Origin of the sequence: Priestia iocasae (assembly GCF_016909075.1) — a bacterium.
GTDB classification, from domain to species: Bacteria; Bacillota; Bacilli; order Bacillales; family Bacillaceae_H; genus Priestia; species Priestia iocasae.
In genome coordinates, this window is sequence record NZ_JAFBFC010000002.1 from 519,045 (window position 1) to 576,715 (window position 57,671).

58 protein-coding genes and 1 riboswitch (2 of these 59 cut by a window edge) are annotated in these 57,671 nt (G+C 37.7%); of the genes, 16 read left to right on the forward strand and 42 right to left on the reverse strand.

The window, feature by feature from the left end:
* The 4 genes from JOC83_RS07640 to JOC83_RS07655 form a co-directional block, all read left to right on the forward strand.
* Positions 1–825, forward strand: the 3' portion of a protein-coding gene (locus JOC83_RS07640) for a YheC/YheD family endospore coat-associated protein (RefSeq protein ID WP_205185900.1). 393 nt of this gene lie to the left of the window's left edge; only the last 825 of its 1,218 coding nucleotides appear in the window; its start codon lies off the left edge, out of view; it ends in the stop codon at positions 823–825.
* A gap of 76 nt (positions 826–901) precedes the next feature.
* Positions 902–1,120: a YheE family protein gene (locus JOC83_RS07645; protein WP_205185901.1), complete on the forward strand. Its 219-nt coding sequence runs from the start codon at positions 902–904 to the stop codon at positions 1,118–1,120.
* A 17-nt stretch (positions 1,121–1,137) separates the two neighbouring features.
* Positions 1,138–2,046 carry a PucR family transcriptional regulator gene (locus JOC83_RS07650; protein WP_205185903.1) on the forward strand — a complete coding sequence of 303 codons (909 nt, stop codon included), beginning with the start codon at positions 1,138–1,140 and terminating at the stop codon, positions 2,044–2,046.
* A 158-nt stretch (positions 2,047–2,204) separates the two neighbouring features.
* A complete protein-coding gene (locus tag JOC83_RS07655) occupies positions 2,205–3,314 on the forward strand; it encodes an ABC transporter ATP-binding protein (RefSeq protein ID WP_205185905.1) in 1,110 nt (369 codons plus the stop codon).
* A 73-nt stretch (positions 3,315–3,387) separates the two neighbouring features.
* Here JOC83_RS07655 and JOC83_RS07660 read toward each other — a convergent pair whose 3' ends face one another.
* Entirely contained in the window at positions 3,388–3,630 is a 243-nt protein-coding gene (locus JOC83_RS07660) for a hypothetical protein (RefSeq protein ID WP_205185907.1), read from the reverse strand.
* A 301-nt stretch (positions 3,631–3,931) separates the two neighbouring features.
* On the opposite strand from JOC83_RS07660, the gene JOC83_RS07665 reads away from it, so the two are divergent.
* A complete protein-coding gene (locus tag JOC83_RS07665) occupies positions 3,932–4,153 on the forward strand; it encodes an alpha/beta-type small acid-soluble spore protein (protein ID WP_205185909.1) in 222 nt (73 codons plus the stop codon).
* Positions 4,154–4,223: 70 nt separating this feature from the next.
* On the opposite strand, the gene JOC83_RS07670 is transcribed toward JOC83_RS07665, so the two are convergent.
* On the reverse strand, positions 4,224–5,492 hold the full coding sequence (locus tag JOC83_RS07670; RefSeq protein WP_205185911.1) for a hemolysin family protein: 1,269 nt from the start codon (positions 5,490–5,492) through the stop codon (positions 4,224–4,226).
* Positions 5,493–5,827: 335 nt separating this feature from the next.
* Here JOC83_RS07670 and JOC83_RS07675 point away from each other — a divergent pair, with 335 nt between their 5' ends.
* A complete protein-coding gene (locus JOC83_RS07675) occupies positions 5,828–6,442 on the forward strand; it encodes an NAD(P)-dependent oxidoreductase (protein WP_205185912.1) in 615 nt (204 codons plus the stop codon).
* A gap of 57 nt (positions 6,443–6,499) precedes the next feature.
* Here JOC83_RS07675 and JOC83_RS07680 read toward each other — a convergent pair whose 3' ends face one another.
* The 15 genes from JOC83_RS07680 to JOC83_RS07750 form a co-directional block, all read right to left on the reverse strand.
* On the reverse strand, positions 6,500–8,518 hold the full coding sequence (locus JOC83_RS07680) for an ABC transporter ATP-binding protein (protein ID WP_205185913.1): 2,019 nt from the start codon (positions 8,516–8,518) through the stop codon (positions 6,500–6,502).
* Entirely contained in the window at positions 8,515–10,272 is a 1,758-nt protein-coding gene (locus JOC83_RS07685; RefSeq protein ID WP_205185914.1) for an ABC transporter ATP-binding protein, read from the reverse strand. Before JOC83_RS07685 ends, JOC83_RS07680 begins: the two co-directional genes overlap by 4 nt.
* 424 nt (positions 10,273–10,696) lie before the next feature.
* A complete protein-coding gene (locus JOC83_RS07690; RefSeq protein ID WP_205185915.1) occupies positions 10,697–11,716 on the reverse strand; it encodes a thiazole biosynthesis adenylyltransferase ThiF in 1,020 nt (339 codons plus the stop codon).
* Complete coding sequence (locus JOC83_RS07695) at positions 11,713–12,480, reverse strand: thiazole synthase (protein WP_239583401.1); 768 nt, start codon at positions 12,478–12,480, stop codon at positions 11,713–11,715. Before JOC83_RS07695 ends, JOC83_RS07690 begins: the two co-directional genes overlap by 4 nt.
* Positions 12,481–12,482: 2 nt before the next feature.
* Positions 12,483–12,686, reverse strand: a complete 204-nt coding sequence (gene thiS / locus JOC83_RS07700; RefSeq protein ID WP_205185917.1) for a sulfur carrier protein ThiS — start codon at positions 12,684–12,686, stop codon at positions 12,483–12,485.
* Positions 12,674–13,822, reverse strand: coding sequence for a glycine oxidase ThiO (gene thiO / locus JOC83_RS07705; protein WP_205185919.1), 1,149 nt, complete (start codon positions 13,820–13,822; stop codon positions 12,674–12,676). Before thiO ends, thiS begins: the two co-directional genes overlap by 13 nt.
* Entirely contained in the window at positions 13,806–14,534 is a 729-nt protein-coding gene (locus JOC83_RS07710) for a thiamine phosphate synthase (RefSeq protein ID WP_205185921.1), read from the reverse strand. The genes thiO and JOC83_RS07710 overlap by 17 nt, the downstream gene beginning before the upstream one ends.
* Positions 14,526–14,626, reverse strand: a riboswitch (TPP riboswitch). (Overlaps the previous gene by 9 nt.)
* Positions 14,627–14,808: 182 nt before the next feature.
* The gene (locus JOC83_RS07715; protein ID WP_205185923.1) at positions 14,809–15,123 is read right to left on the reverse strand and encodes a heavy metal-binding domain-containing protein; all 315 of its coding nucleotides are present in this window, start codon (positions 15,121–15,123) and stop codon (positions 14,809–14,811) included.
* The gene (locus JOC83_RS07720) at positions 15,104–15,316 is read right to left on the reverse strand and encodes a hypothetical protein (RefSeq protein ID WP_205185925.1); all 213 of its coding nucleotides are present in this window, start codon (positions 15,314–15,316) and stop codon (positions 15,104–15,106) included. Before JOC83_RS07720 ends, JOC83_RS07715 begins: the two co-directional genes overlap by 20 nt.
* A gap of 261 nt (positions 15,317–15,577) precedes the next feature.
* The gene (locus JOC83_RS07725) at positions 15,578–16,138 is read right to left on the reverse strand and encodes a YqaA family protein (protein WP_239583402.1); all 561 of its coding nucleotides are present in this window, start codon (positions 16,136–16,138) and stop codon (positions 15,578–15,580) included.
* A 256-nt stretch (positions 16,139–16,394) separates the two neighbouring features.
* A complete protein-coding gene (locus JOC83_RS07730) occupies positions 16,395–17,129 on the reverse strand; it encodes an amino acid ABC transporter ATP-binding protein (protein WP_205185927.1) in 735 nt (244 codons plus the stop codon).
* Between the two features lie 15 nt (positions 17,130–17,144).
* A complete protein-coding gene (locus JOC83_RS07735) occupies positions 17,145–17,849 on the reverse strand; it encodes an amino acid ABC transporter permease (RefSeq protein ID WP_205185929.1) in 705 nt (234 codons plus the stop codon).
* Positions 17,833–18,657 carry an amino acid ABC transporter substrate-binding protein gene (locus JOC83_RS07740; protein WP_205185931.1) on the reverse strand — a complete coding sequence of 275 codons (825 nt, stop codon included), beginning with the start codon at positions 18,655–18,657 and terminating at the stop codon, positions 17,833–17,835. Before JOC83_RS07740 ends, JOC83_RS07735 begins: the two co-directional genes overlap by 17 nt.
* A 135-nt stretch (positions 18,658–18,792) precedes the next feature.
* Complete coding sequence (locus JOC83_RS07745; RefSeq protein WP_205185934.1) at positions 18,793–19,185, reverse strand: fluoride efflux transporter FluC; 393 nt, start codon at positions 19,183–19,185, stop codon at positions 18,793–18,795.
* A complete protein-coding gene (locus JOC83_RS07750; RefSeq protein ID WP_205185936.1) occupies positions 19,182–19,580 on the reverse strand; it encodes a fluoride efflux transporter FluC in 399 nt (132 codons plus the stop codon). Before JOC83_RS07750 ends, JOC83_RS07745 begins: the two co-directional genes overlap by 4 nt.
* A 120-nt stretch (positions 19,581–19,700) precedes the next feature.
* Here JOC83_RS07750 and JOC83_RS07755 point away from each other — a divergent pair, with 120 nt between their 5' ends.
* Genes JOC83_RS07755 through JOC83_RS07765 form a run of 3 tightly spaced genes read left to right on the forward strand, consistent with a single transcriptional unit; the run spans position 19,701 to position 21,944 of the window.
* Complete coding sequence (locus JOC83_RS07755; protein WP_205185938.1) at positions 19,701–20,234, forward strand: sigma-70 family RNA polymerase sigma factor; 534 nt, start codon at positions 19,701–19,703, stop codon at positions 20,232–20,234.
* Positions 20,235–20,238: 4 nt separating this feature from the next.
* Complete coding sequence (locus tag JOC83_RS07760) at positions 20,239–20,643, forward strand: PadR family transcriptional regulator (protein ID WP_205185940.1); 405 nt, start codon at positions 20,239–20,241, stop codon at positions 20,641–20,643.
* A 5-nt stretch (positions 20,644–20,648) separates the two neighbouring features.
* Positions 20,649–21,944 carry an FtsW/RodA/SpoVE family cell cycle protein gene (locus tag JOC83_RS07765; RefSeq protein WP_205185942.1) on the forward strand — a complete coding sequence of 432 codons (1,296 nt, stop codon included), beginning with the start codon at positions 20,649–20,651 and terminating at the stop codon, positions 21,942–21,944.
* 26 nt (positions 21,945–21,970) lie between these two features.
* Here JOC83_RS07765 and JOC83_RS07770 read toward each other — a convergent pair whose 3' ends face one another.
* Positions 21,971–22,819, reverse strand: a complete 849-nt coding sequence (locus tag JOC83_RS07770; protein ID WP_205185944.1) for a hypothetical protein — start codon at positions 22,817–22,819, stop codon at positions 21,971–21,973.
* 141 nt (positions 22,820–22,960) lie between these two features.
* On the opposite strand from JOC83_RS07770, the gene JOC83_RS07775 reads away from it, so the two are divergent.
* A complete protein-coding gene (locus JOC83_RS07775) occupies positions 22,961–23,728 on the forward strand; it encodes a DUF459 domain-containing protein (protein ID WP_205185946.1) in 768 nt (255 codons plus the stop codon).
* Between the two features lie 50 nt (positions 23,729–23,778).
* Here the strand turns inward: JOC83_RS07775 and JOC83_RS07780 are convergent, their stop codons facing one another.
* From JOC83_RS07780 to JOC83_RS07835, 12 genes are all read right to left on the reverse strand, one after another.
* Positions 23,779–24,681 carry an AEC family transporter gene (locus JOC83_RS07780; protein WP_205185947.1) on the reverse strand — a complete coding sequence of 301 codons (903 nt, stop codon included), beginning with the start codon at positions 24,679–24,681 and terminating at the stop codon, positions 23,779–23,781.
* A gap of 95 nt (positions 24,682–24,776) precedes the next feature.
* Positions 24,777–26,210: an aldehyde dehydrogenase family protein gene (locus tag JOC83_RS07785; RefSeq protein ID WP_205185948.1), complete on the reverse strand. Its 1,434-nt coding sequence runs from the start codon at positions 26,208–26,210 to the stop codon at positions 24,777–24,779.
* Between the two features lie 19 nt (positions 26,211–26,229).
* On the reverse strand, positions 26,230–26,952 hold the full coding sequence (locus tag JOC83_RS07790; RefSeq protein ID WP_205185949.1) for a GntR family transcriptional regulator: 723 nt from the start codon (positions 26,950–26,952) through the stop codon (positions 26,230–26,232).
* 33 nt (positions 26,953–26,985) lie between these two features.
* The gene (gene sftI / locus JOC83_RS07795) at positions 26,986–28,323 is read right to left on the reverse strand and encodes a sulfoquinovose isomerase (RefSeq protein WP_239583403.1); all 1,338 of its coding nucleotides are present in this window, start codon (positions 28,321–28,323) and stop codon (positions 26,986–26,988) included.
* A gap of 214 nt (positions 28,324–28,537) precedes the next feature.
* Positions 28,538–30,577, reverse strand: a complete 2,040-nt coding sequence (locus JOC83_RS07800; protein ID WP_205185950.1) for an alpha-glucosidase — start codon at positions 30,575–30,577, stop codon at positions 28,538–28,540.
* Between the two features lie 47 nt (positions 30,578–30,624).
* Complete coding sequence (locus tag JOC83_RS07805; RefSeq protein ID WP_205185951.1) at positions 30,625–32,406, reverse strand: solute:sodium symporter family transporter; 1,782 nt, start codon at positions 32,404–32,406, stop codon at positions 30,625–30,627.
* Between the two features lie 23 nt (positions 32,407–32,429).
* Complete coding sequence (locus JOC83_RS07810) at positions 32,430–33,125, reverse strand: DUF4867 family protein (RefSeq protein WP_205185952.1); 696 nt, start codon at positions 33,123–33,125, stop codon at positions 32,430–32,432.
* 82 nt (positions 33,126–33,207) lie between these two features.
* Positions 33,208–33,888 carry a transaldolase family protein gene (locus JOC83_RS07815; RefSeq protein ID WP_205185953.1) on the reverse strand — a complete coding sequence of 227 codons (681 nt, stop codon included), beginning with the start codon at positions 33,886–33,888 and terminating at the stop codon, positions 33,208–33,210.
* Positions 33,889–34,074: 186 nt separating this feature from the next.
* Positions 34,075–35,484: a SpoVR family protein gene (locus tag JOC83_RS07820; protein WP_205185955.1), complete on the reverse strand. Its 1,410-nt coding sequence runs from the start codon at positions 35,482–35,484 to the stop codon at positions 34,075–34,077.
* Between the two features lie 159 nt (positions 35,485–35,643).
* Positions 35,644–36,798, reverse strand: coding sequence for a M20 family metallopeptidase (locus JOC83_RS07825; RefSeq protein ID WP_205185957.1), 1,155 nt, complete (start codon positions 36,796–36,798; stop codon positions 35,644–35,646).
* A gap of 18 nt (positions 36,799–36,816) precedes the next feature.
* Complete coding sequence (locus JOC83_RS07830; RefSeq protein ID WP_205185959.1) at positions 36,817–38,340, reverse strand: sodium:solute symporter family protein; 1,524 nt, start codon at positions 38,338–38,340, stop codon at positions 36,817–36,819.
* Between the two features lie 55 nt (positions 38,341–38,395).
* Positions 38,396–38,629, reverse strand: a complete 234-nt coding sequence (locus JOC83_RS07835; protein ID WP_239583404.1) for a hypothetical protein — start codon at positions 38,627–38,629, stop codon at positions 38,396–38,398.
* Between the two features lie 566 nt (positions 38,630–39,195).
* On the opposite strand from JOC83_RS07835, the gene JOC83_RS07840 reads away from it, so the two are divergent.
* Together JOC83_RS07840 and JOC83_RS07845 are read left to right on the forward strand one after the other, a co-directional pair.
* Complete coding sequence (locus tag JOC83_RS07840; RefSeq protein WP_205185961.1) at positions 39,196–39,450, forward strand: YhdB family protein; 255 nt, start codon at positions 39,196–39,198, stop codon at positions 39,448–39,450.
* Positions 39,451–39,669: 219 nt separating this feature from the next.
* Positions 39,670–40,278 carry a biotin transporter BioY gene (locus tag JOC83_RS07845; protein ID WP_205185963.1) on the forward strand — a complete coding sequence of 203 codons (609 nt, stop codon included), beginning with the start codon at positions 39,670–39,672 and terminating at the stop codon, positions 40,276–40,278.
* 42 nt (positions 40,279–40,320) lie between these two features.
* Here JOC83_RS07845 and JOC83_RS07850 read toward each other — a convergent pair whose 3' ends face one another.
* From JOC83_RS07850 to JOC83_RS07895, 10 genes are all read right to left on the reverse strand, one after another.
* A complete protein-coding gene (locus JOC83_RS07850) occupies positions 40,321–40,854 on the reverse strand; it encodes an NADPH-dependent FMN reductase (RefSeq protein WP_205185964.1) in 534 nt (177 codons plus the stop codon).
* A gap of 129 nt (positions 40,855–40,983) precedes the next feature.
* Positions 40,984–41,622 (reverse strand): response regulator transcription factor, encoded by a 639-nt coding sequence (locus JOC83_RS07855; RefSeq protein WP_338038887.1) that lies wholly within the window; start codon positions 41,620–41,622, stop codon positions 40,984–40,986.
* 2 nt (positions 41,623–41,624) lie between these two features.
* Complete coding sequence (locus tag JOC83_RS07860; RefSeq protein WP_275580417.1) at positions 41,625–42,758, reverse strand: GAF domain-containing sensor histidine kinase; 1,134 nt, start codon at positions 42,756–42,758, stop codon at positions 41,625–41,627.
* Between the two features lie 273 nt (positions 42,759–43,031).
* On the reverse strand, positions 43,032–44,774 hold the full coding sequence (locus JOC83_RS07865; RefSeq protein WP_205185965.1) for a phospho-sugar mutase: 1,743 nt from the start codon (positions 44,772–44,774) through the stop codon (positions 43,032–43,034).
* A 357-nt stretch (positions 44,775–45,131) separates the two neighbouring features.
* Positions 45,132–46,799 (reverse strand): glycerol-3-phosphate dehydrogenase/oxidase, encoded by a 1,668-nt coding sequence (locus tag JOC83_RS07870; protein WP_205185969.1) that lies wholly within the window; start codon positions 46,797–46,799, stop codon positions 45,132–45,134.
* 180 nt (positions 46,800–46,979) lie between these two features.
* Complete coding sequence (gene glpK / locus JOC83_RS07875; RefSeq protein WP_205185971.1) at positions 46,980–48,470, reverse strand: glycerol kinase GlpK; 1,491 nt, start codon at positions 48,468–48,470, stop codon at positions 46,980–46,982.
* 19 nt (positions 48,471–48,489) lie between these two features.
* Positions 48,490–49,311: an MIP/aquaporin family protein gene (locus tag JOC83_RS07880; RefSeq protein ID WP_205185973.1), complete on the reverse strand. Its 822-nt coding sequence runs from the start codon at positions 49,309–49,311 to the stop codon at positions 48,490–48,492.
* Positions 49,312–49,485: 174 nt separating this feature from the next.
* Positions 49,486–50,040, reverse strand: coding sequence for a glycerol-3-phosphate responsive antiterminator (locus JOC83_RS07885; protein ID WP_205185975.1), 555 nt, complete (start codon positions 50,038–50,040; stop codon positions 49,486–49,488).
* 107 nt (positions 50,041–50,147) lie between these two features.
* Positions 50,148–51,683, reverse strand: coding sequence for a GNAT family N-acetyltransferase (locus JOC83_RS07890; protein ID WP_205185977.1), 1,536 nt, complete (start codon positions 51,681–51,683; stop codon positions 50,148–50,150).
* A gap of 146 nt (positions 51,684–51,829) precedes the next feature.
* Positions 51,830–52,654, reverse strand: a complete 825-nt coding sequence (locus JOC83_RS07895) for a L,D-transpeptidase (RefSeq protein WP_205185979.1) — start codon at positions 52,652–52,654, stop codon at positions 51,830–51,832.
* 351 nt (positions 52,655–53,005) lie between these two features.
* Between JOC83_RS07895 and JOC83_RS07900 the strand changes: the two genes are divergently transcribed.
* Positions 53,006–53,431 (forward strand): disulfide oxidoreductase, encoded by a 426-nt coding sequence (locus JOC83_RS07900; protein WP_205185980.1) that lies wholly within the window; start codon positions 53,006–53,008, stop codon positions 53,429–53,431.
* Positions 53,432–53,436: 5 nt separating this feature from the next.
* Complete coding sequence (locus JOC83_RS07905; protein WP_205185981.1) at positions 53,437–53,910, forward strand: DUF6568 family protein; 474 nt, start codon at positions 53,437–53,439, stop codon at positions 53,908–53,910.
* Between the two features lie 85 nt (positions 53,911–53,995).
* On the opposite strand, the gene JOC83_RS07910 is transcribed toward JOC83_RS07905, so the two are convergent.
* Positions 53,996–54,403, reverse strand: a complete 408-nt coding sequence (locus tag JOC83_RS07910) for a DUF5365 family protein (RefSeq protein ID WP_205185982.1) — start codon at positions 54,401–54,403, stop codon at positions 53,996–53,998.
* 245 nt (positions 54,404–54,648) lie between these two features.
* On the opposite strand from JOC83_RS07910, the gene JOC83_RS07915 reads away from it, so the two are divergent.
* On the forward strand, positions 54,649–55,575 hold the full coding sequence (locus tag JOC83_RS07915) for an RluA family pseudouridine synthase (protein WP_205185983.1): 927 nt from the start codon (positions 54,649–54,651) through the stop codon (positions 55,573–55,575).
* Between the two features lie 223 nt (positions 55,576–55,798).
* Complete coding sequence (locus JOC83_RS07920) at positions 55,799–56,992, forward strand: dicarboxylate/amino acid:cation symporter (RefSeq protein ID WP_205185984.1); 1,194 nt, start codon at positions 55,799–55,801, stop codon at positions 56,990–56,992.
* 43 nt (positions 56,993–57,035) lie between these two features.
* Here the strand turns inward: JOC83_RS07920 and JOC83_RS07925 are convergent, their stop codons facing one another.
* A protein-coding gene (locus tag JOC83_RS07925; RefSeq protein WP_205185985.1) for an aldo/keto reductase crosses the window boundary here: on the reverse strand, positions 57,036–57,671 show its 3' portion. Its footprint extends 195 nt past the window's final position; only the last 636 of its 831 coding nucleotides appear in the window; its start codon lies off the right edge, out of view; it ends in the stop codon at positions 57,036–57,038.

Here is a 57,671-nt window from a genome sequence, read left to right on the forward strand (position 1 = left end):
AGCAGGAAGCATGAAAAACACCCTTACATGAAAAAGTGCTTTCAAAAGTTATCAACTCAACGGATTCCTTTTTTTAACCCTAGCTTTTTTTCGAAGTGGGACATCTATTCTTTCCTAAAAGACCATTCATTTTTACATCGCTATATCCCTCACACAACATTATTTCGTCAAACAAAAGACCTTGAAGAGATGCTTAGCCAACACAAAACCATTTATGTAAAGCCCTCTAATGGTAGCAAAGGAAAAGGCATTTTCACGCTTGCCATGACGCCAACTGGCCATATTCAATACGAAAATCAAGCAGAGACAAAACAATATGACAGCCTTTATGTCATCGAGCAACAATACCTTCAGAATGTTAGTAAACAGTGGATTCTACAAGAAGCTATTGCTTCAGATTGCATTGATGAAAAACGATATGATCTTCGTATTCTTGTTCACCGGCAAAAAGAGGACTTCATTATTAGTGGCATCGGAATACGTAAAAGCCATACTCAATTGGTTACAACCCATACATTAAATGGAGGAATCATTGCTCCCTTTTCTGTCGTAGAAGATCGAATTGACGTTCCATTGCTTAAGCACATCGTAAATGAATGCGGACATTGCTTATCGAGCAAACTGGGATTGATTGGTGAATTTTCAATTGATATGGTTAAAAGTATAACGAATCAATACTACATTCTTGAAGTGAACGCTAAACCAATGATTTTTGATGAACCAACCATCCAAATGAAAGGGATGTATCACCTTATTTATTTATTTTATGAGCTATCCGGTTTTTCACCGATCGACTCTAAACCAGTCCATGATCTCCTCAAGTGATGTAATACCTATCACTATCCCCCTTTTACATGGTAAGCTTATCATACAGAACATTCTGTCTAAGGGGGATACATACATGATTTCACATTTTCAAGTAAAACCACTCTATCGTAACTCACAGCTTCCTGGCTGGACAATCTCTTTCTATTTTAATGGCCAATTTTATCAAGCTGACTATGAAAAGGACGGTTCAATTTTATGGAAAGAAGATCAACCGTTAGAGCAACATCTATCTTCTATTACTACACACATTCACGAACTAATGCTTTTTCATGTGTATGAAAATAATAACTAAAAAGAAAGGACGCTACGATGATTGATAAGCTACAACGCTACTTTGGCTCGTCCATGGTGCTAGGTCAAACACCTCATGAATTTAATGAATATAAATGGTTCTTAACAACTGAACATGAGTTTGTAGGTGTGAAATATGATGATTTATCTGAAGAAGCGTTAGAGCTTCTTTCCATCTTCTTAACTCCATATGAAGCAACACATCAGTCGTTATCTGTTGAAGAAGCTTACTGGTATGATTTACTATTTAGGAATCAAAAAGAAACCATTCAATCGTTGGATTCCTATTCATTTATACGCTTTATTCAATTCAACCTTCAACGTCCTCTGCAAGAAAAAGCAGAATTGGAAGACGCATTAAAAAGCCTTTATTCGACGGACGTCGTTATCATTTGGGAGCATGAGACAAGCGGAGTTATTATTGAAAAGCTCATCTCCATAAATGACAAAGATGAAAATTTGCAAGACACGGTTGATGTTTTAACGAGTGACTTTGGCTCTACCATCCAATTTTTTGAAGGACAATTATATGATTTTCCATTGTCCCTTTCTACCTCATTTCAATTAGAGCGTGCATGGTTTCAACAACTTAAAAAAATGGTTACGCACCAAAAAATTATTAAACCAACATCTTTCTTACCTTATTTAATTATGAAGGATGTACCAAACCCTTTAAAAGAGCAATTGAAACAAGTCCTTAAATTTGTGGAACAAGACAAAGAGCTTATTCAAACCGTTAAAGTGTATCTTGAATGCAATTTAAACGTCTCGCTTGCATCTAAAAAATTGTATATGCATCGTAATAGTCTTCAATATCGAATTGACAAATTCATTGACCGAACAAACTTAGATATTAAAGATTTCCAAGGAGCTCTTTCTGCTTATTTAGCGATTTTAGCTAATGAATTAGATGAAAGTGAAGCTTGATATGATAATAATGAAAAGGTTTTCGTTCATCTTGCACGAAAACCTTTTCATTTTTTGTGCACTTCGTCCATTTACGATTTTTCTGAAAAAACGTACACTTATACGTAACAGAGAAAACGTTTTCATGTTTCTCGGAACTTGTAAGGGGGATCTTCATTATGGCTGAATTACGTTTAGAAAACATTTATAAAATTTATGATAACAAAGTAACCGCTGTTGAAAACTTTAATCTTCATATTCAAGATAAAGAATTCATTGTATTCGTAGGTCCATCAGGTTGTGGTAAATCAACAACTCTTCGTATGGTTGCAGGTCTAGAGGAAATTTCAGAGGGCGATTTCTTCATTGATGAAAAGCGCGTAAACGATGTAGCGCCAAAAGATCGTGACATCGCAATGGTATTCCAAAACTACGCATTATACCCTCATATGAGCGTATATGATAACATGGCATTCGGTTTAAAACTTCGTAAACTACCAAAAGACGAAATTGATCGTCGTGTAAAAGATGCTGCTCGTATTCTTGGCCTAGAGCAATACTTAGACCGCAAACCAAAAGCACTTTCTGGTGGTCAACGTCAGCGTGTGGCATTAGGTCGTGCCATCGTTCGTGATGCAAAAGTATTCTTAATGGACGAGCCATTATCAAACTTAGATGCAAAATTACGTGTTCAGATGCGTGCGGAAATCGCAAAGCTTCACCAACGTTTAGGAACAACAACAATCTATGTAACACATGACCAAACAGAAGCAATGACAATGGCAACTCGTCTTGTTGTTATGAAAGATGGAATCATTCAGCAAGTCGGAACACCAAAAGAAGTATATGAAAAGCCTGAAAACGTATTCGTTGGTGGCTTTATCGGATCTCCTGCTATGAACTTCTTAACAGGTACATTAAAAGAAGGCACGATTCAAATTGGCGATACATCCATCACTGTTCCAGAAGGAAAAATGAAAGTATTACGTGAGCAAGGTTACGTAAGCAAAGAAGTGATTCTTGGCATTCGTCCAGAGGACTTCCACGATGAGCCTGTCTTTATTGAATCATCTCCTGGAACAAAAGTGACAGTGAAAGTAGATGTAGCTGAGTTAATGGGTGCAGAAACGATGGTTTATTCACAAATCGCTGGACAAGACTTTGTGGCTCGTGTAGATGCTCGTACAGAAGTAGCACCAGCGCAAAGCCTAGCATTAGCACTAGATATGAACAAAGCTCACTTCTTTGATGCAGAAACAGAACAACGCATTCGTCCAGAACAAGACTAATTTTTGAATTCTTCTTTCGAATAAAAAAAGCCTCAACCTCTTTGATCCTTAGATCAAAGAGGTTGAGGCTTTTTTATTCTTGAATGGTCATTACTTCTTCATGGTGACAAAGGATACAGTAAAACAGGTGGGCACATTGATGATCAGAAGCTGTTGTTGTAATGCCATCGATTAGCTTCATTTGCTCAATCTCCATATAAGCGCTGTAATCATCAAAGTAATCCATTACTCTTCCCATGTCTTCTGTTTTATGTCCACACTTCGCACACGTATACTCTACTTGGTTAAATCCATTGCATAAAGGACACATATTCATAAGGTCACCCCGTTTAAGACTTGGGTTTTACATCCATAATATATGTGGAATTTGTATTCTTTAATCAATCATTCTGTTTTCTTGCTAAATTTACAAGTGAATAAAAATCCTTAAATTACCATTTTTAAGAATGCATACGTTCTCTTCATCGTTGTCATAATACTAGTAACAACCAAGCAACAACCACTTTTAAACACTGGATTACGCCAAGGTTGGCAACAGATAAATCGTATCTGTCTTGCTGGTTCGATTCCAGCTAATCCAACCATACTACTATTATCTAACGAGGAGATGAATCATTATGGCACAATATCAAAAAGCATCAAACAGCAATTCATCAAACAAGTTAGTAGCACCTGGTGCTCAAGCTGCTATCGATCAAATGAAATACGAAATCGCTAGTGAGTTTGGGGTACAATTAGGACCAGACGCAACAGCTCGCTCTAACGGATCTGTTGGTGGAGAAATTACAAAACGCCTAGTACAAATGGCTGAACAACAATTAGGTGGCGGAAGCTACTAATTTGCAAAAACTGCATAATATGGCTTAAAAGCACCTCAAGAATTCTTGAGGTGCTTTCACGTTAGTGTATTTAAATCGTTTCAGACACTGTTTCTTCATTTATACGTACAAGGACTTTACGGATACGACGATTTTCTACTTCATTCACAATAAACGTTAAATGAGCATACTCAAACGTATCACCTTCTGCTGGTATGCGTTCAAATTGTTCGAAGATCCATCCACCTAATGTGTGATACGTACTTTCTGGTTCTGCAATGTTGACGAATTTAACAAACTCATCTAGCGGTAACTCTGCATTAAACTCATAATTATATTCATCAATTTGGTTCACAATTTTTACCTTTTCATCATGTTCATCCCAAATTTCACCAACAATTTCTTCTAATATATCTTCTAATGTCACAAGCCCCGATGTTCCACCGAATTCATCAACAACAATCGCCATATGAACTTTATTTTTTTGTAGCTCTGGTAACAATGTTGAGATTTTCATCGATTCTACAACAAACAATGGATCTCGGACTAACTCACGAATGTTTACTTCTTTTCCTTGAACTAAATGACTTAAAAACTCACGCTCAGATAAAATTCCAATCACATTATCAATGTTATCTTCATAAACAGGAACACGAGAATAGCGCTCTTCTAGGAACATATCTCTTATTTCCTCAATGGATTGATTTACTTCAACCGCAACCATATCAATACGTGGCTGTAAAATTTCACCTACTAAAATATCGTTGAAGTCTAATGATCGATGAACCAACTCTTTTTCTTTATTATCAATAACGCCCTCTTCCTCACTTAAGTCGACCATTACCTTAATCTCTTCCTCCGTTACAGATGGAGCTGGTTCCTTACTTGTAAATAACCTAGAAACTACTGTTTTTAATAATACAAGCAAGTAAGTAATTGGTGTAAGAATTCGGATGAGAAAGAATAGTACTGTTGAAATCATTAAAGTAAACGATTCAGCATGTTCTTTCGCAATAGATTTTGGTAATACCTCTCCAAAAATCAAGATAAGAATGGTCATCAGTACAGTACTAATGACTAACGCAGTATTTCCTCCAAATACATCAATCGCTACTTTTGCAGAAATAGAAGAAGCTGCAATGTTTACGACGTTATTTCCAATTAAAATCGTTGATAAAGCTTTATCAAAGTTTTCAGCAATATATAAAGCTTTTTTACTTCCTCGACGTTTTTCATCTACATAGTTTTTCAAACGAATTTTATTTACACTTGAAAAAGCGGTCTCAGCTGAGGAAAAGAATGCTGATAAAAAGATGAGAATAGTTAATAAGCCAATCTGACTCAGAGGCAAGTCTCCCAAAGAACGTTCACTCTCCTAAAAAAATAAATATTAGTAAAATCATACAATGATTTTACCTAAATGTTTAAACCTATCATAGCAAAAGTTTGCTTAATTGAAAATCACAAGCACTTATTTTCGACAAAATGTTTATTATCTGCAACCTTCCCTATCACTTTTTAAGCAATAACCAGTCTTTCTGCACAACAAACCCTCTCTCTCTGCTTCCATCATTCCAATTTATTCTTCATTATATTCTTAGATTTTTCATTCATGAATGCGTTTAGTTGCTTCATAAGGCACAATCAAGTTATGATACGGTTCATAACTGTCATTTTAAACGATGAGGTGAAAACATGAAAATAGCTCTGTTTGGAGCAACAGGAAGAGTGGGTCAGCATATTTTACGTCTTGCATTAGCAGATGGACATCATGTAAAAGCGCTGGTGCGTCGGCCATTACCCATTGAACATACTCATTTAACGATTATACATGGAGATGTGTTAAACAAAGATGATGTCCAACGAACGATTGAAGAAACAGATGTTGTGATTAGTGCATTGAATACAGATAAAGCAACGGTTCTCTCTGATACTATGCCTTATCTTATCAACAGCATGAAAAAAGAGAGTGTGACACGAATTGTTACGATTGGAACAGCAGGTATTTTACAAGCTCGCACGGCTCCTCATCTGTATCGTTTTCAATCATCAGAATCAAAGCGAAAAACAACACGTGCTGCGGAAGAACATTTGAACGCTTATCAATTACTTGAACAGTCTTCTTTAGACTGGACAGTCGTTTGTCCGACTTACTTACCAGACGGAGATATAACAACCATTTATAGAGTTGAAAAAAACATGCTTCCAGAAGATGGTGTAAAAATATCAACTGGTGACACAGCACATTTTGCCTATCAACAGCTTTTTTCAGATGAGTTTATTCGTTGTCGAGTTGGCATTTCGTATTAAACAAGGCTTTTCAAGAAGACAACCGCTTCTGTCCTCTCTTGAAAAGCCTCCTTTTATTTATACGGCATATGAATCAGATTGACCTTTTTGAATTTGATACATTTGATAATATTTCCCTCTCAGCTTCATCAGCTCATCATGATGACCACGTTCTGCAATCTGCCCTTTATCTAAGACTAGAATTTGGTCTGCATTTTGAATCGTTGATAATCGATGCGCAATAATAAAGGTTGTTCTTCCCTTTTTTAACACTTCAAGCGCGTCTTGAATGATGGCTTCTGTTTCTGTATCAATGTTGGCAGTCGCTTCATCCAAAACGAGAATGGATGGATTAAATGCAAGGGCTCTCGCGAATGAAATAAGCTGTCGTTGACCAGAAGATAACGTACTCCCTTTTTCAATGACGGGTTCGTCAAATCCTTTAGGTAAATGCTTTAATAATTCCTCTGCTCCTACTTCTTTTAACGCTTTCTCTAATTGTTCACGCGTAATTGTTTTATCTTGTAGACTCACATTACTCGCTACCGTACCTGTGAATAAAAATGGATCTTGCAAGACGATTGCCATATGCTTTCTTAATTGTTGCTTTGACATTGTCATTACATCGACTCCATCAATTAAGATACGCCCTCTGTTCACATCGTAAAAGCGGAACAATAAATTAATAATGGAACTTTTTCCTGATCCTGTATGCCCAACAAGCGCCACTGTTTCGCCTTGCTTTGCTTCAAAATCAATATCTTTTAAGACATATTCGTTTTCTTTATACCCAAAGGATACATGCTCAAATGTCACATTTCCATTGTAAAAAGCAACGGCATCCTCTTTCACATCTTCTCCTTGTTCATCTAACAATTCGAATACACGCTCGGCTGCTACTCTCGCCTGTTCAAGCTGGGCTAATTGATTGACCATTCCAGTGATTGGCTGAAAAAGACGGTTCAAATAATCAACGAACGCATATAACACACCTAATGAAATAATGGTATCTGCTCGCAGTGACGCGCCTCCGAAGTACCAAATCAGCATAACAAAAGATAAATTACGAAATACATTGACTAGGTTATGAGATGTTAAAGAGTTCAAATTCAACAATTTGTTTTGATACGTAAAGTGCTCGTCATTTAAAGTTTTAAACTCTTCCATCGTTTCCTTCTGACGATGAAAGGCTTGAATAATGGTCATCCCTTGAATTGACTCATTAATCATTCCGTTAATATCGCTCACTCGTGTACGAATGACATGGTTATATTTCGACGCATACTTTCGATACACAATCATCCAGACAATTAGAATGGGAACAATGACAAGGGTAATAAGAGCAAGCTTCGCATCTAAAATGAAAAGCGCAATGAAAATACCTGTAATGTAGATTATACTCGAAAAGAATGTTGCTAATACGGTTACATAAAGCTCTCTAATGGCTTCCGTGTCATTAGTAATTCTTGCAACGACCTTCCCAGCAGGAAGGTGATCGAAATAAGAAATCGGCAGCCTTTGTATCTGCCCAAACACATCTTCTCTCATCCGTTGAATAATACGGTTTGACGCCACTTGTAAATAAAAGCGCTGACCGTATTGAAACGCTGTTGCAATAACGAGAAAGAAGAAGTAAATAGCCATCAACTTAATAATTGGCTTGATTTCTGGTTCATAAAATGAAAATAATTCATCCGCTGATAACAACTGTCCATTATAACGAGCTGTTTCATCCCCCCGTGTAATGACTAGTTGCTCATTTTTAATGGTACGTTCTCCATCAAACGCAATGTTCTCATCGATAAAATAATACCGTCTTCCTACTAATAAAATGTGAGACGCATCACTTTGTTTTTCGTCTTCCTCTATACGATCAGCTCTTTCGTACCATTGGCCCTTATAAAGAACAGCTCCATTTTCTTCATTTGTTTCATACCAAGGTTGTTCAATACCTAAGATATGGTCATCAATCAGCTTTTTCGCAATAAAAGGCCCTGCTAGATCTGCTACAACGGCAACCGTTAACATACAAAGTGCAAAGATAATAATCTTTTTATAATAAAGTGCATATTGAAAAAGACGTTTTCCTATATTCATATCGTCACCCCACTTTCAATGTTGTTTTTTAATTGTTGACGATTGTACTGTTCATGGTACCATCCGTTCATTTGGACTAATTGTTCATGTGTTCCTTCTTCAATGACGACACCGTCATCTAACACTAAAATGTAATCTGCATGTTCAACAGCAGACAATCGATGTGTCGTAATGAATGTTGTTTTTCCTTGACGTTCTGTTCGAATATTTTCAATGATTTTCGCTTCGGTCTTCGCATCAACAGCCGATAGTGCGTCATCAAGAATGAGAATCTCTGGGTTTTTCAACAATGCTCGTGCAATTGAAATACGTTGCTTTTGCCCACCTGACAGCGCAACTCCTTTTTCTCCTACTAATGTTTCTAATCCATCTGGTAAAAGTGGAATGTCGTTACGAAATGCAGCTAAATCGATTGCTTTTTGCATTTCCTCTTCTGTTGCGTTCTTTTTACCAAATAGAATGTTCTCACGTGCTGTTTTTGAAAATAGCACGTGGTCTTGTGGAACATATCCAATCCAACTTTTAACCTGTTCTAACTCGATTTGTTCGATTGAAACGTCTGCAATGGTTAATTCTCCTACTCCCATTGGATATTGACGTAGCAGTTGACGAATAAGCGTTGTTTTACCGCTTCCTGTTTTCCCGACAATACCAATCGTTTGACCAGCCGTCACATGTAAATCAATTGCCTGTAAGTTTTGAACCTGAGAAGATGGATATTGAAACGTCACTTTCCCAAATGAAATACATGTCGGTGACTCAACAGCTTTTGGAGATAGCGAATTGGAAACGTCAGGCTTGTAAGCTAGCGTTTCATTCACCCGGTCTAGAGACGCGTTTCCTCTTTGCATCACATTAATTAATTCACCAATCGCAAACATAGGCCAAATCATCATCCCTAAGTACACGTTGAAGGAAACAAGCTCACCAAGCGTAATGGCTTGATGGAACACTAAATACGCACCGTAGCCTAATCCAATTAAATAACTTAATCCGACTAGCACCTTAATCGTTGGCTCAAACAACGCATCGATTCTAGCAACCGAAATGTTTTTGTTATAAACATCTGTGACGAGCTGATGAAATCGATGTTGATCGGCTCGTTCTTGTACATAAGCACGAATCACACGAACACCGGCAACCGACTCTAATACTTGGTCATTCATATGACCGAATGAATCTTGTGCAACTGTAAAACGCTCATGAATTCTTTTCCCGAATATGTTCATTAATACCGCCATAATCGGCAATGGCAGTAGTGCTGCTAACGTTAACTTCCAGCTAATCACAAATCCCATCGTAAATAAAATAATGCACATAAAGATACTTGAATCGATTAACGTTAAAATTCCGAACCCTGCCGTTAACGAAATGGCCTTTAAATCATTTGTTGCTCGTGCCATTAAATCTCCTGTGCGATTTTTTTCGTAGAACGTTGGCGTCATTTTTACTAAATGCCTCATAAAGCTTGATCGTAGTGACCGCTCGACTAAAAATGAACCACCAAATAATTGATACATCCATACGTACGTAATCGCATAGCTGAAAATAGTAATAAGTGATAACCACATAATTTGATTGCTAAATAACTCTGTCGTTAACGAGCCTGCTTGAATATAGTCAATGGTTAATCCGATGATTCTTGGTGGAAGTACATCAATGACACTGACTACAATTAATAAAAACACAGCCACACTATAACGCTTCCAATGCTTTTTAAAAAACCAACTTAACTTCCATAAAACTGAAAACATATTTTCATTCTCCTCTCACTGTTGTCCTTTACTAACCGCCTTCTAACTCCACTGTACTGACTAATAAACGTGATGCTAAACGAATCATCCTTCATTCCTCCTAAAAAAATAAATTTATATCAAATAACCATTATTTGGTTATCCAACAACATAAAAAAGGCATATCGAGATGAACGATATGCCTTGAAACATAAAAAAGCACACACCACGACTATACGTGACATGTGCTTAACTGTTCGCTTATAAATGGTTTAACAAGCTAGACAGGTATTATACAGTCACGTCATTATGAAGTTTTACTTGTTTGAATGTGTCTACAATTAGCTTTTTCATGACGTAACCTCCCATCTAATTAGTTATTTTTTCCACTTTTAATCTTACTACGCTGTTTAATATTTTGTCAATTACCATTTTTTTAAAAAATTCAAATTATATATTGGTAATAAAGAGATTTTGCTTTTACCATATCATTTGTGCCATGGATGAGCACACGCCCATCTTGAAACAAAACGATGCGGTAATCCTCGATATGAATGGATACAAGATATGGATTCATTGTCGAGGAATAGCCTTGCTTTAAAAACCGATCGTGAATCTCCTGTAAATTCCTCTGTTGCTGAATACGCGGTCGTATTTGGACGGTATTTCGACCACATAACGTCGCTACCTTTGTCTGATTGGTGTAATGAAGAAATGGGTACGTTGCTTCTTGTCCACAAGATTGACAATTCTCTCGCTTAAGCGTATGAACGGAAATGGTTCGATATTCATTTTTCCACACGTCAAACGAGACGAGCTGATGACGTAGTGCTTCATAATCCTCCACTAGTAGTTTTAATGCTTCTGTTACTTGATGAGTAACAACCATTTGAACAGCTGAGCTAATGATTCCTCCTGTGTCACACGTTACTCCACCGATTGGAACAGATTCTAACAAGCAAGACAAACATGGTGTTTTCTGCGGTAAAATGGTATAACTGATTCCGTAGCTGCCTACACAAGCTCCATAAATCCAAGGAACATGATGCTTTTGAGCTATATCATTCATCATGAGTCTACTGTCAAAGTTGTCAGTCGCATCTATCATCACATCCACATCTTTTATAAGGTGGCCTAACTCTTGTACACCCACATCCATCACATGAGTCACTATTTCAACTTCACCATTAATCTCCCCTAAGCGCTTTTGGGCTGCAATTGCTTTTGGAATACGTTTCATTGCATCTTGTTCGCTATATAATTGCTGACGTTGCAAATTACTCCACTCCACATAATCTCGATCAACAATCGTCACTTTTCCAACTCCAGCTCTCACAAGCGCTTCGGCATTCCCTGTTCCAAGTGCGCCTGCCCCAATAATCAGAACATGCTTTTCACGAAGCTTACGTTGCCCTTCTTTCCCTATCGATTGAAAAAGCTCCTGACGTGAATAACGCTCGCTCAAACAAGACTCATTCCTTCCATTGGACTGCTTGCCGTTGCATAATCTTTTTTCGGAATACGCCCAGCTTCATATGCTAGCCTTCCAGCTTCAATGGCTAACTTCATCGCTTTTGCCATTTGAATAGGATTTGATGCACCTGAAACAGCCGTATTTAATAAAACGCCATCAGCGCCAAGCTCCATTGCTTTTGCAGCGTCAGATGCCGTTCCCACTCCTGCATCAACAATAACGGGTACATGAGACTGTTCAATAATAAAGCGTAAATTCAATGGGTTAATAATTCCTTGACCAGAGCCAATTGGTGATGCGCCTGGCATAATCGCATGTACGCCTATCTCTTCCAACCGACGAGCTAACACTACATCGTCAGACGTATAAGGAAGCACAATGAATCCTTCTTTTACTAATTCTTCACTTGCTTTTAGCGTTTCTATCGGATCTGGAAGTAGGGTCTTGTCGCATCCGATTACTTCCACTTTCACCATGTCACAAAGTCCAGAAGCTTTGGCTAAATGTGCGATACGCACCGCTTCTTTTGCCGTTTTTGCTCCTGCTGTATTTGGAAGCAATGTAAAGAAATGTACGTCTAATTCTTCTAGTAAATTCGGCTGACTCTTCTCAAAGATGTCCATTCTTCTAACGGCGAATGTTAAAATCTCAGTTTCGCATTCTTGTACCGCTTTTCGCTGAACGTCAAAGCTTTCAAATTTTCCTGTCCCCAATAACAAACGTGATTGAAATGTATGTGTGCCGATTTTTAACATGTTCATCCTCCTCCTACAAATGAAACAATTTCGACTTTATCTGAATCATTTAAATGGTATTGTCCATGATCTGATTGCTGTAAAATGTGCTCGTTCACTTCTACAATGACAATGCGATTTTGGAAGTTGTAAAAGTGCAATAAGTCTTTCACTGTTTGAATCTGTGAATCTACTACAATTTGTTTACCATTCACTAGTAACTCCAATGAACTTCCTCCTTTTGTTGAGCATGTCGATCTAGTCGAAAATCTTGAAAAAATGAATGATTCATCGATTTTTTTAAGACAGCATCTGCTAGTAGTTGCCCTGTGATTGCACTTAGTAAAATACCATTTCTGTAGTGACCAAATGCCACAAACAACCCTTGAACTTTTGGATGAGGACCTAGATAAGGCCATCCATCAATGGTTTGCGGACGCAATCCAGCCCACGCTTTTTCAAATGTTGCTTCTTTTATGGCTGGCAGTAGTCTTTGCGCTTTCTCTACTAGCTTAGAAACACCTTGCAACGACACCTCTTTTTCAAAGGTCCGAGGAATTTTAGTTGCTCCAATGATTATTCGTCCTTCCGATTTCGGAACAAGATAAAATCCTTCGTCTAAAAAGATTGTTTTTTCTAGTAGTTGAATGGAAGAGCGTACCGATATACATTCTCCTTTTACAGGAAACACATGTAATGATGGCTTGTATGGTGTTAACAGCTCGTTTGCCCATGAGCCTGTTGTACAAATAACGTGATTAGCAAAAAGCATTCCCACTGACGTTTGTATACCTTTTATGCAGCCATCCTCAATATGTAACGCTTCTACCTGACAAAACCCGTGTACTTGTGCACCTTCTTGAACGGCTGCAAGAGCAAATGCTTTCGTTAATTTATCAGGTGCTAACTGTCCATCATCTGGAATATGAATCGCCCCGTAGGTAGCGGATGATAGTCCATTCTCCAATTCTTGAACGTCTTTGTTCGTTATCCACTTTACATTTTCATTCCATTGATGATGCTCTTTTACACGTTTTTGGAGCTTGCTTGCTTCTTCTTCACTCATGGCAACCTTTAATAGCCCCTTTTGAATGAGTTCAACATCAATACCCGTCTTTTCTTTTAACTCTTCTACTAATGTGGGAAACATTGCTCTACTTTTAATTGCAAGAGACAGCAGCGGCCCTTCTTCATCAATTTCTGCTTGTGCCCCTAAAATGCCCGCAGCCGCACTTGACGCTTCACATCCAATTTGATTCCGCTCAACAATGGCTACCTTTACTCCTTGCTTTGCTAGTTGATACGCTGTTGAACAGCCAATAATTCCTCCTCCAATCACTAACACATCATAATAGTTGTTCATCATCATCACCCCCATAAAGTAAACGTTGATACATCTTCGCTGCTTCTGCAGGTTGTTTCGCCATAAACACGCCTGACATAACCGCAATTCCTGCAACCCCTGTATTCAAGACGTGTCTGACATTTTCATGTGTAATTCCTCCAACTGCGATTACAGGAATATGTAAAGCTTTTACGACTTTAGCTAATGCTTCGATCCCTTGATGTGGCTGATTCATCTTACATTGAGAAGGAAATACATGGCCAAATAACACATAATCTGCTCTTTCTTCTTCAGCCTGCTTTGCTTGCTCTAGCGTGTGAACGGACTTCCCAACTATCAAACTTGTAAACTCATTGCTTACTAATTTTGTAGATGGACTATGATAAGCAAGCTGTACACCTTTCGTTTTCATCATATAGGCCATGTCGATTCGGTCATTAATGATGATTTTCTCCATTGGAATCTGCGCTTGTTTGATTTGATTTAAAATTGTTTCAAGCTCATAGGCATGTAGACGTTTCTCACGCAGGTGAATGGCATCTACGTACGGATAAATACACCTTAGAACGTCGAGAAGATCTGTTGAATTCTGCTGATTTGTTGAAATAACATGAAGCTTGGGAATAGTCTTCGTAAACCCCCACCACCTTTTGAAACAACGTAAAAAAACCCACCCTACAAACGTAGAGTGGGTTTGGATATACAAAGAAAAGATGATACATACATCCATCAACCACTTCCCTACGCTGGTATAATCCAGATCAGGTTCAGAGGGTCCGGAAACATCCGTCTCAGCCACACATGGCTCCCCTAGTGATAACGCATTGCTTATAAACTTGTAAAAAAAGTATATCATACCTCCAACAACTGGAACAATGTTAAACTTCTGGTACGATTGGTTCTTATTGTTTTTTGCTATGCTTTCGGCCTATACAATCTAATAGCTCATACATGACAGGCACAGCAACATTGCTACAATCGTTGTAACAGCTGTCATATTATGATTAATCTACATATACAGCTGTTCCATATGCAATGATTTCAGATGCATTTTGCATAACAGCCGATGTTTCAAGGCGCATCGCAATAATAGCGTTTGCTCCTTTTTGCTGTGCATCTTCTACCATTCTACCAATCGCTTGCTTACGAGCTTGCTCCATCATATCTGTGTATTCTTTGATTTCGCCACCCACAATCGTTTTCAAGCCAGCCATAATATCTCGTCCGATATTTTTGGATTGAACCGTACTACCTCTAACAAAACCTTTTAATTCTTTAATCTCTTTACCAGGTACAAAATCAGTAGTCACGATAATCACGGTTATCTTCCTCCTCTTTTTCCTTCCTACGTTCCCATATAAATAAACAAGCTAACCCAATCAATGTAAGAACATAAACAATGTAGAAGACAATTGCGGCTTTCATGTTAATGAACAGAAATGCGACACCGACTAACTGCCCTACAATCGCTCCAATCAACAATATGTATTTCCATTTGTCTAACCTTTTCATCTTCAATCACCATTTTCAACATATCATGTATCTTTTACCATGTATATACATTCCATTCATTTGTATTCATTAGGTTAAGATGCTCATCATTAGAAAGAAATCATTTGTTGAAATCCTTTAATGATGAGCTTCAATGAACGACTTTTGCTTTTTCATTTGGCTATTTTCATAACAATTATTGTGATTTAACAAGCAGTGAGAAGTGTTGATTGCTTAAGAAACAGACCTAAAAAAGCAGCCTTCTACAAAGCATTTATTTATTTATTTTGTCTTTTTCTTGCGATAAAGTAAGAACACGACAATAAAGATAAATCCTAACACTAAGGTAGTCACTGTTCCATACTTTGTAATAAGCGTCATCGCTTCATCTCCAAAATACATGACTACTAAAGCGACTAGGAAAAAGCGCGCGCCTCGTCCAATTAAGGAACCGATAATAAAAGAGGGTACATTCATCTTCACTGCACCACTTAACACTGTAAAAACTTTATACGGAATTGGCGTAAATCCTGCAAAGATAATGGCACCAGCTCCATACTTTTCATACATCATCTCCGCTTTATGAATAATGTGAGGAGATGCAAATTTTTCTATAAGGGGCCGACCAATTTTTTGTCCTAAGAAATAGCCCAAAATACCTCCAAGCACAGATGCAATTGTTGCATAAAGTGCATAAAGCAAAGCGTTAGAAGGGTTGACAATACTCATTGGAATTAATAATGCATCAGGCGGAATGACAAAAAAGGAAGATTCCGTAAAGGAAACAACAATTAGTCCCCATACGCCCCAATCCTTAAAAAAATCTATTAACTGCTCCATCATTTTCATCTCTCCATATGTAAAATAAAAGTACTATCATTATAAAAGACGCACTTTCTTTTGTAAAAGATTGTCCTATTTAGCATATGAATGATTCTCTTTTTCATGAATGCTTTTTGAGAGAAAGTTCAAAGTTATTCTCTCTTTTGAAGCAAATAAGAAAGCAGGCCGCGACCAAACAAGTAAAAACACCCATTTGACACAGCCTGCTACATGCTTTGTTCTATTTTTAAGCACTGATAGGACAGAACATATCCTCTTACTGAATTTTATTTAAAAAGCGACGTGTACGTTCTTCTTTTGGTGCGTCAAAGATTTGCTCGGGTACTCCTCTTTCAACAATAACGCCTCCATCCATAAAGATGACTTCATCTGCCACTTCTTTAGCGAATCGCATTTCATGCGTAACAACAACCATTGTCATGCCTTCTTGCGCTAAGTCTTTCATTGTTTTTAATACTTCTCCTACTAATTCAGGATCAAGTGCTGACGTTGGTTCGTCAAATAGCATGACTTTAGGCTCCATTGCCATGGCACGAGCAATACCAACACGCTGTTGTTGACCACCAGAAAGCTGGAATGGATAGTCATCTACTTTATCTCCCAATCCTACTTTCTTTAACAAACTCTCTGCTTTGGCACGCGCTTCACTTTTACTCATTCCTTTTACCATGACAGGCCCTTCCATTACATTCTCTAGCGCTGTCATATGCGGAAATAAATTATAGCTTTGAAACACCATACCAGTTAATCGGCGGAAAGACGTCACATTTTTCTTCGTTACACGCTCATTAAAATCTAGCGATTGTCCGTCAATTTCTACACGACCGCTTGTTGGTGTTTCTAACACATTTAAGCAACGTAAAAACGTGGTTTTCCCCGAACCAGATGGGCCAATAACAACAACCACTTTTCCTTTTTCAATTTCTAAATCCATACCCTTTAATACTTGCAATTGATCAAACGATTTATGCAAGTTATTAATTTTAATCATGCTTTCTCACACCTTCTATTTTGCTATGTGTCGATCTAATCGCGCTTCTACTCTGCCTTGAATCACAGAAAGAACAAAGCACATAATCCAATATAGTAACGCTGCTTGACTATATAAAAGAAGAAACTCATAGTTCGTTGCAGCGATCTCTTGAGCCTTTCGAAACATCTCTGTTACTAAAATCAGCGAAGCAAGTGATGTATCCTTCACAAGGCTAATAAATGAGTTCGATAAAGGTGGAATTGATACACGTGCTGCCTGTGGTAAAATGACTCGTTTTAACGCCTTTGGATAAGTCATTCCAATCGAATACGCGGCTTCCCACTGACCTTTTGGAATGGATGAGATTGCTGCACGAATAATTTCTGATGCATAAGCTCCTACACTTAATGAAAATCCAATGACTGCTGATGGAAACGGATCAAGTGTGACACCAATGTTAGGCAATCCATAGAAAATGATAAAGAGTTGTACAAGTAATGGTGTACCACGAATAATTGATACGTACACCCTTGCAATGATATTAAAAATCTTAATAGAAGATAAGCGACCAAGAGCAGTTAAGACGGCAAGAATCATCCCAATCGTAAATGAAATGAGCGTTAAAGGAATCGTATATGTAAGAGCACCCTCTACCATTGGATAGAGGGAACTCTTAGCAATATTAACGAGTCGCTCTAAGCGCTCAGGGTCTTGAAAAATGTTATTTAGGAGATACATCTTCACCGAACCACTTATCTGAAATTTCTTTGTAAGTTCCGTCTTCTTGCATCTCTTTTAACGCTTTATTTACTTCTTCTACTAACTTGCCGCTATCTTTTCTAAACATTAAACCACTTTCAGCTGCATCTTCTGCTTCATCCACTACTTTTACAGGTGCATTTGGACGTTGTTTTGTATAATCAAGAAAAGATAATTTATCATTAATTGTACCATCTACACGTTTAGATGTAATAAGTTCCATCGCTTGGTTAAAGCCTTCTACACCTGTTAGTTCAGCTCCGTAAGACTTCGCTAAGTCACCGTAGTTACTTGTTAACGATTGAGCTGCCTTTTTACCTTTTAAGTCTTCAAATGTTTTAATTTCTTCATTATCCTTTGCAACAACTAAGACTGCTGCTGATGCGATGTATGGATCAGAGAAATCATATTTTTCTTCACGATCAGGACGAATCCCTACTTGATTGGCAATCATGTCAAAACGTTTTGCATCAAGACCAGCAAACATGCCGTCCCATTGTGTTTCCATAAATTCTACTTCTACACCAAGACGCTTTCCTACTTCTTGTGCAACTTCCACATCAAAACCAGTTAATTTTCCGCTGTCATCGTGGAATGTAAATGGAGGATATGTACCTTCAGTACCAACCTTTAGGACACCCTCTTCTTTTACCTTTGCGTATAAATCTTGTTCTGCACTTTCTTTGTTAGACTCATTACTTCCATTTGATGAGTCACTTGTGCCACAAGCTGCTAATACAAAACCAAATGTCAATAAGATTGACATTAACATTACTATTTTTTTCACTTCTAAACCCCCAGTATTCTTATAGGAATTAAATTTTTATCAACATGAATATTAATGGACATTTCTTTAAAAGTCAATGTAAATGCTTTGCCAATTATTCTTTAATATTCCCCTGTTTTAAAAGATTATTTTCTCTTAAAAAGAAATGGCTTGCGCACCAAGGAAAAATAAGAGGAAGAAACCGATGGAACCGATGAAAGATAAACCAATATAAATACTTAATGCTTTATAGCTTTGTCGTTGCAGTAACATCATTGCTTCAACACTAAACGTTGAAAATGTCGTAAACGCCCCAAAAAAGCCAATCGCAATGGTTAAAAAGAGTGAGTCACTATATGCTGTTGTAGGAGGCATGGCATTATAATAATAGCCATAGAAAGCCCCTAACCCTGCCGATCCTAAAATATTCACCACTAACATAGCCAACGGAAAAGGAGGGTTTGAATATTTTTTCATCATAAAAAGTCCTAAAAGATAACGTAAGATAGCCCCCAGTGAACCTCCTATCATGATATAAAAAGAATTCAATGACTCATCTCCCTCTTATATACCTTCCATAGTTTCACGCCGAATAAATACCCTACTAACGCACTTAGGATTCCTCCAAACATGGAAACAAAGACATAACTAACAGAAACTAAAAAATGATAAGCCAACGCTAATGCTACTGTATCAGAAGCCAATGTGGAAAACGTCGTAAATGCACCGCATAATCCAACACCAAGCCCTAGTTTTACCCACTCTTTTGGAGCCTTACAGCTAAACCATGCCGTTAAGAACCCTAACAAAAAGCTCCCTAAAATATTCTCAATAAGTGTTCCGATTGGATACGAAATATGTAACAATAACATGTTGAGCTTAAAGCGTAACGTAGCTCCTACAGAAGCTCCCACCGCTATAGCAAGTATATTTATAATTTTCATCTACAATCGCTCCATCTCATCACATGCTCTTTTTTAATCATTTGAACTTTTTTTTAAAAAAAGAAAACCTACTTATAGAATACGTCGTCAATTAAATAGACATGCAAAGGAGGTTCACCATTGAAAGAGTTTGTTGCTGAAGCGCTTCAAGTAACAGATGAGGAAACTGTACTCAATGAAATTATGACGTTATACGGACAAGACATTTTACAGCTTGTTTATTCTTACGTTAAAAACCATGCTGTTGCTGAAGATTTAACGCAAGAGATCTTTGTGAAATGCTATCGATCTCTTCACACATATGAACAAAAAGCGTCATTGCGAACGTGGCTATGGCGAATTGCAATTAATCACTGTAAAGACTATCTGCGCAGCTGGCATTACCGGAAAATGCAGCTCACGGAAATGAGTTTCTTTTCTTCTAAATCAACAACCAATACCCCTGAAGAAGAAGTCATTCGACACGATGAAGATGCGCAATTAAGCGAAGCTGTTTTAAAGTTACCGGTGAAATATCGAGAAATGATTTATCTTTTTTATTTTGAAGAGTACTCCATTAAAGAAATAGAGAACATTACACACGTGAAGCAAGGAACCATTAAAACAAGATTACGGCGAGCGAAAGAGCTCCTAAAACATCAATTAGGGGAGTGAGAAGATGGAAAATCGCTTAAAGAACTTAAAGTCAGCAATGAAGAAACAGTCATTTCAGCAGTTACAGTTCACCCATAAGCACCGTCAACGTGTATTGAACGATATTAAAAAGCATGGTCAAACAGACGAAGAGGTACTACTCGCTGTTCTTCAACTACTTACACATAAAAAGACAGGATTTGAATTAACCAATCACCTTCGTAGCCGCGGTATTCATCGCTTTGAAGAAGAACAAGGATTTTTATATACCCTTCTTCACGGATTAGAACAAAAACAATACGTAAAAGCAGCGTGGGATGACTCGCAAACAAAATATTATGTCCTTAATGACAAGGGGCGCAAAGTGTTACAAAAAGCCGAAGCCAAAAGCCCAACATTTTTATTAAAAGAGTTACTACAGGGAGGATAAAGACATTGAGAACGAAAAAAGAGTTCCTTGAAAAAGTCACCACCTATATTCGCTCAAAAGAAGCAAAGGATTTTGTCTCTATTGAATTAAAGCATCATATCGATCAATCTCGTCAACAATGGATTGAGAAAGGACTAACAGAGGTGCAAGCGGAACAAAAAGCCATTGAACAAATGGGAGATCCTGAAAAGCTAGGGATCAAAATGAACAAGCTACATCGTCCAAAGATAGACTGGATGCTACTTCTATTGTTTACCGGGGCATTAGGGTTAGGGTTTTTACCTCTATTGATTCCTGAGTATACAGGGGTTGAAGGATTAGTTGACTCTAGAATTGTCAGTATTGGTTTAGCGATTATCGTTGCAATAGGGCTTATGCTTATCGATTATCGTAAGCTTTCTAAGTCTGGATGGCTTGCTTATATAGCTGGATGCTTAGTATTAATTCTCCCTTTAATCTTCCCATCGTTTGGAATAATGAGTAATGGAAAGATTTATATTGCATTAGGAAATTTGATTCTAACTGCCTTTATCGCTCTTCCCTTTTTTCTTGTTGCATGGGCACGCTTTTTTGAAAAAGCGTCAATGCCTCTTTATCTGTTGGGAGGGTTATTTATCTTACCAGGGTTTCTATTTTTACAAGTACCCGATTTAGCAACGTTTGGCATTTACACGGGTATGGTTGGATTTATGTTTTTATTTAGCTCTTACAGTCGTAAAAGTAAGGTATATACAATCAGTCTTGCTGCTCTGACTTTGGTAGGGTATATTGGATTCATTTTAATTGGAATCTCAAAGTCATCTATCAAACCTTATCAGCTTGAACGATTACTGGGCTTTATAAACCCTTCAAAGTATTCAGATACTAGTGGCTATATGTATGTCGTTGCAAAAAAATATTTATCAGAAGCTGGATGGGTGGGACAACCTATTTCTTCTGAAGGCCTACAGCTCCCTTCTGCTCATACGGAATTTGTTTTTGTCACACTGACGTACGCATTTGGTTGGATATTCGCATTGTTTCTATTTCTCTTTTTGCTTTTATTTATTATTCGTATGGTCATGATGATGATGCAAGTTCAGGATTCATTTGGGAAGTTACTACTTATTGGAGGCATTACACTTTATGGGATTCCTTTTATGATTAACATTTTGATGTCGCTTGGATTTTTCCCAATCATCGGTGTGTCTCTTCCATTTATGAGCCACGGAAATACAGGCATACTCGTTAACACCGCCATCATCGGACTCGCACTAAGTGTATATCGACGTAAAAACCTTATTCGACATGCCACTACCTAAAATAACCCCAAGCGACTTGCTTGGGGTTATTTTAATTGCTTATACAACGATTCACCATCAACTATCCATCGACTATTTAAGCTGTCTCTTCTTACAATAAAGCGAATTGTTTTTTGTTTAATGCCCTTTGTTTTCGTATGAATCTTTACTTTTATTGGCATTTCAACGAAAACGAGTTCATTTGCTTCTTCAAATTTTTCTAACTGATTTTTATTAGGTAAAAAAGCATCGATGTTTTTTATGACTTTATGAAGCTTTTTTTCGTATTTAGATGGTGTAGACACAGCTAGCTTTACTAGCGTCACATCTTCTTGGTTAATAGCTACATTCAGCAGCTGTATCATTTGATAGGGAGTTGCCATATTGGCATATTCTTCAATTTCCCCAGCTGCTTTTAAGACCATAAATTGATGAGCACGGTCTGTATGACGTGATTTATGAGTCGTACTTCCAGGAAAGTGAATACAAAAGTGACCTGGAAAATTATTTTCAAGCGCTCCTGCTCCATGCGGCATTCCATGCATCGATCCTGCAATCATTTGATCACCAACAATTAAAATCGCAGCTCGTCTTTTCCAACTCCACTCTCCGTTATAAACCTTCTTCATAATCTTCGTATCTTTTTTCGTTAACGGCTGTACATCTGCGTGTTGACTCCCTGCTCGTCGTTGAACGTTAAATGCCAGACCTGTTTCCATATCAATAACCGTGAATATCTTTTTATTTGGAATGACTTCTTTTGCATCTTCCCATGACAACATCTGCAGTTCAAAACTAATGGGGCTATGGTGTTCCACTTCATCTGCCATCACTTGTTGATTTCCTATAAATAAAAAAAGCAAGCTACATCCCATTATGTACTGAATACGCTTCATCATCTCGACTCCTGTTTTTTTCTTATTTTTAGAAAAAATAAGTCTTTACATAAGCATTAAAATTTGGAAATGAAAACAGTTAGTAGGTTAGAGTGTGAACAAAAAGGGTAATAGTGAAAGTGACATAGAGGAGGAGATAAAATGAAGAAATTTTCATCGCTGGTTATCATCGTCTGTCTTCTCGCAGTCGGCATTTATTTTTGGAATCATCCTTACCAAATATCAGCACTTGGACTGTTTACAAAATATGCCTTAGATGAAGTAGAACCATCAAAAAAAGAAGTACGAATGGTCGCAGTGGGTGACTCTCTGTCCTTTGGAGTAGGAGATGAAGGAGACCACGGTTATGTAGGAGACACGAAGCGGTTTTATGAAGAGAAATGTGATTGTAACACCGTTTTAAAAAACTACGGCGTTCCAAATGCAACAAGTCATCATTTGTTGAAACGATTAAAGGAAGAAAATATTCAACGTTCCATTACGCAAGCAAACATTGTGTTCGTCAACATTGGAACAAATGATTTTATCAAAAGCAGCGATAACATGACAGACCCTCACTCTAAAGAGGTGAACAAAGGAAAGGAACAATACAGCAATAACTTACAACATGTTATTTCCGAGATTAGAAAGCAAAACAAAGCTGTCCCAATTTATTTTATTGGTCTGTACGACCCTTATATTGAGCAAGATCGTAAGCATTTATCTTCATTTATTCATGAATGGAATACACTTGTCCAGCAGAGCGCATCCAGTGATCAAAACGTTCATTATGTAAAAACAGAAGATTTATTTGAGAATAAAGATAAGCAGCGCTACTTTTCTGACTCTCTGCACCCAAATGAGCGTGGATACAACTTAATTGCTGAACGAATTGTATCCACCATAAAAGATGTTCGTTCTTCATCATAATGTTGCGGGCTTTGTTAAATAGCGTATTGTTTGCTTTTTTCAAAGCCCCTTTATAAAACAAGCATGAATACGACCGGAAGCGTAGCCAAACTAAGCATTGTGCTAAGTAGTGTGGCACCGGAAACAAGATCTGGTTCTGTGTTAAATTGGAGCGCATACATCGTTGTATTAGCCGCTGTTGGCATGGCTGCCATAATAATCATGATTTGCTTGACCATTTCATCAACTGGCAAAAATAAAACTAAAACATATGCAATCAGTGGAGAAAGCGCGAGTTTTGTAAGCAATGCGAATGAAATTTTTGCTTTTGGGAGCTTTTTTATTGATATGTTTGCTAGTTGCATACCAAGTGTAATCATAATCGTAGGAATTGCGGCACTCGCTACTAAATCCACGGCTTGTATAACAGACTTAGAAAGCGTTATATTTAACCATTGAAAACTTCCTCCTAAAAGCGCTCCATACACGAGTGGCATACGCTTAACCGCACGAATAGCCATGTTGATTCCACCTGCCTCTTTGCTCCCTTTTGCTGCATAATAGACCCCAATAGTACACATGATCAATTGCTGAATCACCATTAAAATAATTGCATATTCTAGCCCTGCAACACCGAATAATAACAACACAACAGGTGTTCCATAATTTCCATTATTCATAAAAGCAGAAGCTAAAATCATGCCGCACGTTTCAACCGTCGAATACCCTTTTAAATAGGCTACGATATAAACGAGTCCAATTAATAAGAAACAAAGCGTGAGCAAGTATATACTCATATACACATACGTTAACGTAAAGGTTGTCGTATAAAACGTTTGAAAAACCAGAACTGGCGACATCAAATATAAAGCCATGGTGGAAATGGTTTTCGTGTCAAATCCAATCTTTTTTTGACCAATAAACCCTAGCATAAAGATTCCGAAAATCGGCATCAAAACAAATAGAAACTCCATAGTCGTCACCTTTCATATGTTTTAATTCATAAAAAAGACGAACCATAAGGTCATGTCACTGGTTATGGGTCGTCTCTTTCATGAAAATGAAAAGCTTATAGGTTAAATACAATAATACGTTCTTCTGTCATTTCTTCAATCGCATACGCAGGACCCTCTTTCCCTGTCCCACTTCGCTTCACACCGCCATACGGCATATGATCGACTCGGTAAGCAGATGCATCATTTACGATAAGACCACCTACTTCAATTTCACGTGCTGCTTTCATTGCGAAGTTCAAATCATTTGTAAACAAGCCTGCTTGTAAGCCATAATCAGAGTCGTTTACTTTTTCAATCACTTCGTCCATCTCTTTGTATGTTGCAACAGACACAACAGGACCAAATACTTCTTGACGACATACCTTCATATCATCATGCACATTTGTTAAAATGGTTGGCTCATAAAATGATCCATTACGTTTACCACCCGTTACAATTTGAGCTCCTTGCTCTACCGCTTCGTTTACCCATTGTTCCACTCGCTCTGCTTCTGTTAAACGAATCATAGGTCCAACATCCGTGCTTTCATCTAATGGATTTCCAACAACGAGCTTGGCTGTTTTTTCATGTAGCTTGCTTACGAACGTCTCATACGCATCTTCATGTACATATACACGTTGAACAGAAATACACACTTGTCCTGCATTGTTAAAGCTCTTTTGTGAGATTAAAGTAGCCGCTTGCTCTATATTTGCATCGTGATGAACAATGGTTGCGGAGTTATTTCCTAGCTCTAATGCTACTTTACGAAGACCTGCTTTTGAACGAATGATTTCACCTACACGAGGACTACCGGTAAATGTAAACATTCTGACGTCATCATTTGCTAATAATGCGTCTCCAATTTCAGCACCGTCACCTGTTAACACTTGTAAATATCCTGCCGGTAACCCTGCTTCGCTCATTACTTCTGCTAGCATCAAAGCACAAACAGATGTAACTTCTGCTGGTTTTAACACCACACTGTTCCCTGCAGCAAGTGCTGGACCAACTTTATGACACACGAGGTTTAACGGTACATTAAACGGCGTAATTGCAGCAATGACTCCTAATGGTACACGGACCGTAAACGCCATACGATTTTCAGACCCTGGTGCAGCTTCAACAGGAACACCTTCCCCATGAATACGCTTTGCCTCCTCAGCCGATACTTCTAACGTTTGCGCAGCGCGCTCTACTTCACCACGTGACTCTCGAATTGGCTTTCCTACCTCTAAAGCTAACACTTGGGCAAATTCCTCACGACGATCTAATAATAGCTTAGAAGCTTTCGTTAAAATTTCATAACGTTGGTATGGTGTTAAAGGTTGTTTCATCGCTAGCTTTGCACCTTTTACAGCTTCATTTACATGCTCATTTTTAGCCATGGCAATTTTCGCAAAAGCCTCGCTATTGTATTTATTAAGAACATCCATACTTTCAGACGTTTCTTTCCATTGACCATCCACATATAAGCCGTATGTTTTTAATTCAGTTATTGTTGTCATTTCTCCCACTCCCCTTATGTTATCTCGTTAATTCAATGTCATAGTGATACTTATCACTTCGAAACTTTGTTTTTGTAAACTCAATAGGCTTGTCATCAAACCCAAAGCTTAATCGTGTCATCTCCAATAGTGCTTCCCCACCACGAATTCCTAGTAAATCCGCTTCATGAATCGTTGCATTCATTGCTGATATCTTTTCTTTTGCATTTTTAAGAAACACATCATTTTCTTCCAGAATTTCATAAAATTTCGCCATATTTAAATCATGTTTGACGAGAATTTTGCCAATGTGAGGCGGCCAACATGAGCGTTCAATGGCAATAGGTGTTTGATCAGCAAATCGAATGCGTTCAATGACAAGTACCTCTTCATCTTCAGATAAACCAAGCACTTCTTTTTCAGCATACAAATCGTTTGAAAATTCGACTCTCATTAACTTCGAACGAGGCGTTAATCCTTTTTCTGTTACTTCTTCAGCAAACCCTTTTAACTTTCCTAGACTCCCAACTAACGGCTGATCTTTTACAATCGTTCCTTTTCCTTGCTTTTTTTCAAGCAAGCCGTCTTGAACGAGCATCGTAATTGCTTGTCTAATCGTTGTGCGACTAACGTTAAATTCTTCTATTAACTCTTGTTCCGTTGGAATAAGTGTATTAGGAGGCCAAACTTTATCCTGAATTCTCTTTACTAACACTTCTTTCACTTGTAGATAAAGGGCTAAATTTTTATTTGTACTAATCATCTTGCTGGACTCCTTCCGATTGACCCCAACCTTTTACACGTACCTGTTCGTTTCAATGTTCAGAATGCGTCCTAATTCAATCAGTTCTTTCGTTACATCTCCATATACGAGTGCAAAGTGAGGTTCATATCCTTCATTCATTAATTCATATAGTGTATCTGTCACATCTGTTGTTAATTCCACTTCAACAGATGTACCGTTAAATGGCTTCTCTGTATCTAACGCTTTTCCACTCATCACTAACAAGCGGTAGCCATCTGGCGTATGACTGAGGCGGAAAATCGTTACTTCTCCCGATTTTAAGCCAAAATCCATTGTAAAGCCCATTTTTCGATTTGGATGCAAACCAGCCGTAGCTCCAGTTGAAGGGTTTGCTAACGAGTACGCAGCTGCTCCACAGTGCCAGAAGACAACGGAGTTATTCTCTTCATTCACATGAACAAGGTCTCCTAAATACGGGGCACTTCCTTTGTTCAATTCTCGTAAAATGAACATGGAAACTGCTCCGTGAATATCTGACTCACAAGAAGAAACCACACCATCTTCTGTGAATTGTGATAAAGTTGAGCAAGCGGCTGCTCCTAGTTCATTGAAGAAGTCTGGCCAACAACGAACGGCTAGTGCACGTATTTCTTCTTGTTCTACATGTTTTTTTACATAAGTAGAAAATTGAGCAAACTTTTTAACCGTCTCATCGTCTCGACGAATGCCAATTACTTGTTGTTCTGCTCGTTCAACGGCTGGTAGCCACTCTTCTTCTGGCAACTCGACACACTGTTGAAACGCATTATGTAAATCGATTGAATGAAGCTTCACGCCTAATTTTGTTGCTAGCTCATCTTCATTGGCATCTGAGAAAAAGAAACCTGGTGGATGTTCCCCTACTACCCCAATCTTTAGCTGTTGTAAACCTTTAATGACACGCATAACGTTCAGCTCTCTTATCATTCTTTCTTGTAAAGCTGTTTCGTCTGGATTCCCAAATACAAATGCAAATGGATGTTGATGGTTTTTTAACACGTTACTTGTACTATTGCCACCGGTTAATGAGTTTAAGCGTAATCTTCCCCCAACACTTGGCTCTCGAACTGACCATACGATAACGGGTTCATGTCGATGTTCAAGTGTTTTCACCATGAACTCTCCATCGGCAAATGTCACACTTTGATATAAAATAACATCCACGGATTCATGACGAACCTTTGCTAAAAATGCTTCTAACTCTTCGACTGACGTTAAAATATCTGTTGGCATGATGACGTTTTGACAGTTTTCTTTTAACCACTGTATACTTTTTTGGCGATACTCCTCTGCCGCTTCTAAATCGAACGTTTTTCTCCCTATCGGTAAATATAGAACATTTGTATTCAACGTATTTTCCCCTTTGTGTCGATTAATGTAATCAAATTCGTTATAACCATTATATAATACATAATGATGTTTTAGTAGTAGAAAATTCATTTTCTTTTTAAATGACATGAAAATCATACAGTCACTAAAAACCCCCTGCCACTCTATCCATTTATGTAACTGGATATCTCAAGCAGAGGGTTGATTTATCTATCTAAATAGATGCTTGTCTTGTTTAGATTTCTGTTAATGTTGAAAACAGAGAAGCCCACTCTGAATTCTTTCGGTAGAAAACTGGCGGATAACCAAGTGGAGCGTGAATAACAACATTCCCTCCATTACACTCTTCCCCACTCCAAAGGTGAATCCATTCATCTTCCGGAAGATACACGTCCCATGTTTGTTGACCTTCTTGGTAGACAGGTGCTACTAACAGATCTTGACCAAATAAATATTGATATTGAATGTCGTATGCCTTCTCATCGTGTTCATAATGCATAAATAGTGGGCGTTGAACAGGGACGCCTGTTTCAGCATTCAATGCAACAAGAGATTTAATGTACGGAGCAAGTGTGACATATACATTGGTCATTCTTGCGAGATGTTCTAACGTTTCATCATCATCATCAAATTGTGCACAGTCATAAGGACGATTTCCTTCATGTGTTCTCATCACTGGTGTAAACGCACCCATTTCTGCCCATCTCATTAATAACTCTTTTGATCGTTTGTTTCCATGTAAGCTTGTGTACCCCCCAATATCGCTATGATGAAGGCCACACCCGACCATACCAGAAGACAACGCTGCTGGAATGACCGACGCTAATCCATCATCTAATGACCAATCAACACTTTGGTCTCCTGCCCAAATGAGCGTGCAATACTTTTGTACACCTGTATAACCAGCTCTCATGAAGTAAACAATGTCTCCTAATTTACCAGACTCTTGTACAGCTTCATAGTTTACTTGTGCCCATATGGCTGGCCATGCATTGTGCATTTGTATCGGTGATTGTCCATTATGAAGCACAACATCAGTTGGTAAATATTCACCAAAGTCAGCCATCCAGCCATCTAGCCCAAAATCAATGAGATGCTCTTTAATAACACCTTTATACCATTCAAATGCTTCAGGATTTGTGAAATCTACCACTCCACAATAAAACTCACCGAAATCAACAAGATAGGTTTCGCCGTTTTGATTAAGTGCTAAATATCCTTGTTGCTCCGCATGTGTAAACAAGTCTCCTTCAACTGCTACGTACGGGTTAATATATCCTAAGAAGCGAATGCCGTTTTGTTTCCATTCTTTTATTTTCTCATCTAAATTTGGATATAACTGTGGATTCCACTTCCAATTCCACATTAATCGCTTTCCAAAAGAAGTGATCCTTTCTCCTTGCCAATCTTGACACCAGACACCTCCCACTTTTATACCTTTAGACAATGCTTTTTCTAGTTTTTGTTCAACAACATCCGTTCCACCTTGAATACCGAGCCAAATGCCATTATATGTCCATTCAGGAAGCTCTGGCTGTCTACCAAAGCGATTTGTAATCTTTTCAACAAGTTCAATGAACGTATTCGCACCTTCAAAGATGATTTCGTTTGGTACTTCCCAAATATGCAGTTCATGAAAAGTTTCGTGTCTAAAATCAAAGTCAGCATAAGAAGTTGTTTCCACATGACAATAATATTTATGACTAGATATAAAGGTTGGTTGTGGGAAGTTCGTATGATAATAGTCCCCACCTGCTTTATCTAATACATCGGCTTGCCACGTTACATACGTATTTTTATTGCGTCCTACACCTGGCTCTGACGTCCAAAGAGGGAAGTTCTTTCCTCTCATATTAAAATGTGAAAGTTGCTCTCCACATCCGTATACTTTTTCTTGCTTATTTGCTTCTATACGAACCCAAAAACGATTGAATCCTTCTTCTACTTCAATAAATTCTAATTTTGCTTGGTCTTCCTCTGCTTTTACTAATAAAGTTAAAACAGGGGAACCATTCTTGAACTGACTTAAATGAATTAAAAGAGTTTCGTCTTCATTTTGATTCACCTGGGCATGACGCAGCGCGACCCTCTCAATCAAGTAATCGTTTATATCAAAGTTTCCTCGATACATCTCAATGTCTTCTTCTCCATACCCTACATACACAAATGGAGTTGTTGATGAATGCTTAATGATTAACTGATCGTTCCAATATAACTCAAATCCATCGACTAGTGTGGTTAAAGACATTGCTACTTTATTTTGTATAGTATCCATGTATTCTCCTTTTTTCATCATTCTTTTTTATTCAATCTCTTTATTTATTAAGCACTTATATTCTTATTATCTTGTACTTGATTCATATATTGCTTTTGTAGAACATCTGCATATTTTTTATTCCATTTTTTTACGGACAAGATACTAAGAATTGTAGATATAATGGTTACACCAATCATTAATAACCAGAAATACGGTGACACCAACTCTTTTTCGTATGCTAAGCCGATTGGTGAGAATACGATATAAGTCATTACGACAAGCGTAAGTAAAACGACTGTGACAAGTAGTGAATATTTCCATGGAACAAGACTTACCTTCGCATCTGACTTGAATGTATAAGGCGTTTGTAAAGGTTTCCATTTTCCGATAGCCATCATGATCCCAACTTCAATGAAGAAGAGAATCGCATAAATGTGGATGAAGTTAAGCGTTACTTGAACACCAAACAGCTGATTTAATCCCCACACTAACATGTAGTATGTAATCACGTGGAAAATGATTGCTACCTTTGCGGCAAGTGGTGGAATTCGTTTTGAGAATAAGCCTACTAATACGATTGCGATGATTGGAATGTTAAAGAACCCTGTAAAGCGACGAATTAAATCCCATAATCCATCTGGTGCATTCATTAACATTGGCGATACAAAAAACGTTACTAACGCAATAACAGTACCAAACACCTTACTAATGCGAATTAATTGCTCATCTGATGCATGTGGTTTTAATGGCTTATAAATATCTAAAGCAAACATCGTAGCTGCTGAGTTTAACAATGAGTTAAATGAACTTAAAACAGCACCTAAAAGAACCGCTAAGAAAAATCCAGACATATAAGTTGGCAGCACATCTGCTACAAGGGCTGGATAAGCAAGGTCAACAGGCTCCATTCCTTGACCGTATAATTGATAAGCGATGAGACCTGGCACCATCATAAATAACGGGATGGATAATTTATAAAAGCCAGAGAATAGCACACCTTTTTGTCCTTCAGCAAGACTTGCAGCCCCTAGTGTACGCTGAATCACATATTGGTTTGTTCCCCAATAGAACAAGTTTGCAAAAATCATTCCGGTAAAGATCGTTCCAAATGGAACAGAGTCTGTGCTTGATCCAATTGCATTTAGTTTTTCTGGATTAGCTGTCACGACTTGTTTCACACCATCTGCAAAGCTGCCATCACCTAATGTAATAAAACCAAGAACAGGAACTAATATCCCGATAATGAGTAAGCCAATGCCGTTTAATGTATCTGAAACCGCAACCGCTTTCAAACCACCAAAGATAGCGTAAAGAGCACCGATAATACCGACTACCCATACAACAAGCCATACCGATTCTTCATACGAAATGTTTAGCATTTCTGGTACATTGAAGAGTTTTAAAATAGCCAATGCTCCAGAATATAAAACGGATGGAATCGTTACAAAAATATAACCTAACATAAATAAAACAACCGTATAACGACGTACCCCTTCGTCGTAACGAGTACTTAAGAAACCAGGTAACGTTGTAAACGCACCACCTAAATATTTAGGCAGTAAATAGAGTGCCATAATGACAATCGCAAATGCAGCCGTTACTTCCCATGCCATATTAGAAAGGTTTGCGCGATAAGCTTGTCCGTTTAACCCAATTAATTGCTCTGCCGATAAATTTGTTAATAATAATGAACCAGCAATGAACGTTCCAGTTAAGCCACGTCCAGCTAAAAAGTAGCCTGTGGAATCATTAACTTCCCCTTTTGTTTTTAAATAAGAAATCCATCCTACTAATCCCATAAAGAACATGCATGATAGAAGCGTAAACCAAATCCCTGTCATCCCCATCTATTCCCATACTCCCCTTTTATTTAAGTTCTTTTTTCACTTGCGCTTTCGTAATGAACTTCAAGATTTTCACCAATGATCCCCGGATAAGCTCCTTTATGAATCAGTACTTCTCGATCTGGATGTGCAAGTAGCCATTTATTTTTCATGAACAGCAGCTTATCTTCATCAGTGATTGTATCGAATTTATGTTCAAGAGGTTCGTTTGTTCCTTTAGGTAAAATAACAACGACTTTAAATCCATCGTCATGAACCTTACATGGAGCGAAGTGAAGTGTAGTTCCGTATAACTCGATGGCAGTGCCTTTCGGAACAAAGAAAGCCTTTACATTTTTTGAGTCAAATTGATTATGTTTGATTTCTTGAACACATCCCACTAGTAACACTAAGTCTGTAATGGCAATGTTAATTTCACTACCTTTATGATATTCAAGTCCGTTTAATGTACAATTAGGGCCGTTACAATAACCAATTTGAATGGGCATATCTCCGTAAAAGTTTGTTTGAATTTGTTGTTTGACCTCCGTCTGTTCCATTTCAGGTACAGAAGCTACATACAAATTTCCTGTTGAATCGACCGTTGTACGTTCCATATATGCTTCTAGCTCTTTGAAATGATAGGACGTAATAATAGTACCATATCTTTTAAAAGCATCGTTTGTTACGTGAAACATTTGAAGGTGATTATTTAATGCTTTTAATTGTTCAAAGCTTTTCATTCTTTCCCATCTCCTTGCATATAAGAAAACACCCTCAATAAAGGTGACAGAACACATTTTCATTGAGGGCTTATCATTGTGGTTATTTACCAACCGTTACTTCTGTAAGTGTGTTGTCCCAAGCGTTTCTAAATACATTTAACCCATAATCCGTAAAGGCATGCTGGAAGCTGTTTTGATATACTTCAAAGCCACACGTTACGATATGTGCACCTGATTTTGCAGCATCAACAATTTGTTTCCCGTTACGTAAAGCAGCTACAATGACTTCTGTGTCATAGTTGTAAGCTTTGTAAATATCCACAATATCTTGAATGTATTGACCAGTATCTTCACCGCTATTTTCTTTCCACCCTACGAAAGGAGAAACAAATTTTGAACCAATTCTTGCCGGTTGTAATGCTTGAGATGGTGAAAATACAAGAGTGACGTTCGTACGGATTCCTTCGTTTTCAAGTTCTTTTGCAGCGATTAAACCTGGTTCAATACAAGGAATTTTAATAACAAAGTTAGAAGATAAAGCAGCAATTTTCTTCCCTTCTTTGACCATTTCACGTGCATCATTTAAGTGAGGATTAATTTCTACAGAAATCGGAAACCCTTCTACTCCACGAAATTCGCTACCTAACTCATCTAATACTGTTAAAAAAGGTTTACCGCTATTCATAATATGACGAGGATTTGTTGTCACACCATCAATTGCCCAGTTTTCATATGCATAACGAATCTCATCAATTTTTGCACTGTCTAAAAAATATTTCATTAGTATCCATCCCCTTATACGTATTCAAAATTATAACATCATTATGTTTTTTAATAACATCACTATCTTTAAATCTATCATATGAAATCGCATACATTTTTTCAATACTTTTTTTCATTCTTTCAATGATTTTTTTAACCATCAAATCACTACAACAAAAAAAGCCGCTTTATAAGCGACCTTTTTCTATAGGTTTTTTCGATGCAAGCTCTTGCCATCATAAGTAAAGGCGATAATCTTTCCTTCTAAAGTGGTTTCTAAATGAACGGCTCTCCCCCATAGTTGGTACACATACGGCATGACCTTCTCTAAATATTTCACATCTAACTCAATGTCTTCATACCAGTGCTTCAAATACAGCTCACCATTTTTCAGGAAGTCTCCATCATTGACAGTAATGTAAGGGAAACCACCATTCACTCTCATGCTAACAAGCTGATCACGCACTTGTGTCCATTCCTTATCGACAACCTTATAATCTTTGCCTTGCTTTTGAAACAAATACATATCTTCTCTCATAACAAGGTCTTTTGTTAAATAGTTACGAATAAAGGAAATATCAGACTCCACTTCTCGAACTTCAAACATTTTTTCTCGCCCTGAGTTAGGCTCAACTCCCATTTTCTTCATGTCTTCTGTTGGATTATTATAACGCTCTTCAATATCTTCAAAGATTTTCAACCCAAGATAGTAGGGGTTAATACTTGTACGTGAAGGCTGAACGACACCTGCATTTAATTTGGCAAATTCAATGGCTTCACTACTTGTCAAATCCAGCTCTCGAATGATTCGCTGATGCCAATATGATGCCCAGCCTTCGTTCATAATTTTCGTTTCAAGTTGTGGCCAGAAATACAGCATTTCTTCACGCATCATCGTTAAAATGTCCCGCTGCCAGTCTTCTAAATTTCGGCTATATTCTTCAATAAACAATAAAATATCTTTTTCAGGGCTAGGTGGGAATTTCTTTTTAAACTTTTGTGCTTTTGGTCTTCGTTTATCTTTATAGTCTAAGTTCCATAAATCATCATATGGAGAGATTGCACCCTCTTCTTCACTCTCTTCCTCTTCTAACGTCCACGATAACTTCGGACGCATAAGAGAAGGATCAATATGTTCTTGAATAGACAACACAGCGTCTAAAAACTTTTCAACCTCTTGCTTTCCATGTATCAATTCATAGTTTTTAATTCTCTCTGCCGTTGCTGCCATACTTTCCACCATGTCTCGTTTCGTATTACCAAACCGACAATTATTTTTGAAGAAATCACAGTGAGCCAACACGTGAGCAACGATTAACTTATTTTGAATCAATGCGTTTGAATCTAACAAAAAGGCATAGCAAGGATCTGAATTGATAACTAACTCATAAATTTTACTTAATCCTAAATCATAATGAACCTTCATTTTATGAAATTGTTTTCCAAAGCTCCAGTGTGAGAAGCGTGTTGGCATTCCGTACGCTCCAAATGTATAAATAATATCAGACGGACAAATCTCATATCTCATTGGATAAAAATCAAGGCCAAATCCTGTTGCAACTTCTGTAATTTCTTCAATCGCATATTGTAACTGCTTATAATCTTCCTGACGCAAGACGAGCTCCCCCCTTCATTCCTTACTTTTAATCTATGAGTTAAAGAGACAAATCATGAATTACTCTCAAAGTAGATTTCAATTTCCGAAAAAGAACAAAAAACTTCAATATCCTAGCGATTATAAATCCGTCAGGAATTGAAGTTTTTCTCTATGATTCTACTTTTGTACAACTTCTAGTAAAATATCAACGCATTTTTCAATTTGCTCGATTTCAACGAATTCGTCAGTGGCATGCGCTTGATCTAAATGACCCGGACCAAACACAACAAAGTGATGATTAGTTGTTTCTAACCCAATCATCGTGACGTCTGTATAAGCAGGAAATCCACTTTCTTCTAACGGTTCCTTTACGACACGCTCATATGCCGTACGAAACATGTTCCGTAGCATGCTGTCTGACGAAGTACGTAATGGAGGGCGTTGCCATCCAAGATGTCGAACTGAACCAGATGTTCCTTTTACACATTCACAACCCTCTTGAATCGCTTGTTCTACTAATTGATTAGCTTCTTCTTTTGTCATCGGAGGAACAAGGCGAAAATCAAGTTCTGCTCGGCAAGATCCGGCCACCATGTTTGTTTTGCTTCCACCTTCGATTGTGCCAACAGAGATAGTAGGCTTACCAAAAATCTCGTGGTTATATGAAAGTTGATTTACTTTTTCTTTTAAACGAACAATAATTTCAGCCGCAGCATGCACTGCATCTGCCCCAAGATGAGCATTTCCACCATGAGAGCTTTTACCCTCTACACACATTTCATACCAAATGGTCCCTTTATGCTCAGTAGCCAATGTTAAGTTTGTAGGCTCTGTTGCAATAAGTAAAGCATTAGACGGAATGATGTTTTCGGCTATAAGTGCCATTGCACCTTTCATATATGGCCCTTCTTCATCGATGGTCGCAATCACGTATAAATCTCTTTGAAGCTGCCATTGTTTTGTAGCAACTACTTTTAATGTCATTAACGCACAAGCTAATCCGCTTTTCATATCACAAGCGCCTCGCCCATATAACTTTCCATCTTGAATGATGCTTTCAAACGGTGGAACTGACCACTCACCTTCAACCGGAACGGTATCCATATGAGCCATAATAACAAGGGGCGGCTTATCTAATCCCCGCCCCTTATATTTTGCAATGACATTTTTTCTTCCTTGTTCAACTGTTTGTGTGCGTACAGACACATTTGGCAATGCCCGAAGCCATGACTCAACAAATGAACTACATTTCTCTTCAGAGCCATTCGGATTTTCAGTTGGAATTTGAATGAGCTTTTGAGTTAATAAGACAGCTTCTGAATAATTGGACATGTCGAGAAATCTCCTTTCTTACAAAGCTTCTTCAACCTTCTTGTCCGTTATCGGCTCTTCAAATAACTCTTGATGATACGTCTCGTTGTATTCACGTCGGGCGTCTTCAAACTTTTGCACAACATGTTGATCTTTTCGTTGTAATACAAGACTTAGCGATACAAATAAAAGACTATTGATTAACAAGCCCCACACACCAGCATGAAAGCCAAACGGAGCACTTAAGGAAGGAATAAATGTAATAAGTAATACAACGGCGATTCCGGATAAAAGTCCCCAAATAGCTGCGGTTGGATGAGCACGCCTCCAACTAATTGCACCAATCGTTGGAACAATTAATTGAGCGGTTCCTGCAAGAGCTGCAATTCCGATTGTTACTAAAACACCTGGTACAACTAGTGCCATAAAATAGGCAACTAATGAAAAGATAATGAGTGACCAGCGTCCTACCTTGATAATTGATTCTTGGCTCGCATCTGGCTTTACATAACGTTGATAAAAATCTAATGTCACAATCGTTGATACTGCATGAATCTGTGAATTAGCTGTCGACATCGCCGCTGCAGCACCTGCTGCTAAAATGAGAGAAGCTAATGCAAACGGAGCATACTTCATCAGCATAATTGGTAACACTTGATCTGGATTTGCGATGTTAGGCTCAAGTAATACACCTGAAAAACCAGCTAATACGGATCCGATATAAGCGATTGCCGCAAATCCAAGTAAAAATGGCATTAAATTAAACAGTTTTCCACTTTTTACAGAATACATTCTAAGCCAAATTTGAGGACCCATGAATGCTCCGATTGCCGTTACAACAAAAAGTGAAAACCACATTGGATAGCCCATTGTACCTTGTGGACCTGGAAGAGATAAATGAGCAGGGCTTGTTTCCATTAGCTGAGTAAACATACCGGTTGGTCCACCTAGATTTTGAGAAATATAATAGCCTGCATACATCATGCCAAAGAATAAGAGGGCCCCGTAGATAATATCGGTCCATGCAACTGCCCGAATTCCCCCTACCCACACATACACAACGATGACAAAATAAAACATCAAAGCAGAGAGCCAAAAAGGAATGGTACCTCCAGAAGCTACTTCAATTAAGTAAGCTCCTCCTGTTAACTGAATTTGAAGATAGGGAATGGTGAAAATAAGAAGAATAGCCGCAACAATGACACGAAGCTTTTCATTATTGTAAAAATCCCCGATTAAATCTGATGCGGTGATGTAGTTAAATTTCTTTCCTAAAAACCACACTCTTTTACCAATTGCATAGTACATAAAGCCGAATAGTAAATTCCAAGCCAGCGCCGTTAAATAAACAGGACCATGTGTATAAAATGTCGCATTTGAACCTAAGAACGCAAACGAACTCCACCATGTTGCCGCTACGGTAAAAAAGACAGCTACTGCTCCCATGCCACGTCCTTGTATAAAGAAATCTTCACTTGTATTGGCCGATTTTGAAGCTGCGAAAAACCCGACAACTAATGGAATAATCATAAAAGCTGCAATAATAAGGACACCAGTGGTCATCGCATCTATTCCCCCTTTTGTCTATGTTTCTATAAACAGTTAGTATGTCTCTTCTTTATTCACTACCTGGCTTCACTTTGCTTCCCCAATTAGTTATGTAGCCAATGAAAAATAAAACGGTTGTCACAAACCACCAAAGTAAATTCCAAAAAAGAAAGAAAGGTATGCCCATGACCACAAATTCTGATGTATTCGCAAATAAGATGAGCGGTGTTTCCATAATAAGAAAGCAAAGAACAATTAGGCTATAAAGCAAAACTTTTTTTCGAGGATACTTTCCAAACATCATTCTCTCTTCTCCTTTCATATGAAGGTTTTGTACCTAAATTATATCGAGTCGCCATCAGATGTTCATTAGACAGACTGTAAAAGAATATCTAAATTAACTGAACATTCTTACTAACAATGTATCATTTTTGTCTAGGAAAGATTGCGTTTATGGAAGAAGATATGACACTTTGTCTACATGAGGCATAATCGTCATTGGACAATAAAGAAAGGGAAAGAAACGTTTTAAGTACAAAATTGTGCTACACGATGAAAGGATGATTATTATGATGTGGACATATTCCAGAGAAGTGAATGGGAGTCAAGGATTATGGAGTATGGAGGAACTCAACGATGACAAGAGCGGTGCAAGTAAACAGAAAACAATAGGATGAATCCATTTAAAAAAGCAGTTTCCATCATTGAACGTATACGTGCCTTCACTAAAACAAACTGTTGAGCTTATTTTTCACCTTTTGTCTTAAACTAATACTGGTTTTTTCATTGGACATCTCCCCAACATTTACACTGTAATAAACGCTGTAAATGTCACACACTATACGTAACTCCTCAAAAGGAGGGCTTACAATGGACTTTGTAGATTATGACAGAGCACTGTATTACACACACCGATCACAATGGGATAATTTATTGATATTAATGGTTCGAACAAACGATGATTTTCTTTCAAAACGAATTGAACATTTTTTACATGCTTACAACTTTGAACGAAACTACCGAGTGATTCAAGAAGAATTGTATTCATTGCTACGCTATATTGATCATGCTTCGACGCAACATGATCAATATGATATAGCTGAATTTACAATGGACGACATGTAGAAAGAAGGGATATACGTCCCTTCTTTTATTTTGTTCACCCTTCATTGGATTATTCTTCTTTTACCTTTTTCATGAATCATTTTCCTTCTCGTCATAAGCGTTGAGGAAATTGAATAAGTCAACGTCATTTATGTTAACTAGTAAAAATAAATAGTTGACATAATAATTCTTTATCCGTACACTCTTTGTAAGAATACATAATAGTTGGAGGTTTTTTATATGCAAACAAAACCACGTTTTCGCGCATTAGATCTTACATTGATTGGGATGTTTGCTGCATTAATGGCGATTGGTGCAAATATGACGTCATGGGCACCTTTCTTACAAGTTGCAGGTGTACCATTATCTATGCAACCGTTTTTTGCCATTTTAGCTGGCCTTTTATTAGGAAGCCGACTTGGGTCTCTTTCTATGATTGTTTATTTATTGATTGGAATTGCAGGAGTACCTGTATTCGCACAATTTAAAGCAGGAATTGGTGTGATATTTGGAGGCACGGGCGGATTTTTACTTTCCTATATCGCCACAGCTTATATCGTAGGTAAACTAATGGAGCAGAAACAAAATCCTCCACTTCCTACATTCTTCGTTTCATCATTCGTAGGGATTATACTTATTTATGTCATTGGTACGAACTATATGTACATGGCTGTCAACTATTGGCTTGAAGCACCAATGGGTTATGGAACTGCCTGGAAAGTAATGGCTTCATTCGCTTTAAAAGATATTGCATTCACAATTTTTGGTGCGTTAATCGCTCCAAGAATCTACCATGCCATTCACTCTTCTCCCTACTTTTCAAGACAACAAAAATCAATTCCTTCATAAATCGCGCAAAGACCTTGTCAATTCAGATGACAAGGTCTTTTATTATTGTTGCTGCTTTATTGCTTCATATGCTTGTGCATACATGTTTAACTCTTCTACAAGCGCGTTGACTAATAAAGCTGCTTCCTCATTCAATGACGATTGTTCTTTTTCGATGTGAATCGGATCTAATACTAATTGTTTTGAGATGACATTTGCATAAAGCGCACGAGCCACTGTACGCATATTGCTAAGTGCATTCATGCCACCTTTTCCACCTCCAGCAACGGCTAATAAAGCCACTGGCTTATGGTGAAATTGTTCACTCCCTAAAAAGTCGAGGGCATTTTTTAGAGCGCCGCTCATTGCGCTATGATATTCAGGTGATGTTAAGATGATGGCATCTGCTTCTTGAACCGTCAAACGAAGCCACTTGACAACTTCTAACTCGTATTGCTCTTGTTCTCCATTAAAGACTGGTAACTCTAATTGACTTAAATCAACAAGTTGCCCTCCATATTTTCTTTGCAGCTCTTTTGCTACAATGGTCGTTCTTCCTTGTTTTCGAGGGCTACCGTTTATAATAACAACATTCATGTTCATCGCTCCATTTTTTATTTGATACCACTAGTATATGGTAAAAGTGAACGCGATAAATCTTGCATACGATGGAACGTTATCTCCTAAATAAGTCGAAAAACATCTACGACCTTAGTCGTAGATGCCTCATACAAGTCCATGTTTCACTGCATAAAGAGCCGCTTGTGTACGATCGGCTACATTTAACTTGGAAAAAATATTGGATACATGTGTTTTCACTGTTTTCTCTGTAATCACGAGAACCGCAGCGATTTCTTTGTTACTTCTTCCGTTAGCAATTTCTGTTAATACGTCTCTTTCACGATTCGTTAAGGTATGAAGCAGACTTGTTTCTTTTTTTTCATGAGCTGACAAATGAGAGAACACATGAGAAGTAACTTTAGGATGTAACTGACTTTCTCCTCGATGAACTGCATAAATGGCCTGCACGAGCTGATCAGGTTCTACATCTTTTAATTGATAGCCAACTGCACCCGCACGAATGGCAGGAATAACGTGATCTTGATCAGCAAAACTCGTTAAAATAAGGACTTTCATGTTTGGTTCTACTTCTTTTAGCTTTTTCGTTGCTTCAATTCCATCCATATTAGGCATGACTAAATCCATGAGGACAACATCGGGTTTAAGGCGTTGTGCTAACTCAACAGCCTCTACTCCATCTTTTGCTTCACCAATCACTTCAATTTCGGCCTGCGTTTTCAAAAAGAACAACAATCCTCTTCTTACAACATGATGATCATCAGCAATCAGAACCTTTATCTTTATCTTCATCTTGTCCCCTCCTCTATTGGAATCGTTATGGTGACTTTTGTTCCTTTTCCAAGTGCGCTTTCAATGTGGCAGGTTCCTTTTACTAGTTCTGCTCGCTCTTTCATACTTAATAAGCCAAGGGAAGGTAGCTCTTTATGCGGTTCATAAAAGAATCCGTGACCTCGATCTTGGATAGTCATCACAACAAAATCATTCGTGATGTTAAATGTAATAAAAACATCTTTTACATCTGCATGCTTGCTGCAGTTATTTAACGACTCTTGAGCAATCCTCCATAGAGCTTCCTCTAAATGAGAAGAAAGATTTAATACACCGTTTACGTCCATGTGTACCTCTAACCCAAGCATCTTTGCATAATCAATTAGCGCTGTACTAATCCCGTTTTCTAATCCTTGAGGACGCAATTGCCAAATCAGTGCTTTCATCTCTTTTAACGCATCTTGCGAGAGCTGTTGCATATAGGATAGCATGTCTTTTATTTCAGGTTCATTTGTCATTTCCTTTGTTCCTCTAGCCGTTAAAACGAGCGAAAATAACAATTGATTCACCGAATCATGAAGGTCTCTTGCTAGTCGATTTCGCTCTGCTAGCAGCATAAGCTCATTTTCTTTCTTGGCTAATGTAACACGTTTTATTGCTGTTCCAATCTGATAAGCAACTCCTTCAAGTAAGACAAGCTCGTCATCAGAAAAATGAACCTTATGAGGAGAAGCAACATTTAATAAACCAAATGCTTCTTTCCCCGCTCTCAAAGGAACGGTCGCATGATGCGTGATTCCTTCTGTATCTCCCCAATTCAATTCAATGGCATCTTCAATTCGTTTGCATTCAATAATATTGGTTGCCCGCTTTAATCGGCCATCATTGTATCGATCTAAACACCAACATCCACCTTCACACATCGGTTGTTTATCTCGTACACATAAAGCTTCAGGCATTTTATAATCAGCAATTAACTCATACTTTCCTTGTTTATCAATTAAAAAAATCCACCCTGTATGAAGTCCGGTTAAACTTAACAGCTTTTTTAAGACCTCATGTAGCATGACTTGTAAATCATTTTCAGAATTTAACGTTTCAGCAATTTCTTTTAACGTTTGGTTATCACTCATTTGCTTTTTATCTTTCATTTTAATAGCTCCTTACAAAAGCTTGGTCCATTATATTCCTCTATTATATCAAGAATGACTTACCATTATCTCTCAAAATATGGGTTGAGATTTTCTACATCAAAAGTTGTAGTATCTAAACAAACGTTTGATTAATCCTTTATCACTGCTTTTATAGAGAGGGGTTTCACGGTTTAAACAAACGTTTGATTAACACAAAAAGACCACTATCATTAAACCTTGCTATTTCAAAGTTTATGATAATGGTCTTTGTAACAACAACAGAAGTTTGACTTAGCTGTTTAGTACATCGTTAATTTTATTTAATACATCCTCTTTTACTTGATCTAGCTTTTCAAGACTTTCTTCATCTGTCTGTCCAGTCACACCGAAATAGAATTTCACCTTTGGTTCTGTACCTGATGGACGCAGACAGAACCAAGACTGATCTTCAAGGTGATATTTCAAGACATTTGATTTTGGCAGCACAATTTCTTCTTTTGTTTGAGAAGACAACACATTACGCTCACTTAACTTGTAATCTTCTACAACGGTTACGTTTTTACCAGCAATCTGTTGAGGAGGAGCTTGTCTAAACGTAGAGATAATGTGTTCAATTTGCTCTGCCCCTTCTTTGCCTTTTAACGTTAATGAGTGTAGCCCTTCACGGTAGTAGCCATACTGTTCAAAAAGTTGGTGAAGTGCTTCATATAGGGTCATACCTTTCTTCTTATAGTATGCACATACCTCTACAGCTAAAAGGGCTGCTTGAATAGCGTCTTTATCACGAGCAAAGTCACCAATTAGATAGCCATAACTTTCTTCGTAACCGAATTGGAATTCATACTCGCCCGTTTCCTCGTATTGCTTAATTTTCTCACCAATAAATTTAAACCCTGTTAACGTGTCAATCGTTTCTAAGTCAAATGACTCAGCAATTTTTCGACCAATTTCAGACGTTACAATGGTTTTTAATACAACACCGTTTGCTGGTAAGATGCCTTTTGCTTTTTTCTCACTTAATAAATAGTGCAGCAAAATAGCACCTGTTTGGTTTCCTGTTAGTAAAACATAGTTGTCTTGATGATCTTTTACAGCAATTCCCAAGCGGTCAGCATCAGGGTCTGTTGCGATTAACAGATCTGCCCCTACTTTTTCCCCTTCACGAATCGCATATTCAAAAGCAGCTGGTTCTTCAGGGTTAGGTGATTTGACCGTTGAGAAATTTGGATCTGGTAATTCTTGCTCTTTAATCACCGTTACATTCTCATAACCAAGCGTTTGTAACGCTTTACGTACAGGCTTATTCGCTGTGCCATGAAGAGGAGTAAAGACAACTTTTAACTCAGCTCCTACTTCATTTGCTAATTGTGGATTTAATGAAATCGTTTGTAATTGTTCATTATAAGCTTCATCCATTTCATTACCAAGCATTTCAATGAGTCCTTTTTGTTTTAACACATCTTCAGACTCTACTTCAATTTGCAGCTCATTTTCCACAGCACTTACATAGGATACTAATTCATCTGCTTCTTTTGGTGGAAGCTGACCACCGTCTGGACCATATACTTTATAGCCATTATATTCAGGTGGGTTGTGACTTGCCGTTACAACGATTCCACCGAACGCATTTAAATGACGAACAGCAAATGATAGCTCTGGCGTTGGACGAAGTTCTTCAAACACATAAGCTTTAATTCCGTGAGTGGCTAATGTCTTTGCCGCTTCCATCGCAAACTCCGGCGATTTGTGCCTTGAATCATAGGCAATGGCCACACCTTGTTTTTTTGCTTTCTCTCCTGCTGCTTCAATGTATTGTGCTAACCCTTCTGAAGCTTTTCGTACCGTATAAACATTCATTCGATTTGTACCAGGTCCTATTTCACCACGCATACCACCTGTTCCAAACTCTAACTCTTTATAGAAGCATTCTTCTAATCGCTTTTCGTCTCCATTCATCTCTTCTAGTAGAGAACGCGTTTCTGCATCTAAGGCAGGTTCATTGATCCATAACTCATATTTTTGTTTCCAACTCATAAGATGAGGCCCCCTTTAGCTGATTGGTAATATGTATGAATAAAGAAAAGCAATGACTTTTCTTTTACATCACTGTGGTTCAATAATCCTTTTTCATTCGACGTTGCATACAATAGTTCTACAAAAAAAGCGTTCTTCCTGCATAAAACTTTTTTATTGTCATTTGTCATACGCTTTCATTTTAACACGTCAATTCACACATTAGCTTTCTTACTTTCCTTAAACATTAATGAATACAACATCCCTTGCCCGTCTGCCCATTAATAGATGGCATGAAGAAGCAAGGGATGTTGTGTTCAAAGTTAAATCAGGTACTTTTCCGCCTTTTAACTCAAATTCATTTTATTGTTAGAGTCATTAACTAACTTTCTCATTGCTTTCTGCAACCACTGCATCATGAATGTGTTTTTCAAGCTCTAACGTATACTCATTCATTTGTGCTTCGGTCCATTGCAACACATCACTCATGTAACGCACAACATCATTCTTCCACTTTTTCGTCCACTCAATATCAAACAGCATCGATCCTGTACGACGAATGAAAAAGTCAACTGGTGTTGTAGCCATTTCTTCATGAATTCCGTAATACACTTGTAAAAAGACGCTTAGTGGTAAACCACTTTTCTTCAGTTCATCCTGTTGTGTTTCAATATAGCTGTAAAGAACATCAATGTTTGATCCATATCGTTTCACTAGCTTCTCTGCTTGCTCATGTGTAAGACCTAGCTTCATTCCTTTTTTCACGTTGATATCTGTAAATGCAGGTAATCCTTTTGAGCCGCCAACATCTCCACCAGAAATTGGCATGTGCTTCGTTTTAGATTTTCCGAATGTTAAGCCTTCACTTTCTTTTAAGCGCTGTGCAACTAAATCAACAACCATCTGCCCCATTTTGCGGTATCCTGTTAATTTTCCACCTGCAATCGTGATAAGTCCCGATTCTGATGTCCATACTTCATCTTTACGAGAAATTTCAGAAGGATCTTTTCCATCTTCATGAATTAAAGGTCGTAAACCCGCCCAACTAGATTCCACATCATCTTCTGTAATCTTCAGTGTTGGGAACATGTAGTGAATCGCATCAAGTACATAACGACGATCTTCTACTGTCATGCGTGGATGAGCAACATCCCCTTTATAAACTGTATCTGTTGTTCCTACATAAGTTTTACCGTCACGAGGAATCGCAAAGACCATACGCCCATCTGGTGTATCAAAATAGATTGCTTGCTTTAACGGGAAACGGCTTTGATCGATAATTAAGTGAATGCCCTTTGTTAACTTTAACTGTTTTCCTTTTTTTGAGTTGTCTTTTTCACGTAATGAATCGACCCAAGGGCCCGCTGCGTTCACGATTTTTTTAGCATACACGTTATACGATTTACCTGTTAATTGATCGACAATAACTGCCCCAATGACTTTTCCGTTTTCATAAAGGAATTTCTCTACTTTTGCATAGTTCGCAGCCGTTGTGCCACGTTTCACTGCTTCTTTTATTACTTCAATTGTTAAGCGTGCATCATCTGTTTTATATTCTACATAATAGCCTCCACCTTTTAGGCCATCTGTTTTTAATAGTGGTTCTCGCTCAGTTGTTTCCGCTACACTTAACATTTTTCTTCTTTCTGATCGTTTAACACCTGCTAGGTAATCATAGACACGTAGCCCAATTGACGTAGAGAATTTCCCAAACGTTCCTCCTTTATGGATTGGAAGTAGCATCCATTCTGGTGTTGTTACGTGAGGCCCATTTTCATAAACGATTTCACGTTCTTTCCCAACTTCTGCAACCATTTTCACTTCAAATTGCTTTAAGTAACGTAATCCACCGTGTACAAGTTTCGTTGAACGACTTGATGTTCCGGCTGCAAAATCTTGCATTTCCACTAACGCCGTTTTCATTCCGCGAGTTGTGGCATCTAAGGCAATTCCACAGCCTGTAATTCCCCCTCCAATAATAAGTAAATCAAACTGCTGATTATTCATCTCTTCTAATGTATTTAAACGTTTTTGACTAGAAAACATATAGCATTCTCCTTCCATTTTCCATTTTAGACATAAAAAGAGAGACCACAATACACTCCACCCTGCAAATAAGGTGTAAGTGATTGTGGTCTCTCCCGTTCTCCAACCTGTTTATTAACTTGATTTTATTATATCATATCAACCTTGGAAATAAAAGTGCTTCCAATTGTTTCTTGTTATTTATTTAAATGCCATTGTTGCGTGAACAGCTTTTTTCCAGCCTGTATATAATTCCTCTCGTTTCTCTTCGTCCATGTTTGGCTCAAACGACTTTTCCATATTCCATTGTTGAGCAATTTCTTCTTTGTCTTTCCAATAACCTACGGCTAATCCTGCTAAGTATGCAGCTCCTAATGCCGTTGTTTCGTTTACACTTGGACGTTCGACTGGTACATCTAAAAGGTCGCTTTGGAATTGCATTAAGAAATTATTCTTTACCGCTCCACCATCTACACGAAGCGTTTTTAATGTAATTCCTGAATCTGCTTCCATTGCGCTAAGCACGTCTTTTGTTTGATAAGCAAGCGCTTCTAGCGTCGCACGAATTAAATGCTCTTTTGTTGTACCACGTGTTAAACCAAACATCGCACCGCGTACATCACTATCCCAATAAGGTGTGCCTAAACCAACAAATGCCGGCACTAAGTAAACGCCATCTGTTGACTCTACTTTTGTCGCATATTCTTCTGTATCTTTCGCATCTTTTACCATGCGTAATCCGTCACGTAACCATTGAACAGCTGAGCCGGCAACAAAAATGCTTCCTTCTAACGCATATTCTACTTTCCCATCAATTCCCCAAGCAAGCGTTGTGAGTAAGCCGTGTTCAGATGCTACTGCTTGTTCACCTGTGTTCATTAGCATAAAGCAGCCTGTTCCGTATGTGTTTTTTGCCATTCCCTTTTCATAGCAAGCTTGTCCAAACAACGCTGCTTGTTGATCACCTGCTGCTCCAGCAATCGGAATGCTTTGACCAAAGAAATGATAATCAACCGTATGCGCATATACTTCTGAAGAAGGTTTCACTTCTGGCAACATCGATTGTGGTACACCAAGAATCGCTAATAACTCTTCATCCCACTTAAGTTCATAAATGTTAAACATTAACGTACGAGATGCATTCGAGTAATCTGTTACGTGTGCTTTACCACCAGATAACTTCCAAATTAACCATGTGTCAATTGTTCCAAATAATAAGTCACCATTTTCTGCTTTCTCTCTTGCTCCTTCTACGTTATCAAGAATCCATTTTACTTTTGTTCCAGAGAAGTAAGCATCAATAAGCAACCCTGTTTTTTGACGGAATGTGTCATTGTGACCTGCTTCTTTTAGTTCTTCACAAATATCTGCTGTTTGGCGGGATTGCCATACAATTGCATTATAGACAGGCTTTCCACTGTTTTTATCCCATACAACCGTTGTTTCACGTTGATTTGTAATCCCAATTCCTTCGATTTGTTGAGCGGTTACACCTGATTCTGACAAGCATGTTGCAATAACAGCTAAAACGGAACCCCAAATCTCATTTGGATTATGCTCAACCCAACCTGGCTTTGGAAAATGCTGTGTGAATTCTTTTTGAGCTACATGCACAATTTCCCCTTTTTTGTTAAATAACATAGCACGTGAACTCGTTGTTCCTTGATCTAATGATAAAATATACGTTTCCATATTCAATCCCTCACCCTTCTTATTTGCTATATCCTTCTGATAGTTTTGTATCTTTTAATTTAGTTAAAACAAATGTTGCTCCTAATACGATTAGTACTGAGACAATAACTCCCCATAAGCTTGTCCCTACTTTATTTTCAAAAGCGAACTGATAGAATACAGCTCCTAAAGAACCTCCTAGTATTGGGCCAACAACCGGAATCCAAGCATATGACCAGTTAGACCCACCTTTACCTGGTATCGGTAATAGGGCATGTGCAATACGTGGTCCCAGATCGCGAGCCGGGTTAATGGCATACCCTGTTGTTCCACCTAAAGAAAGACCAATACTAACAATTAAAAATCCTACAATTAATGGATTTAAACCCTCTGTAAATTCATTAGCTCCAATGGCTAGTATACCTAACACAAGGATAAATGTTCCAATCGTTTCACTTAACAGGTTCGCAAATGGATTAGCAATAGCTGGTCCTGTTGAAAAGACACCTAATTTTGTAGCTGGATCCTCTGTTGCTTTCCAATGTGGCAAGTAGTGTAAGTAAATAAGTGCTGATCCAATCATTGCTCCTAAAAATTGAGCAGCAATATACATTGGTACATCAGCCCAAGCAAAATCTCCTGTAAATGCTAGTCCAACTGTTACAGCTGGATTCAAGTGGGCTCCACTAATCGTTCCAACTGCATATACAGCCATGGCAACACCTAATCCCCAACCCATTGTAATAACAATCCAACCTGAATTCGCAGCATACGATTTTTTCAAGCTAACCCCGGCACAGACACCTGCACCAAGAACAATTAAAATCATTGTTCCAACAACTTCTCCCCAAAAAGCATTCATGTATACTCCCCCATTTTCACGTAAACGTTTTCGTTATATTGAGGAAAAAAAGAATCCACAAAACACCCATTACTACTATTTATCTTTGGGCACATTGTGGATCTCCTTTTCTCCGTCACAATTATTAACTTGTTTATAAGATTACAAGAGATTGAAAGCGTTGTCAACACTTATTTAAATTGAAATATTCCATAACGTTCGGTCAGAAGTGGTGACGGCTGCAGCTCCTGCACGTAGCGCTTTTAAGACATCCTCTTCAGTACGAATTAATCCTCCTGCTAACACGGGGATGTTCGTTTCATCTTGTACTTCTTGAATCATAGATGGCGCAATACCAGGCAATAACTCAATGTAATCAGGTTTAACCTTTTTAATGAGTTCATAACTTTTTCGTAATGCTGTACTATCAAGTAAAAAAATACGCTGAATCGCATAAATACCTCGTTGCTTTGCTTTTAAGACTACATTTGCTCGTGTTGAAATAAGTCCAGCTGGTTTGTATTCTTGACATAAGAAGTCAACTGCATATTCATCGTGCTTGAGTCCATGAATAAGATCAACGTGGATAATGAGCTTCTTTCCTACTCGCTTTGTTTCATTCATAATCCCTTTTAGCAACCCTAATTGGCTATCTAACAATACGCCATATTCAAAGTCACTTTCTAAAAATTTTTCAAGTTGTTTCATGTCTCGAATTGCTGGCAATACTTGTTGATTGTTAAATCCCATCTTTTTCACTCCACTAGTTTTTCTATTGTTTTATTATGACAAAATTTAAAGAAAAAAACACCCTACAAAAGCAAGGTGTTTAAAGGTTTTTACGTTGATAATTGTCATCATTTCTTATATTTGATGTTATATACATCATGTCGACGGTCTTTTAGCTGACGGACCGTGCCTGATTGACGTTGACGACGTAAAATTTCTAAGTCAACATCCCCAATAACCACCATCTCGATGTTTGGGTTACACTCTCCGACGATTCCATCTCGTGCAAATTCAAAATCTGATGGAGCGAAAATAGCTGATTGTGCATATTGAATATCCATGTTTTCTGTTTGTGGTAAATTTCCAACCGTTCCTGCAATCACCGTATAAATTTGGTTTTCCACTGCACGAGCTTGTGCACAATAACGGACACGTAAATAGCCTTGGCGATCTTCTGTACAGAATGGTGTAAAGATAATGTTCGCGCCCTTTTCTGTTGCAATACGAGCTAATTCTGGGAATTCAATATCATAACAAATTTGAATGGCAATCTTTCCACAGTCTGTATCAAATACTTCAACTTTGTCTCCTGCACTAATTCCCCACCATTTACGTTCATTCGGTGTAATGTGCACTTTGTATTGCTTTTCAATGGTTCCATCTCGGCGGAAAAGATAGGCAATGTTGTAAATGTCGCCGTCTTCTTCAACGAAGTGTGAACCACCAATAATGTTCACATTGTAACGAACGGCAAGGTCAGTAAAGAGCTCGATATACTCTTCGGTAAATTCAGTTAGGCGTTGCACAGCCTTACTTGGTACTTGTTCGTCTAAGAATGACATTAGTTGTGTAGTAAAAATCTCTGGGAATACACAAAAGTCTGCTCCTGCATCAGCGGCCACATCTGTGTAATACTCTACTTGATTTCCAAACTCTTCAAACGAGGAAATTTGCTTCATCATGTATTGGACAACACACACGCGCACTGGGAAAGATGTTTTAAAATGACGCTTTGTTTTACGCACATAGTCCACATTGTTCCATTCCATTAACGTCGCATATTTATTAGAAGCTAAATCATCTGGTAAATATCCTGGATTGATGCGCATTAATGTAAATCCGTTCATAAGCTGAAATGATAGCACTGGATCATAAATTTTATGATGCATCACCTGTTCAACATATTCTCTTGGTGACATTTCATCTGCATGTTTATGATAATTTGGAATACGTCCACCAATGATAATACTCTTTAAATTTAACTCACGAGCCAGATCTTTTCGAGCTTCGTAAAGACGACGACCAATTTTCATTCCACGGTATTCAGGGTGCACCATCACTTCAATTCCATATAGGTTATATCCTTCTGGGTTATGATTGGTGATATACCCTTCATCCGTAATGTCGTCCCATGTATGTTTATCATCGTATTCATCAAAGTTTACAATTAAACTTGAACAAGAGCCAATAATTTCTCCATCGTATTCGGCACAAATTTGACCTTCTGGAAAAATGGACAAATGACTTTCTAAATGCTCTCTCTTCCAAGGTTGCATTCCTGGGAAACATCGCTTTTGTAATGCTAAAATATCATCGATATCTTTATGTTCAATATTGCGAATAATCATCTTCTTCTCAAATCTGGATAAATCTATTGTCGACATGTCAATAACAACCCTTTCAAAAAGCTATTCTTCTATTCCCGTTTTTGATAAAAAGTAAACATTGCTATACCTATTGTTTCTCTTTTTTACAAAAAAATGTCATATGAAGAAGGCGATTTCAAACCACTTCATATGACATCTATTGTTTAATATTTATAATATTTTTTCAACTCATTAATTTTAACAGTTGGTAAGTAACTGACATGCAGTCGTTGTAAATTGTAATCAATATACCTTCCACCCACACTTACAACATTCACACTGCGGTCTACTTCATATACTTTATAAGTCCCTCCAGCTGGTAATGTGCCGACAACTGTGTATTTATCATCTTTCTTTTCTAACAGTGGCATCGGCTTGTAAATTTCCACGTATCCAATCTGACCTTTAGACAGCGTTACATTATTATGGCATACACTCTTACATACAAATGGAGCAGGTGGTGGAGTTGTTGTATAACCTTTTGCTTTTGCAATATCTTCAAATTTTTTAGAGCCGAACTGTCCAATCACTACTTTTGTGTGGAGTTTAACACGATCAAATAGCCATCTCACATCATTATCATACATACGCACACAGCCGGAGCTAACATATTTACCAATAGAACTTGGGTTGTTGTTTCCATGAATTGCATAAGTTGTACCGTATGTACCTCGTGCATTTAAGCCTAACCATCGATCACCTAGAGGATTGTTTGGAGAACCTCCTGGGATGTTTTTTTTGTAATAAGGGCGATTTTTAATTTTATTTACAATGCTGAATGTTCCTTCTGGGGTATAACTCATACTTCGACCTGTAGCAACTTTAAACGTTTTGACGATTTTCCCGTTGTCAAAAAACGCTAATTGATTAGTGGACTTATTAATAATAATCAATTGACCTGTACTACTCGCTTGCACTGTACTCGTAAAACCGGATAATAATAAGATAAAAGCAATAACACTAACCATGACCCTTTTCACCTTTACCATCCCCCTATTTTGTCTCTATAGGGAGAATTATAGATTACTTTTTTTTACAGTTAAACCGTTTCTACCAAAGTTGTCAAAATATTATAAAAACTAACAAAATAGATGATTTTCATTCGACAGTACCTAGTTTTATACTTTCTAACTAGTTTATTCATCTTTTTCATCACTTCTAGACCTTCTTTATCTTTTCCACTTACATAAGCGAACATTACTTCTATAAAGGGTAGACACGTCTGAAACAACGCTTCAAAACTCTTTCACTCTTTTCTTTATCGATTTTATAAGATTTTACTTTCACTTCGTTGTCATCTATAATTTTTTATGAGATTATACCGAATGTGAGGGAAATGTGTGCAAAATCTAAAAAAAGAAACTCTATTATTTGTTTCATGGGGTGTTTCTTTCATCGCTACGCTAGGAAGTTTGTTTTTCTCAGAGATTATGAGATATATTCCTTGTGAACTTTGTTGGTATCAACGGATATTCATGTATCCGCTGGTCATCGTGTTAGGCGTTGCTTATGCGAAGAAAGATTATGGAGTTGCAAAATATGCTCTTCCGCTTTCAATCATTGGAGGAAGCATTTCAATTTATCATTATCTTATCCAAAAAGTACCTGCCTTCAGTTCTGCAGCGATGTCTTGTGGTGTTGTACCATGTATGGGGCAATATATTAATTGGTTAGGCTTCATCACCATCCCATTTTTAGCGCTTACTGCATTTATTATCATTACTGTTTGTCACATTTTTATTATTCGTCAATCTAGGGAGGGGTAAAACGAGTGAAAAAAATTATTATTTTTGCTTCAGTTATTCTTGTTATTTTCGGAGCTCTTGTATTGGTAACAAATATGCAAAATAAAGAAAAAGCAGAAGGAAATCCTTATAATAAAGAAACGATTCATCCTGAAACTGCTAAACAATTAGATGATCCAAACTATCAAAATCAAATTCTACCTGATCAATTAGATCAAGTTATTGATAACAAGGAAACAGCTACCGTTTATTTCTACAGCCCAACATGTGTTCACTGTCAAGCGGCTACACCTGTTGTAGTACCAATGGCAGAAGAGATGGAGATTAATTTGCAGAAATTTAATCTTTTAGAGTTTGATACAATGTGGGATAAATATGGAATTGAATCTACGCCTACCATTATTCATTATGTAGATGGTAAAGAAGTAGATCGCCTTGTAGGTAACCAACCAGAAGAAACGTTTAAAGCATGGTTAGAAAAAACAAAAGAAGCTAAGTAATCAAAAACGCCTGCCTCGTCTATCCAGAAGCATCCCTGGATCAACTGGCAAGCGTTTTTGTTTTTTCCACGTCTAAAGCTAATCTTTAGTTAAGCGCTACTTTATAACTACTAAGCATGTGGTAATCATTTGTCGTTACACAATTCTCTTTAGAGAATTGTTCAATTGAAAACGGAAAACAAAATCCGAATTTTTCTAACTTATGAACATTCTTCTCAAAGATTTTTTGGTGTTTTTTCTCTATTTTTCGGTAACGAATCGTTTGAATAACAGCAATGAGTGCTTGCAAGCTAGACACAATTTGAAGCGCTTCCTCTAACAAACCATTGTATAAATGATTCGTTGATTGTAACGGATTCAATAGGTGAAGCTGTTGTAACTCTGTAAATTCTTGTTCTGAAACATATTGAGGCACTAAATCATACAAAAGATGTTCCGTAAGCTCTTCTATGTACTCTTCTACCTCTGACGGAGCTGCATATGCAATCCTCACTTTTGACCCACCTTTTACATAGATACTGTTTTTCGTTATGTTTAGGATAACATAAAATGTAAACTAGAACTGTAGGTAGTTATTTCCTACTAAAGATTACCTTTTTTACAAACAGTTTATTACAAAAGTAGAAAAAATGAGGTAATTTGAGCAAAATCCTTACAACGAAGCGGTATAACCTTGAATGATTCTCGTATTGTTGAGATGTTATACTTATAGCTAAATAACGTTAGGAAGGTAAAACGATGACATTAATGAAAAAAGGCGAGTGGATTGAAGAAATCATTCCCTCTAATTGGGAAAATCATACCGTGGAAGACTATTTAAAGCAACGATGGAACATGCCTCGTAAAACGCTTCATATTTATCGAATGGAGAAAAAGGTAACTGTTAATGAGAAAACTGTTCCGTGGACAACGTTGCTAAATAAACATGATAAAGTTCAGATGCATGTGTATGAGCCTGAGCATTATGATATGATTGCAACTCCTATTGCACTTGATGTGATATATGAAGATGAGCATATTCTCATTATGAACAAACCGATTCATATGGATACACACCCTAGTTCAAATGAACAAACAAACACACTAACAAACGCAGCAGCCGCATACTTTAACGAGCAAGATTTACTAACTCAACCAAGGCATGTTCATCGCTTAGATAAAGATACATCTGGGGCCATTTTATTTACAAAGTATCCATTAGCAAATGCTTTGTTTGATCAATTATTAGCCAATCGTCACATTAAGCGAACTTATATAGCTCTCGTTCATGGAATAATTCGTCAAGACAAAGGAAGTATAAAGGGAAATATTGGTCGCGATCGTCATCACCCAACGAGAAGACGTGTGTCAGCATCTGGGCAACATGCGCTGACAAACTATCGTGTTCTATTTCGTGACGTAAAGCGAAATGTAACGTTAGTAGAGCTCTCTTTAGAAACTGGGCGAACACATCAAATTCGCGTTCATATGAGTCATTTAGGTCACCCTTTAGTAGGAGACACACTCTATGGTGGTCAGAAATTGAAGAATCAACAGCAATCCTTACATGCTGTTCAGATGACATTTAAACACGCCATTACAAATAAGAACATTCAAGTAGCTGCTTCAGTATCACAAGAACAATTTCAGCCATATCAATCAATTATTGCAAAAACATATTTCTAATTAGGTGAAAAAGTCAGCTAATGCAACAGAAGAAGAAGTTGTGTCGGCTGACTTTTTTACTTCATATCGTACCCTCTCACTGCTTCACACAGGTTCATTATTAAGAACGAATAGCTCGTTTTCTTTTTTCTTTTATTTCTTTCAAGAAAAAACACTTAACAAATCATATCGACTTATGTATAATACATCTATAGAAAACAAATGTTTTTACTAGGAGGACATCATGAAGAAAATCGGATTGTTACCTAGAATTGTACTTGCTATTTTACTAGGTATTGGGATTGGTAGTATCGCACCTGAAGGGTTCGTTAAAATATTCGTTACATTTAATCATATATTTGGTAACTTCTTAGGATTTGCGATTCCATTAATTATTATTGCATTTATTGCCCCAGGTATCGGGGAAATCGGAAAAGGGGCTGGAAAATTCCTCGGCTTAACAACAGGTCTTGCTTATTTATCAACAATTTTAGCGGGTCTACTTGCTTTTGTTGCAGCAAAAAGCTTATACCCAATTATTTTAAATACGAGTCAAGGCGCAGCAATGCTTGAAAATCCAGAGGAAGTCTTATTAAAGCCTTTCTTTGAAATTGAAATTCCAGCAATAATGGGCGTCATGACAGCTCTTATTCTTGCCTTTACATTAGGATTAGGAATGGCAGCCATTAAGGGAAATGCATTATCAAATGTCATGGTTGAATTTCGTAGCATCATTGAACTTGTCATCTCAAAGGTAATTATTCCACTATTACCTCTTCATATTTTAGGAATCTTTGCAAATATGACATATGGTGGACAAGTTCAAACAATTATGTCAGTATTTGCAAAAGTATTCATTATGATTATTGTGTTACACACACTCATGCTTGTTTTACAATATACAGGAAGTGGCTTATTATCTCGTAAAAATCCTTTTAAAATGCTCAAAACAATGCTTCCTGCTTATTTCACAGCGATTGGTACACAGTCTTCTGCTTCAACAATTCCTGTAACGCTTCAACAAACGAAGAAAAATGGGGTACGTGAAAAAGTAGCAGATTTCTCTGTTCCATTACTCGCTACAATCCATCTGTCTGGTAGTACGATTACTCTTGTATCATGTGCAATGGCAGTGATGTTACTAAATGGCATCGATTCAACTTTCTCTATGATGATGCCATTCATCTTGATGCTTGGTGTCACAATGATTGCAGCTCCTGGTGTTCCAGGGGGAGCCATTATGGCAGCGGCTGGTCTTTTACAAACAATGCTAGGTTTTGACACAACAATGGTTTCATTGATGATGGCTCTTTACTTGGCACAAGATAGTTTTGGGACAGCTTGTAACGTAACTGGTGACGGTGCGATTGCAAATCTAGTAGATACATTAACTTCAAAAAAGAGTGAAGGCTTAAAAGAGGTTAATCAAGCGAGTTAATAAAAAGGAGACGTCATATATAATATATGACGTCTCCTTTTTATTAGAAGTCGAAGTTATCTGGATCTGGACCAACGCGTCGATCTTCATTTAACGCATTGATTTTGTCCATATCTTCTTGCGCTAACTCAAAATCAAAAATCGTTGCATTTTCAACAATGCGGTGTTCTTTGATTGATTTTGGAATGGTTACAACTTCGTTTTGTAAATCCCAACGCAAAATAACTTGAGCAACCGATTTATTGTATTTTTCACCGATTTCTTGTAATGTAGCGTTATCTAATAGCTCACCTTGCATTAATGGTGACCATGCTTCAAGCTGAATACCTTGCTCTTTACAGAATACCTGAAGCTCTGTTTGTGTTAAACGAGGATGATATTCTACTTGGTTCACCATTGGCTTTACTTCAGCATCCTCTAGTACATCTTCTAAATGATGAACTTGGAAGTTACTTACACCGATAGCGCGAACGCGACCATCTTTATAAAGCTTTTCAAGCGCCTTCCATGTTTCTTTGTACTTGCCTTTTACTGGCCAATGAACTAAATATAAATCTAGGTATTCTAATCCTAGCTTTTGTAAGCTTGTTTCAAATGCTTGTAATGTAGACTCATAACCTTGGTCTGCATTCCATACTTTCGTTGTAATAAATAGGTCCTCACGAGCAACACCTGATTC

Excerpts from the sequence above, each read along its gene's own strand:
- JOC83_RS07645 (WP_205185901.1), top strand. The coding sequence starts at position 902 with ATGATTTCACATTTTCAAGTAAAACCACTCTATCGTAACTCACAGCTT.
- JOC83_RS07650 (WP_205185903.1), top strand. The coding sequence starts at position 1,138 with ATGATTGATAAGCTACAACGCTACTTTGGCTCGTCCATGGTGCTAGGT.
- JOC83_RS07655 (WP_205185905.1), top strand. The coding sequence starts at position 2,205 with ATGGCTGAATTACGTTTAGAAAACATTTATAAAATTTATGATAACAAA.
- JOC83_RS07660 (WP_205185907.1), bottom strand. The coding sequence starts at position 3,630 with ATGAATATGTGTCCTTTATGCAATGGATTTAACCAAGTAGAGTATACG.
- JOC83_RS07665 (WP_205185909.1), top strand. The coding sequence starts at position 3,932 with ATGGCACAATATCAAAAAGCATCAAACAGCAATTCATCAAACAAGTTA.
- JOC83_RS07675 (WP_205185912.1), top strand. The coding sequence starts at position 5,828 with ATGAAAATAGCTCTGTTTGGAGCAACAGGAAGAGTGGGTCAGCATATT.
- JOC83_RS07680 (WP_205185913.1), bottom strand. The coding sequence starts at position 8,518 with ATGAATATAGGAAAACGTCTTTTTCAATATGCACTTTATTATAAAAAG.
- JOC83_RS07685 (WP_205185914.1), bottom strand. The coding sequence starts at position 10,272 with ATGTTTTCAGTTTTATGGAAGTTAAGTTGGTTTTTTAAAAAGCATTGG.
- JOC83_RS07695 (WP_239583401.1), bottom strand. The coding sequence starts at position 12,480 with ATGTTAAAAATCGGCACACATACATTTCAATCACGTTTGTTATTGGGG.
- thiO (WP_205185919.1), bottom strand. The coding sequence starts at position 13,822 with ATGAACAACTATTATGATGTGTTAGTGATTGGAGGAGGAATTATTGGC.
- JOC83_RS07710 (WP_205185921.1), bottom strand. The coding sequence starts at position 14,534 with ATGGATGTATGTATCATCTTTTCTTTGTATATCCAAACCCACTCTACG.
- JOC83_RS07720 (WP_205185925.1), bottom strand. The coding sequence starts at position 15,316 with ATGAAAAGGTTAGACAAATGGAAATACATATTGTTGATTGGAGCGATT.
- JOC83_RS07725 (WP_239583402.1), bottom strand. The coding sequence starts at position 16,138 with ATGATGGAGCAGTTAATAGATTTTTTTAAGGATTGGGGCGTATGGGGA.
- JOC83_RS07730 (WP_205185927.1), bottom strand. The coding sequence starts at position 17,129 with ATGATTAAAATTAATAACTTGCATAAATCGTTTGATCAATTGCAAGTA.
- JOC83_RS07735 (WP_205185929.1), bottom strand. The coding sequence starts at position 17,849 with ATGTATCTCCTAAATAACATTTTTCAAGACCCTGAGCGCTTAGAGCGA.
- JOC83_RS07750 (WP_205185936.1), bottom strand. The coding sequence starts at position 19,580 with ATGAAAATTATAAATATACTTGCTATAGCGGTGGGAGCTTCTGTAGGA.
- JOC83_RS07760 (WP_205185940.1), top strand. The coding sequence starts at position 20,239 with ATGGAAAATCGCTTAAAGAACTTAAAGTCAGCAATGAAGAAACAGTCA.
- JOC83_RS07770 (WP_205185944.1), bottom strand. The coding sequence starts at position 22,819 with ATGAAGCGTATTCAGTACATAATGGGATGTAGCTTGCTTTTTTTATTT.
- JOC83_RS07775 (WP_205185946.1), top strand. The coding sequence starts at position 22,961 with ATGAAGAAATTTTCATCGCTGGTTATCATCGTCTGTCTTCTCGCAGTC.
- JOC83_RS07780 (WP_205185947.1), bottom strand. The coding sequence starts at position 24,681 with ATGGAGTTTCTATTTGTTTTGATGCCGATTTTCGGAATCTTTATGCTA.
- JOC83_RS07785 (WP_205185948.1), bottom strand. The coding sequence starts at position 26,210 with ATGACAACAATAACTGAATTAAAAACATACGGCTTATATGTGGATGGT.
- JOC83_RS07790 (WP_205185949.1), bottom strand. The coding sequence starts at position 26,952 with ATGATTAGTACAAATAAAAATTTAGCCCTTTATCTACAAGTGAAAGAA.
- JOC83_RS07800 (WP_205185950.1), bottom strand. The coding sequence starts at position 30,577 with ATGGATACTATACAAAATAAAGTAGCAATGTCTTTAACCACACTAGTC.
- JOC83_RS07805 (WP_205185951.1), bottom strand. The coding sequence starts at position 32,406 with ATGGGGATGACAGGGATTTGGTTTACGCTTCTATCATGCATGTTCTTT.
- JOC83_RS07810 (WP_205185952.1), bottom strand. The coding sequence starts at position 33,125 with ATGAAAAGCTTTGAACAATTAAAAGCATTAAATAATCACCTTCAAATG.
- JOC83_RS07815 (WP_205185953.1), bottom strand. The coding sequence starts at position 33,888 with ATGAAATATTTTTTAGACAGTGCAAAAATTGATGAGATTCGTTATGCA.
- JOC83_RS07825 (WP_205185957.1), bottom strand. The coding sequence starts at position 36,798 with ATGTCCAATTATTCAGAAGCTGTCTTATTAACTCAAAAGCTCATTCAA.
- JOC83_RS07830 (WP_205185959.1), bottom strand. The coding sequence starts at position 38,340 with ATGACCACTGGTGTCCTTATTATTGCAGCTTTTATGATTATTCCATTA.
- JOC83_RS07835 (WP_239583404.1), bottom strand. The coding sequence starts at position 38,629 with ATGATGTTTGGAAAGTATCCTCGAAAAAAAGTTTTGCTTTATAGCCTA.
- JOC83_RS07840 (WP_205185961.1), top strand. The coding sequence starts at position 39,196 with ATGGACTTTGTAGATTATGACAGAGCACTGTATTACACACACCGATCA.
- JOC83_RS07845 (WP_205185963.1), top strand. The coding sequence starts at position 39,670 with ATGCAAACAAAACCACGTTTTCGCGCATTAGATCTTACATTGATTGGG.
- JOC83_RS07850 (WP_205185964.1), bottom strand. The coding sequence starts at position 40,854 with ATGAATGTTGTTATTATAAACGGTAGCCCTCGAAAACAAGGAAGAACG.
- JOC83_RS07860 (WP_275580417.1), bottom strand. The coding sequence starts at position 42,758 with ATGAAAGATAAAAAGCAAATGAGTGATAACCAAACGTTAAAAGAAATT.
- JOC83_RS07865 (WP_205185965.1), bottom strand. The coding sequence starts at position 44,774 with ATGAGTTGGAAACAAAAATATGAGTTATGGATCAATGAACCTGCCTTA.
- JOC83_RS07870 (WP_205185969.1), bottom strand. The coding sequence starts at position 46,799 with ATGTTTTCTAGTCAAAAACGTTTAAATACATTAGAAGAGATGAATAAT.
- glpK (WP_205185971.1), bottom strand. The coding sequence starts at position 48,470 with ATGGAAACGTATATTTTATCATTAGATCAAGGAACAACGAGTTCACGT.
- JOC83_RS07880 (WP_205185973.1), bottom strand. The coding sequence starts at position 49,311 with ATGAATGCTTTTTGGGGAGAAGTTGTTGGAACAATGATTTTAATTGTT.
- JOC83_RS07885 (WP_205185975.1), bottom strand. The coding sequence starts at position 50,040 with ATGGGATTTAACAATCAACAAGTATTGCCAGCAATTCGAGACATGAAA.
- JOC83_RS07890 (WP_205185977.1), bottom strand. The coding sequence starts at position 51,683 with ATGTCGACAATAGATTTATCCAGATTTGAGAAGAAGATGATTATTCGC.
- JOC83_RS07895 (WP_205185979.1), bottom strand. The coding sequence starts at position 52,654 with ATGGTAAAGGTGAAAAGGGTCATGGTTAGTGTTATTGCTTTTATCTTA.
- JOC83_RS07915 (WP_205185983.1), top strand. The coding sequence starts at position 54,649 with ATGACATTAATGAAAAAAGGCGAGTGGATTGAAGAAATCATTCCCTCT.
- JOC83_RS07920 (WP_205185984.1), top strand. The coding sequence starts at position 55,799 with ATGAAGAAAATCGGATTGTTACCTAGAATTGTACTTGCTATTTTACTA.